The sequence below is a fragment of the Bacillus tequilensis KCTC 13622 genome (assembly GCF_000507145.1).
In the GTDB taxonomy this organism is placed as follows: Bacteria; Bacillota; Bacilli; order Bacillales; family Bacillaceae; genus Bacillus; species Bacillus tequilensis.
In genome coordinates this window covers 230,686-288,356 of sequence record NZ_AYTO01000008.1, presented here as the reverse complement: position 1 = coordinate 288,356, position 57,671 = coordinate 230,686, and the positions used below count along the sequence as shown (strand labels likewise).

At 45.7% G+C, this 57,671-nt stretch carries 58 protein-coding genes and 4 pseudogenes (2 of these 62 only partly in view); 18 read left to right on the top strand and 44 right to left on the bottom strand.

Annotated features, from left to right (window positions below):
- The 4 genes from thrB to cotNH form a co-directional block, all read right to left on the bottom strand.
- Positions 1–263, bottom strand: partial view of a homoserine kinase gene (thrB, locus tag V756_RS0104720; protein ID WP_024713663.1) — the 5' end (the start) only. The gene continues 667 nt to the left of window position 1, outside the view; the window shows 263 of its 930 coding nt (coding positions 1–263); its start codon is at positions 261–263; its stop codon lies beyond the left edge, outside the window.
- Positions 260–1,318: a threonine synthase gene (gene thrC, locus V756_RS0104715; protein ID WP_024713662.1), complete on the bottom strand. Its 1,059-nt coding sequence runs from the start codon at positions 1,316–1,318 to the stop codon at positions 260–262. Before thrC ends, thrB begins: the two co-directional genes overlap by 4 nt.
- Entirely contained in the window at positions 1,318–2,619 is a 1,302-nt protein-coding gene (locus tag V756_RS0104710; RefSeq protein ID WP_024713661.1) for a homoserine dehydrogenase, read from the bottom strand. The genes thrC and V756_RS0104710 overlap by 1 nt, the downstream gene beginning before the upstream one ends.
- Before the next feature lie 200 nt (positions 2,620–2,819).
- Entirely contained in the window at positions 2,820–3,836 is a 1,017-nt protein-coding gene (gene cotNH / locus V756_RS0104705; RefSeq protein WP_024713660.1) for a spore coat-associated protein CotNH, read from the bottom strand.
- Between the two features lie 153 nt (positions 3,837–3,989).
- Here cotNH and V756_RS0104700 point away from each other — a divergent pair, with 153 nt between their 5' ends.
- On the top strand, positions 3,990–4,490 hold the full coding sequence (locus tag V756_RS0104700; protein ID WP_024713659.1) for a phosphatidylglycerophosphatase A family protein: 501 nt from the start codon (positions 3,990–3,992) through the stop codon (positions 4,488–4,490).
- A 26-nt stretch (positions 4,491–4,516) separates the two neighbouring features.
- On the opposite strand, the gene nucF is transcribed toward V756_RS0104700, so the two are convergent.
- The 3 genes from nucF to V756_RS0104685 are packed head-to-tail and all read right to left on the bottom strand — an operon-like array spanning position 4,517 to position 6,049.
- Positions 4,517–5,287, bottom strand: coding sequence for a 5' nucleotidase NucF (gene nucF / locus V756_RS0104695; RefSeq protein WP_024713658.1), 771 nt, complete (start codon positions 5,285–5,287; stop codon positions 4,517–4,519).
- A gap of 28 nt (positions 5,288–5,315) precedes the next feature.
- Positions 5,316–5,750, bottom strand: a complete 435-nt coding sequence (locus V756_RS0104690) for a DUF86 domain-containing protein (RefSeq protein WP_024713657.1) — start codon at positions 5,748–5,750, stop codon at positions 5,316–5,318.
- Positions 5,751–5,773: 23 nt separating this feature from the next.
- Positions 5,774–6,049, bottom strand: coding sequence for a YutD family protein (locus tag V756_RS0104685; protein ID WP_024713656.1), 276 nt, complete (start codon positions 6,047–6,049; stop codon positions 5,774–5,776).
- A 113-nt stretch (positions 6,050–6,162) separates the two neighbouring features.
- Here V756_RS0104685 and V756_RS0104680 point away from each other — a divergent pair, with 113 nt between their 5' ends.
- Complete coding sequence (locus tag V756_RS0104680; protein ID WP_024713655.1) at positions 6,163–6,789, top strand: YhcN/YlaJ family sporulation lipoprotein; 627 nt, start codon at positions 6,163–6,165, stop codon at positions 6,787–6,789.
- 15 nt (positions 6,790–6,804) lie between these two features.
- On the opposite strand, the gene lipA is transcribed toward V756_RS0104680, so the two are convergent.
- The gene (lipA, locus tag V756_RS0104675; protein ID WP_003222888.1) at positions 6,805–7,701 is read right to left on the bottom strand and encodes a lipoyl synthase; all 897 of its coding nucleotides are present in this window, start codon (positions 7,699–7,701) and stop codon (positions 6,805–6,807) included.
- A gap of 225 nt (positions 7,702–7,926) precedes the next feature.
- Between lipA and lytH the strand changes: the two genes are divergently transcribed.
- Positions 7,927–8,907 carry an L-Ala--D-Glu endopeptidase gene (gene lytH, locus V756_RS0104670; RefSeq protein ID WP_024713654.1) on the top strand — a complete coding sequence of 327 codons (981 nt, stop codon included), beginning with the start codon at positions 7,927–7,929 and terminating at the stop codon, positions 8,905–8,907.
- A gap of 28 nt (positions 8,908–8,935) precedes the next feature.
- Here the strand turns inward: lytH and yunB are convergent, their stop codons facing one another.
- From yunB to V756_RS0104635, 7 genes are all read right to left on the bottom strand, one after another.
- Complete coding sequence (gene yunB / locus V756_RS0104665) at positions 8,936–9,703, bottom strand: sporulation protein YunB (protein WP_024713653.1); 768 nt, start codon at positions 9,701–9,703, stop codon at positions 8,936–8,938.
- A 71-nt stretch (positions 9,704–9,774) separates the two neighbouring features.
- Positions 9,775–10,080, bottom strand: a complete 306-nt coding sequence (locus tag V756_RS0104660; protein ID WP_024713652.1) for a YunC family protein — start codon at positions 10,078–10,080, stop codon at positions 9,775–9,777.
- 63 nt (positions 10,081–10,143) lie between these two features.
- Complete coding sequence (locus V756_RS0104655) at positions 10,144–11,532, bottom strand: bifunctional metallophosphatase/5'-nucleotidase (protein WP_024713651.1); 1,389 nt, start codon at positions 11,530–11,532, stop codon at positions 10,144–10,146.
- 19 nt (positions 11,533–11,551) lie between these two features.
- Positions 11,552–12,373 (bottom strand): sulfite exporter TauE/SafE family protein, encoded by an 822-nt coding sequence (locus tag V756_RS0104650; protein WP_024713650.1) that lies wholly within the window; start codon positions 12,371–12,373, stop codon positions 11,552–11,554.
- Between the two features lie 17 nt (positions 12,374–12,390).
- Entirely contained in the window at positions 12,391–13,239 is an 849-nt protein-coding gene (locus tag V756_RS0104645) for a DUF72 domain-containing protein (RefSeq protein WP_024713649.1), read from the bottom strand.
- A 37-nt stretch (positions 13,240–13,276) separates the two neighbouring features.
- A complete protein-coding gene (locus V756_RS0104640; protein WP_024713648.1) occupies positions 13,277–13,624 on the bottom strand; it encodes a YunG family protein in 348 nt (115 codons plus the stop codon).
- Positions 13,625–13,722: 98 nt separating this feature from the next.
- The gene (locus V756_RS0104635; RefSeq protein ID WP_024713647.1) at positions 13,723–15,066 is read right to left on the bottom strand and encodes an allantoinase; all 1,344 of its coding nucleotides are present in this window, start codon (positions 15,064–15,066) and stop codon (positions 13,723–13,725) included.
- A gap of 174 nt (positions 15,067–15,240) precedes the next feature.
- Between V756_RS0104635 and pucR the strand changes: the two genes are divergently transcribed.
- From pucR to uraH, 5 genes and pseudogenes are all read left to right on the top strand, one after another.
- On the top strand, positions 15,241–16,836 hold the full coding sequence (gene pucR, locus V756_RS0104630) for a purine catabolism transcriptional regulator PucR (protein WP_024713646.1): 1,596 nt from the start codon (positions 15,241–15,243) through the stop codon (positions 16,834–16,836).
- 145 nt (positions 16,837–16,981) lie between these two features.
- Complete coding sequence (locus V756_RS0104625) at positions 16,982–18,331, top strand: nucleobase:cation symporter-2 family protein (protein ID WP_024713645.1); 1,350 nt, start codon at positions 16,982–16,984, stop codon at positions 18,329–18,331.
- Positions 18,332–18,336: 5 nt separating this feature from the next.
- Positions 18,337–19,630: pseudogene (locus tag V756_RS0104620) on the top strand (nucleobase:cation symporter-2 family protein).
- Positions 19,631–19,642: 12 nt separating this feature from the next.
- On the top strand, positions 19,643–21,127 hold the full coding sequence (pucL, locus tag V756_RS0104615; protein ID WP_024713643.1) for a factor-independent urate hydroxylase: 1,485 nt from the start codon (positions 19,643–19,645) through the stop codon (positions 21,125–21,127).
- Positions 21,127–21,474, top strand: a complete 348-nt coding sequence (gene uraH / locus V756_RS0104610) for a hydroxyisourate hydrolase (protein WP_024713642.1) — start codon at positions 21,127–21,129, stop codon at positions 21,472–21,474. The genes pucL and uraH overlap by 1 nt, the downstream gene beginning before the upstream one ends.
- Before the next feature lie 107 nt (positions 21,475–21,581).
- On the opposite strand, the pseudogene V756_RS01000000121850 reads toward uraH, so the two are convergent.
- The 3 genes and pseudogenes from V756_RS01000000121850 to V756_RS0104590 form a co-directional block, all read right to left on the bottom strand.
- Positions 21,582–22,274 (bottom strand): annotated as a pseudogene (locus tag V756_RS01000000121850) (aspartate/glutamate racemase family protein).
- Between the two features lie 134 nt (positions 22,275–22,408).
- Positions 22,409–22,600: pseudogene (locus tag V756_RS01000000121845) on the bottom strand (2Fe-2S iron-sulfur cluster-binding protein); the annotation flags it as partial.
- A gap of 446 nt (positions 22,601–23,046) precedes the next feature.
- Positions 23,047–24,174, bottom strand: a complete 1,128-nt coding sequence (locus tag V756_RS0104590) for a Rap family tetratricopeptide repeat protein (protein WP_024713640.1) — start codon at positions 24,172–24,174, stop codon at positions 23,047–23,049.
- Between the two features lie 196 nt (positions 24,175–24,370).
- Here V756_RS0104590 and V756_RS0104585 point away from each other — a divergent pair, with 196 nt between their 5' ends.
- Positions 24,371–24,583, top strand: coding sequence for a hypothetical protein (locus V756_RS0104585; RefSeq protein WP_142675222.1), 213 nt, complete (start codon positions 24,371–24,373; stop codon positions 24,581–24,583).
- A 111-nt stretch (positions 24,584–24,694) separates the two neighbouring features.
- On the opposite strand, the gene pucE is transcribed toward V756_RS0104585, so the two are convergent.
- The 7 genes from pucE to allC all read right to left on the bottom strand — a co-directional run bounded on the left by pucE (position 24,695) and on the right by allC (position 32,614).
- Positions 24,695–25,216, bottom strand: a complete 522-nt coding sequence (gene pucE, locus V756_RS0104580; RefSeq protein ID WP_024713638.1) for a xanthine dehydrogenase subunit E — start codon at positions 25,214–25,216, stop codon at positions 24,695–24,697.
- On the bottom strand, positions 25,207–27,444 hold the full coding sequence (gene pucD, locus V756_RS0104575) for a xanthine dehydrogenase subunit D (protein WP_024713637.1): 2,238 nt from the start codon (positions 27,442–27,444) through the stop codon (positions 25,207–25,209). Before pucD ends, pucE begins: the two co-directional genes overlap by 10 nt.
- A complete protein-coding gene (gene pucC / locus V756_RS0104570; protein WP_024713636.1) occupies positions 27,445–28,278 on the bottom strand; it encodes a xanthine dehydrogenase subunit C in 834 nt (277 codons plus the stop codon).
- Positions 28,275–28,892 (bottom strand): xanthine dehydrogenase accessory protein PucB, encoded by a 618-nt coding sequence (pucB, locus tag V756_RS0104565; protein ID WP_024713635.1) that lies wholly within the window; start codon positions 28,890–28,892, stop codon positions 28,275–28,277. The genes pucC and pucB overlap by 4 nt, the downstream gene beginning before the upstream one ends.
- Positions 28,889–29,881 (bottom strand): XdhC family protein, encoded by a 993-nt coding sequence (locus tag V756_RS0104560; RefSeq protein WP_024713634.1) that lies wholly within the window; start codon positions 29,879–29,881, stop codon positions 28,889–28,891. The genes pucB and V756_RS0104560 overlap by 4 nt, the downstream gene beginning before the upstream one ends.
- Positions 29,882–30,109: 228 nt before the next feature.
- Positions 30,110–31,360 carry a (S)-ureidoglycine--glyoxylate transaminase gene (gene pucG / locus V756_RS0104555; protein WP_024713633.1) on the bottom strand — a complete coding sequence of 417 codons (1,251 nt, stop codon included), beginning with the start codon at positions 31,358–31,360 and terminating at the stop codon, positions 30,110–30,112.
- A 15-nt stretch (positions 31,361–31,375) separates the two neighbouring features.
- Positions 31,376–32,614 carry an allantoate deiminase gene (gene allC / locus V756_RS0104550; protein WP_024713632.1) on the bottom strand — a complete coding sequence of 413 codons (1,239 nt, stop codon included), beginning with the start codon at positions 32,612–32,614 and terminating at the stop codon, positions 31,376–31,378.
- A gap of 178 nt (positions 32,615–32,792) precedes the next feature.
- Here allC and V756_RS1000000123830 point away from each other — a divergent pair, with 178 nt between their 5' ends.
- Together V756_RS1000000123830 and V756_RS0104540 are read left to right on the top strand one after the other, a co-directional pair.
- The gene (locus tag V756_RS1000000123830; RefSeq protein ID WP_155906188.1) at positions 32,793–32,948 is read left to right on the top strand and encodes a hypothetical protein; all 156 of its coding nucleotides are present in this window, start codon (positions 32,793–32,795) and stop codon (positions 32,946–32,948) included.
- A gap of 81 nt (positions 32,949–33,029) precedes the next feature.
- On the top strand, positions 33,030–33,896 hold the full coding sequence (locus V756_RS0104540) for an endonuclease I family protein (protein ID WP_024713631.1): 867 nt from the start codon (positions 33,030–33,032) through the stop codon (positions 33,894–33,896).
- Between the two features lie 592 nt (positions 33,897–34,488).
- On the opposite strand, the gene V756_RS0104535 is transcribed toward V756_RS0104540, so the two are convergent.
- Positions 34,489–34,821 carry an AzlD domain-containing protein gene (locus V756_RS0104535; protein WP_024713630.1) on the bottom strand — a complete coding sequence of 111 codons (333 nt, stop codon included), beginning with the start codon at positions 34,819–34,821 and terminating at the stop codon, positions 34,489–34,491.
- Positions 34,812–35,540: an AzlC family ABC transporter permease gene (locus tag V756_RS0104530; RefSeq protein WP_024713629.1), complete on the bottom strand. Its 729-nt coding sequence runs from the start codon at positions 35,538–35,540 to the stop codon at positions 34,812–34,814. Before V756_RS0104530 ends, V756_RS0104535 begins: the two co-directional genes overlap by 10 nt.
- A gap of 130 nt (positions 35,541–35,670) precedes the next feature.
- On the opposite strand from V756_RS0104530, the gene pdxR reads away from it, so the two are divergent.
- Together pdxR and V756_RS1000000124280 are read left to right on the top strand one after the other, a co-directional pair.
- Positions 35,671–37,152, top strand: a complete 1,482-nt coding sequence (gene pdxR, locus V756_RS0104525; protein ID WP_024713628.1) for a MocR-like pyridoxine biosynthesis transcription factor PdxR — start codon at positions 35,671–35,673, stop codon at positions 37,150–37,152.
- A gap of 156 nt (positions 37,153–37,308) precedes the next feature.
- Positions 37,309–37,486: pseudogene (locus tag V756_RS1000000124280) on the top strand (transposase); the annotation flags it as partial.
- A gap of 605 nt (positions 37,487–38,091) precedes the next feature.
- Here the strand turns inward: V756_RS1000000124280 and V756_RS0104515 are convergent.
- The gene (locus V756_RS0104515; RefSeq protein ID WP_024713626.1) at positions 38,092–39,195 is read right to left on the bottom strand and encodes an ABC transporter ATP-binding protein; all 1,104 of its coding nucleotides are present in this window, start codon (positions 39,193–39,195) and stop codon (positions 38,092–38,094) included.
- 176 nt (positions 39,196–39,371) lie between these two features.
- On the opposite strand from V756_RS0104515, the gene frlR reads away from it, so the two are divergent.
- Complete coding sequence (frlR, locus tag V756_RS0104510; protein ID WP_024713625.1) at positions 39,372–40,100, top strand: transcriptional regulator FrlR; 729 nt, start codon at positions 39,372–39,374, stop codon at positions 40,098–40,100.
- Positions 40,101–40,124: 24 nt separating this feature from the next.
- Here frlR and V756_RS0104505 read toward each other — a convergent pair whose 3' ends face one another.
- The 5 genes from V756_RS0104505 to frlB all read right to left on the bottom strand — a co-directional run bounded on the left by V756_RS0104505 (position 40,125) and on the right by frlB (position 45,169).
- Entirely contained in the window at positions 40,125–40,979 is an 855-nt protein-coding gene (locus V756_RS0104505) for a fructoselysine 6-kinase (RefSeq protein ID WP_024713624.1), read from the bottom strand.
- A 13-nt stretch (positions 40,980–40,992) separates the two neighbouring features.
- The gene (locus V756_RS0104500) at positions 40,993–41,895 is read right to left on the bottom strand and encodes a carbohydrate ABC transporter permease (protein WP_024713623.1); all 903 of its coding nucleotides are present in this window, start codon (positions 41,893–41,895) and stop codon (positions 40,993–40,995) included.
- A 3-nt stretch (positions 41,896–41,898) separates the two neighbouring features.
- The gene (locus V756_RS0104495) at positions 41,899–42,777 is read right to left on the bottom strand and encodes a carbohydrate ABC transporter permease (protein ID WP_024713622.1); all 879 of its coding nucleotides are present in this window, start codon (positions 42,775–42,777) and stop codon (positions 41,899–41,901) included.
- 56 nt (positions 42,778–42,833) lie between these two features.
- Positions 42,834–44,102 (bottom strand): ABC transporter substrate-binding protein, encoded by a 1,269-nt coding sequence (locus V756_RS0104490; RefSeq protein ID WP_024713621.1) that lies wholly within the window; start codon positions 44,100–44,102, stop codon positions 42,834–42,836.
- 80 nt (positions 44,103–44,182) lie between these two features.
- Positions 44,183–45,169: a fructosamine deglycase FrlB gene (gene frlB / locus V756_RS0104485; protein ID WP_024713620.1), complete on the bottom strand. Its 987-nt coding sequence runs from the start codon at positions 45,167–45,169 to the stop codon at positions 44,183–44,185.
- A gap of 193 nt (positions 45,170–45,362) precedes the next feature.
- On the opposite strand from frlB, the gene V756_RS0104480 reads away from it, so the two are divergent.
- Together V756_RS0104480 and V756_RS0104475 are read left to right on the top strand one after the other, a co-directional pair.
- Complete coding sequence (locus V756_RS0104480; RefSeq protein WP_024713619.1) at positions 45,363–46,289, top strand: MerR family transcriptional regulator; 927 nt, start codon at positions 45,363–45,365, stop codon at positions 46,287–46,289.
- A gap of 212 nt (positions 46,290–46,501) precedes the next feature.
- Entirely contained in the window at positions 46,502–46,774 is a 273-nt protein-coding gene (locus V756_RS0104475; RefSeq protein WP_024713618.1) for a DUF1648 domain-containing protein, read from the top strand.
- 38 nt (positions 46,775–46,812) lie between these two features.
- Here the strand turns inward: V756_RS0104475 and V756_RS0104470 are convergent, their stop codons facing one another.
- Positions 46,813–47,187 carry a nucleotide excision repair endonuclease gene (locus V756_RS0104470; protein ID WP_024713617.1) on the bottom strand — a complete coding sequence of 125 codons (375 nt, stop codon included), beginning with the start codon at positions 47,185–47,187 and terminating at the stop codon, positions 46,813–46,815.
- 101 nt (positions 47,188–47,288) lie between these two features.
- A complete protein-coding gene (locus V756_RS0104465) occupies positions 47,289–48,407 on the bottom strand; it encodes an NAD(P)/FAD-dependent oxidoreductase (protein WP_024713616.1) in 1,119 nt (372 codons plus the stop codon).
- Between the two features lie 158 nt (positions 48,408–48,565).
- On the opposite strand from V756_RS0104465, the gene V756_RS0104460 reads away from it, so the two are divergent.
- Positions 48,566–48,718: a hypothetical protein gene (locus V756_RS0104460; protein ID WP_024713615.1), complete on the top strand. Its 153-nt coding sequence runs from the start codon at positions 48,566–48,568 to the stop codon at positions 48,716–48,718.
- Complete coding sequence (locus tag V756_RS0104455; protein ID WP_024713614.1) at positions 48,718–48,990, top strand: hypothetical protein; 273 nt, start codon at positions 48,718–48,720, stop codon at positions 48,988–48,990. The genes V756_RS0104460 and V756_RS0104455 overlap by 1 nt, the downstream gene beginning before the upstream one ends.
- 345 nt (positions 48,991–49,335) lie before the next feature.
- Here V756_RS0104455 and V756_RS0104450 read toward each other — a convergent pair whose 3' ends face one another.
- From V756_RS0104450 to V756_RS0104410, 9 genes are all read right to left on the bottom strand, one after another.
- Entirely contained in the window at positions 49,336–51,090 is a 1,755-nt protein-coding gene (locus V756_RS0104450) for a DUF2075 domain-containing protein (protein WP_024713613.1), read from the bottom strand.
- Between the two features lie 3 nt (positions 51,091–51,093).
- The gene (locus tag V756_RS0104445; protein WP_024713612.1) at positions 51,094–51,432 is read right to left on the bottom strand and encodes a nucleotide pyrophosphohydrolase; all 339 of its coding nucleotides are present in this window, start codon (positions 51,430–51,432) and stop codon (positions 51,094–51,096) included.
- A gap of 489 nt (positions 51,433–51,921) precedes the next feature.
- Positions 51,922–53,319 carry a Fe-S cluster assembly protein SufB gene (gene sufB / locus V756_RS0104440; RefSeq protein ID WP_024713611.1) on the bottom strand — a complete coding sequence of 466 codons (1,398 nt, stop codon included), beginning with the start codon at positions 53,317–53,319 and terminating at the stop codon, positions 51,922–51,924.
- 20 nt (positions 53,320–53,339) lie between these two features.
- Complete coding sequence (gene sufU / locus V756_RS0104435; RefSeq protein ID WP_024713610.1) at positions 53,340–53,783, bottom strand: Fe-S cluster assembly sulfur transfer protein SufU; 444 nt, start codon at positions 53,781–53,783, stop codon at positions 53,340–53,342.
- Positions 53,773–54,993: a cysteine desulfurase SufS gene (sufS, locus tag V756_RS0104430; protein WP_024713609.1), complete on the bottom strand. Its 1,221-nt coding sequence runs from the start codon at positions 54,991–54,993 to the stop codon at positions 53,773–53,775. Before sufS ends, sufU begins: the two co-directional genes overlap by 11 nt.
- Positions 54,993–56,306 carry a Fe-S cluster assembly protein SufD gene (gene sufD, locus V756_RS0104425; protein WP_024713608.1) on the bottom strand — a complete coding sequence of 438 codons (1,314 nt, stop codon included), beginning with the start codon at positions 56,304–56,306 and terminating at the stop codon, positions 54,993–54,995. Before sufD ends, sufS begins: the two co-directional genes overlap by 1 nt.
- A gap of 17 nt (positions 56,307–56,323) precedes the next feature.
- Positions 56,324–57,109: a Fe-S cluster assembly ATPase SufC gene (sufC, locus tag V756_RS0104420; RefSeq protein ID WP_003151872.1), complete on the bottom strand. Its 786-nt coding sequence runs from the start codon at positions 57,107–57,109 to the stop codon at positions 56,324–56,326.
- A gap of 192 nt (positions 57,110–57,301) precedes the next feature.
- Entirely contained in the window at positions 57,302–57,439 is a 138-nt protein-coding gene (locus tag V756_RS01000000121840; protein WP_032681724.1) for a YuzK family famiily protein, read from the bottom strand.
- 192 nt (positions 57,440–57,631) lie between these two features.
- Positions 57,632–57,671, bottom strand: partial view of a carboxymuconolactone decarboxylase family protein gene (locus V756_RS0104410; protein WP_024713607.1) — the end only. 338 nt of this gene lie beyond the right edge of the window; only the last 40 of its 378 coding nucleotides appear in the window; its start codon lies beyond the right edge, outside the window; the stop codon is at positions 57,632–57,634.

The following is a 57,671-nucleotide window of genomic DNA, read 5'->3' as shown; positions in this document are numbered from 1 at the left end:
CTCCACACCTTCACATGGACAGGCGGCATTTCTTTACCGTACAAATCTGCTGTCCGTTTCGCCACTTGATAGATCAGATTATCTGTGCCCGCCGGGATTCCGGCGACTGTTTCTGTTTCAGGTTCAAAAGACCATTTGTCGCTTTCAAAGACGGTCAGCTTTAAGTAGCGGCTAAGCGCCATCCCGACTGAATCAAAGCCGGGGCCTAAGTTAGCCGTGCTTCCGGGAACAGTGACAGTGAACAGCATGTCGGCTTCGTTCATACATGGGCCGCTCCTTTTATATATTCAAGAATGCTGTCTTCATCAGTCGGCAATGTGACCGGCTTGATTTCGGAAATATCGACAGCTGTGTTCGGATCTTTCAGTCCGTTTCCAGTTAATACAGCCACAACCTTGCTGCCTTTTGGAATTTCTCCGGATTTTACTTGTTTCAAAACGCCGGCGATGGACGCGCAAGAACCAGGTTCTGCAAACACGCCTTCTTCACGGGCGATCAGCTGATAGGCGTGAAGAATTTCTTCATCTGTGACTTCGTCAATTTTCCCGTTGGATTCCTCAGCTGCTTTTACAGCTTTGTCCCAGCTCGCAGGGTTTCCGATACGAATCGCCGTCGCTATTGTTTCCGGATTTTCAATCACTTTATTGCGAACGATTGCCGCCGCGCCTTCCGCTTCAAAGCCGCGCATTTTCGGCAGGCCTGTGCCGTTTTTCTCATGATATTCCTTGAAGCCCTTCCAGTACGCAGTGATGTTTCCCGCGTTTCCGACCGGGATCGCCAAGACATCCGGCGCTTCTCCCAGCTGTTCGCACACTTCGAAGGCTGCTGTTTTTTGGCCTTCGATGCGGTAAGGGTTGACTGAGTTGACGAGAGCGATCGGCGATTTCTCACAGATGGAACGGACAATTTTAAGCGCATCGTCAAAGTTTCCGTCGATTGCGATAATCTCGGCTCCGTACATGACAGCCTGAGCAAGTTTTCCGAACGCGATTTTGCCGTTCGGGATGATGACGATGCATTTCATGTTGGCGCGGGCTGCGTATGCAGCCGCGGCAGCGGAAGTGTTTCCTGTTGACGCACACATAATCGTGTCATTTCCTTCTTCTTTTGCCTTCGCCACAGCCATGACCATGCCGCGGTCTTTAAACGATCCCGTAGGATTAACGCCTTCCGTCTTAACATGAAGTTCAATTCCGAGCTGTTCAGACAGCTTCGGCAGATGAATAAGGGGTGTGTTTCCTTCATGTAACGTAAGCGCAGGTGTTTGATCTGTTACAGGTAAAAATTCTTTATATTGATGGATGAGTCCTTTCCACATTAGCTCCAACCGTTCCCTTCTACTCGATATGTGCTTTTCACTTCTTGAACGACTTCCAAATCATTTAAGTTTTGCAGGATATCACTGAAATCAGCTTCTGATGTATGGTGTGTGACAATCACGATTTCTGCCAGCTCATCGTGTCCTTTAATTGGAAGCTGAAGGATCTTTTCAAAGCTTACACCCCGTTCCGAGAACACAGACGTAATTTTCGAGAATGAACCGACCTGATCTTTGACGTGAATTCTTAAAAATTGCTGTGCGTAAATGTCAGACGGCGACTTCATGTTTTTCTCATACTGCGGCGCAACAAAGCTGTTTCCGGTTACGCCGAGACGCATATTTTTCATGACAGCGACAAGGTCAGAAACAACAGAAGTCGCAGTCGGCATGCTTCCGGCTCCCGGCCCGTAGAACATCGTCTCGCCAACAGCCTCGCCGTATACATAAACGGCGTTAAATTCATTATGCACGGCAGAAAGCGGATGATGGTCAGGAAGCAGTGTCGGCTGTACACTGACTTCAATTTTGCCGCCGTCACGCTGCGCGATCCCGATCAGCTTCATCGTATAGCCGAGGCGTTTGCTGAAGCTGATGTCTTCGTCTGTAATTTGGGAGATTCCTTTTACTTTGACGTCTTCCAGATCCACGTTCATCGAGAAGCCGAGACGCGCCAATATCGCCATTTTCCGTGCGGCGTCAAGCCCTTCCACGTCCGAAGTCGGATCTGCTTCGGCAAAGCCGAGATCCTGCGCTTCCTTGAGCACTTCCTCGTAAGGGCTTTTTTCTTTAATCATTTTTGTTAAGATGAAGTTCGTTGTGCCGTTCACAATTCCCATCATCTTTGTAATCCGGTCTGATGAGAGGCCTTCTTCTAACGTGCGCAGAATCGGAATCCCGCCGGCAACACTGGCTTCAAAGAAGATATCGCAGCCATTTTCCTTCGCTTCCGCAAGCAGCTCGGAGCCGTACACAGCCATTAAATCCTTGTTTGCTGTGACTACATGCTTTTTCGATCTGAGCGCGTCGACCAAATATTGTTTTGTCTGCTCAACTCCGCCGATTACCTCGATGACGACATCAACATCCGGATCATCGATGACATCATATACTTCTGTCGTAAGCACTTCCTTCGGCAAATCTACTTCTCTCTTTTTCTCTACATCTTTCACAAGCACTTTTTTTATCGTAATGGGACAGCCAACCTGATGCATCAGCTTATCCTGATGGTCTTGAATAATTTTAACGACACCGCTTCCGACGGTACCTAAACCTAAAAGCCCTACACGAATCGCTTTCAAAAAAACTCCACCTTTCTTTTAATTGTCCTCTTCAAAAGGACAATTGTTAACTCAACACAGACATATAAGTTACAAACATTATATAAGCCCGCTCCTGTTTTGACAAGACAGCAATCGGCTGAATTTTATGAATGTAAACGCTTAACACATTGATATGACAAGATTCATTATTTTCTAATTATTTTTGTCAGATTTTCTCCTCACCCTGGACTTCCTTTGCCGAGCCAGTTCACGCGTGGAACAAACAGCTTCTGTGCACGCATATTCATGAATTCCTGCGCTGTATTGAGAAATTGCTCATAGCGGCCGCAGTCGTCAAGAATGAAGTCAAGCTGCTCTTCATAATAATGCTTTTCTGATTCTGGTGACATGTAGTAGCTTTCCACGATTTCAAAATAATGAAGCGGAAAGAGCAGACGGCTGTACAGAAGACGTTTTGAAAACGAAGACAGCGGCGTGATTTGCTCGTATTCCTGTAAAAAGTGAAAGCCCTGCTGATGAAAATCTTGTCTGTGATGCAAAAACGTATGCCTCATATATTCAGCCAGATCGCGTGAGGCATGGTCAAATACCCAATCAGCCGGAATCCTGATCAAAGATTCGGGTGACCATGTATGTCTTTCCATCCGCTGATGGCATATCGTTCCTGAATCAACGGCTTGAGGCTTGTCATCCAGCTCAGTGTCCACTAAATATTGTATCGCGTTTTCTGACAGCCCCACATAATATGGAAAAGACTCAATCATTTTTTTATCGAATGGCTCGTATGGAGGCGTATGAACCTTTCGCTGCAAAAACACCTCCAGCTGATCAATACGTTTCCCCCACAGGTCCTTCCACTGGCCGATTCTTCCGGCTGCCTTCACTTCATACGGATATCCGCGGCCTTTTCGGTGAAATTCCGCAAGCTCCTGTCCAATGGAAAACGCCCGGCTTGAATAAGGAGGTGCCGCCTTCAGCAAAGCATATGTTTTTTCTTCATGTTCAAATGTAAGCTCACCTTCTTTTGTAAAGATAAAAACAGAAACGTATGGGTCACTTTGTTCTTGTAAATACTGACTCATGTAATAAAGCTCCGACAGTTCGGTATCAGAGAATTGGGAAACGGGGACAATCAGAAAGAATGAATTTGGCGTCTGAAAGCATTGATATGTGTGCTGGTACATGGAAAGCTGCCTGATGTGAATACCGTATTTTTCTTTTATTGTACCTTTCACATAGATCACCTGCCTGTAGAATTAGGGCTCATCACATCGTAGTCATACACAGCCGGAATTATGAATACATATTTCATCCGACGAAGCGCAAGAAAAAGTCGTAAACATCTCAAACATTTTGTATAAACTAGTAAAAAAGATTGGGTGAAGCTGATGTCAGAAAACGAACAAATCAGTCAGATGGAAGCAAAAGCAAGAGCACGGATGAAGGAGCGCGGCGTTGAGGTATCAGACATTGCCGAGCTTGTCTTTTTTCTGCAGAAAAAATATCATCCGGATTTAACCATTGATGAATGCACGCTGAACGTCAATCGTGTTCTCGCAAAACGTGAGGTGCAAAACGCGATTTTAACAGGCATTGAGTTGGATGTCCTCGCCGAGCAGAAAAAACTGTCTGAACCGCTGCAAACGATACTGGAAACAGATGAAAGCCTATATGGAGTAGATGAGATTCTGGCATTTTCCATCGTGAACATTTACGGATCGATCGGGTTTACGAACTACGGTTACATCGACAAAGAAAAACCCGGAATCCTTAACCATTTGAATGATAAATCAACAGGCGAATGCCACACCTTTTTAGATGATATTGTCGGAGCGATTTCCGCCGCAGCCTCAAGCAGGCTCGCACACCGCGCACGGCATACAGAATAAGGGCACCCTTTTGGGGCGCCCTTATTTTATATGTATGGAATCCATTCAGTCAGCGAGTCAATCGCATGAGTCGGTTTTTCCATGTCGTCTGTCATATGCTCTCTTTTCGTTACGCCTGTGTGAACGAGCAGCGTATCCATACCGGCGTTAATGCCGGCCATAATGTCCGTCGCGTAGTTGTCGCCGACCATGAGTGTTTCCGACACATCCGTGCCGAGAACGCGCATCGCCTGCTCCATGATAATCGATTCCGGCTTGCCGATAAATACCGGCTGTACGCCTGTCGATACGGTTAAAACAGATGTCAGTGAACCGTTTCCAGGCAGAAGGCCTCTTTCAGTCGGTATCGCAATATCTCCGTTAGTGGAAATAAAACGGGCGCCATTTCTGATTGCCAGGCAGCCGACAGCAAATTTTTCGTATGTAATGGAACGGTCAATCCCAACTACGACAAAATCCGCGTTTTCGCCGCCAAACGCCAGGCCGTTTTCTTCAATTGCCTGGCGGATGCCTTCTTCCCCGATCACATATACAGACGCATCTTTTTTCTGCTGGGCGATATGCTGGGCAGTCGCCATGCTGGTCGTGAAGACCTGCTCTTCTGTTGCCGGAATATCAAAAGACACGAGCTTGTCCGCCACCTGCTTCGGTGTGCGCGAAGAATTGTTTGTCACGAAAAGATAAGGAACGCCGCGATCTTTCAGCGTCCTGACAAATTCACAAGCTTCCTCGATTTTTTCCGTGCCATTGTACATCGTTCCGTCTAAATCAATTAAGTACCCTTTATATGTTTTCAATTCCAACACTCCTGTGGGTTTCCAGTTTTTATTTAAACGCGGAAACAGGGCCAAGCTCTGTTTCTAAGTAGCTTCTGATCCGTTGCGGGAAGTCCTGAAGAGCTGTCTGATGCGCTTTGATCAGCCTGTAAAGCTCAGCGCTGTCAGCGAGAAGGTACTGCTGAACCAATGTTTTGCGGTAGGCAATCAACTTCTTGAGCTCTGTCCCCTCTTGTTCCGTGACAACTTTTTCATCAACTAGTATGTCCATAATGTCATCATAGCTGCCCGGGTCCCGCATAATAAAACCGTCAATCATGTCATTTCCTGTATCCAGAATGCATTCGATTAGCAAATGGCCTATACGCTGAAGCGCCAGTCCCCCGATTTCAGACTGCCAGTCTGTTTGTGAGTTAAATAGCGCCAGCTGGTGCTCAAAGAACCCGAGTGTTTGCTCGATCTTGTTTCTGTCAACAAAATACATGACAGCATCCCCTTTGTGTATGTTTATTTTCTGATCCGTTTCAAGACAAAATACGCACAGCCGAAATTGCAGTATTCGTAAATGTATTCATCTAATGTACTGATTTTCGTTTCGAAGGTTGCCTTTTGATTCTGGTCGTCAAAGAAGCCCTTGAGCCTGAGCTGACTGTATCCCCAGTCCCCCACAATATAATCGTATTTATTTAAAATATCGGAATAGCGGGCTTTAAAAGCCTCTTCGTTGAAGCCGTCTTTAAAATTGTGCACCAATTCAAATTCGGCATTTTGAATAAGAATCATGATCTCACCTCTTTTTCACTCATTCCTATCATAATTCATTGCCCCGTCCCCATCAATTGCTAAAGAATAAATCATGCGATTTGGCTACCCTACACATGAGGAGGGATTGATAAATGAAACGAACTGCTGTCAGCCTCTGCCTGCTGGCCGGGCTTTTATCCGGGTGCGGAAGCGCTGGATTTGATGATGCCCAAAATGTCCGGAATCAGACGCAGAATCAAACCAAGCCCATTCATGTTTCTGACCGCAACGAGGCTTTTAACAGGCATGATGAGAACGGACAATTTGGCTATGTCCGCTATCAAAAAGAACAATTTGACGGCGAACAGCAAAAAACACCGGTGATGAACCGGGAAGAAACCGCTCACATGATATCAAGTGTAACGGTTCAGCTCCCCCATATTCAAGAAGCTGCAACATTGGTGACCGACCGGGAAGCGCTTGTCGTATACAAAACCGATTCCAGCAACCGCAGCCTGACCGCCGATCAAGTGAAGAAAACAGCGGCTTCTGTGATCCCGCGATACTATCATGTGTATATTTCAGATAACCCAAACCATATGCAGTCGATCGAAAATTACAGCAATCTCGGCACCGGTTCAAGGGATATCAGAGAGATTATGTCGGGGACGATTCAAGAAATGAAAACCTCCCCGCAAGGAAGCCCTGTCTCAGAGAACGAAAATGCCAATGGGGAAACCCGTCAGGACATCAATAGGAATGACAAAAACGCCAGATGATCTGGCGTTTTGGCATTATGCTTGTGCTTGGCGCTTTTTAGATGCTTCGTTCACCTGTTCATCCGCATGGTAAGAGGAACGGACAAGCGGGCCGGCTTCGCAGTGGCTGAAGCCCTTTTGCATCGCAATTTCCTTTAATTCTGCAAATTCATCAGGGTGATAGTATTTTTGGACTTTCAAGTGTTTTTTCGTCGGCTGCAGATATTGGCCGATCGCCATAATATCCACGTTGTTTGCCAAGAGGTCGTCCATCACTTCAATAATTTCTTCTTTCGTTTCGCCGAGTCCGATCATGATGCTTGATTTTGTCGGGATGTCAGGCTGCATTTCCTTCGCACGGCGCAAAAATTCAAGCGAACGGTCGTACGTCGCGCGCGCGCGGACTCTTGGCGTCAAGCGGCGAACCGTTTCGATATTGTGATTCAGGATGTCTGGGCGTGTATCCATTAAGGTTTTCAGGTTATCATAGTTACCGCCCATGTCAGACGGCAGCACCTCAATTGTTGTGAACGGGCTTTTTCTGCGGATCGCTCGGACAGTTTCCGCGAAAATGCCTGCCCCTCCGTCTTTCTGGTCGTCACGCGCAACAGCCGTGATGACCGCGTGTTTTAGATTCATAAGTGCAACAGAATCCGCTACGCGTTCAGGCTCTTGCAGGTCAAGCTCAGTTGGAAGGCCTGTTTTGACAGCACAGAAACGGCACGCTCTTGTACAAACAGAACCTAAAATCATAAATGTCGCTGTACGTCTGACCGCCCAGCATTCATGAATATTCGGACATTTTGCTTCTTCGCATACGGTATGCAGGTTATTTTCCCGCATGAGTTTTTTGAGCCCTGTATAGTTTTCATTTGTATTTAATTTGATTTTGAGCCATTCGGGCTTTCTGAGGTGTTCGTCTTTCTTTGCCAATTCCCATCATCTCCAATATCCAATATACTCAATTTCTGACACGAAACATTCTGAAAACGAGAAAGGTATTTCTGCAATAAAAATAATGTTTTTCTAACTAAAGAAAGTCTTTTCTTTAGACACTTTAACATAGGAAAAATTTCTCGACAAGGGAAGATCATTACTGACATTTTTAAGCCGGCTTGCCGCAAACTATGTGTATTCAATATGAAAGGAGATTATTTTGTGAAAGTTTTGTTATCCGCTCTTCTTCTCCTTTTGTTTGCGTTTGAGCCTTATGCGTCTGGAAAAGAGCTTTCAGATCCAGTGCTGTCGAAACGGATGGAATTATATCATAAAATCGAGGCTGTGACGCAGATTCCCTGGTACGCTCTCGCCGCAGTAGATCAATACGAGGAAAATGTGCGGAGCAACCGAAAAGATCTGCCTGACAAGGCTGGAATCATCAGCATCTATATACCGGATGAAGTCTGGAGCGGGCCTGAAAACCCGAATCCGAAGGACGATGCGCCGTTAAGCATTAAAGTGTTTGACGGTATCGGCATGGATGGTGATGGAGACGGGAAAGCCGAGGTCAGCAATGATGAAGATATTTTGTATACGTTCAGCCAATACTTGCTTTCGTATGGCACAGACGAAGACAACATTCGCATCGGACTTTGGAATTATTACCGGCGTGATCAGACAGTGGGGATCATATCTGAATTCATGAAGCTGTTTAAAGCCTACGGCCATATTGATTTAGGCGAGCATGCGTTTCCGCTTCCGATCAGAACCGATTACAGCTATCGCAGCACATGGGGAGATGCACGCGGCTTCGGGGGAAGGCGCATTCATGAAGGCACGGATATCTTTGCCCATTACGGCCTTCCTGTCAAATCCACCTGCTACGGCGTAGTTGAAATGAAGGGCTGGAACCGCTTCGGAGGATGGAGAATCGGCATTAGAGACATCAACAATACGTATCATTATTTTGCCCATCTCAATGGGTTTGCCAAAGGGATTAAAACAGGACAAATCGTTGAGCCCGGCCAAGTGATCGGTTCCGTCGGCAGCTCCGGATACGGACCGCCGGGAACCGCTGGGAAGTTCCCGCCGCATCTTCACTACGGGATGTACAAAGATAACGGGAAAACCGAATGGTCGTTTGATCCATACCCGCATTTGAGGGCGTGGGAGCGGTATGAATATAAAAAAAAGAAATAACGAAAAAGCCGCCTCTTCGACAGGCGGCTTATTTGCTGCTTTTTTCATTTTTTGAATTGGCGCTGTCCTCTTCTTTGCCGCTCGGAAGCTGGACAGAAGGCGTGACACCTGAACCGCCGCTTCCGTTATAAAACTGCGGCACTTCGCCCTGAACGGCTTTAATCGATACAGGAACATTATTTGTGACGACAGCGGTTTTGCTTGCGAACGGAATGATAACCTTCACTTTAATTTCAACAAAGATGCTGATATCGATAAGTGCATTATTTATGCCATACGGCTTGATTTTGGTTTTGACATCTGTAAAAGCGTCTCCGATTAAATTGAACCGAACCGGAATTTTCGGCCCGAGGTTTCCAAGGAGACTGTTCCCTGTCACCTGTCCCAGCGGAATATTGATCATAATATTTTCACTGGCGCCGCTGTGTCCGGTATGGGTTTCCAACTCTTTCAGATGAGCCTGGAGCTGTTTTGTCACTTTTGTTTTCACGCTGTTTACAACCTGTGTATTAAAATCGATTGTCGTTAAATTTCCGTTTTCATCAGAATTCATTTGAAACATATCTTTCATATTTTCACTGTCAGACATATAATCCTCTATCGAATCCTGGATCACCTCTGTCGCCACACGCTTCGTTTCCATCTCGCCGATGCTCATTAAAACAGGTTTAATCGAGCCATTGATCATCCAAAGGCTGACTGTAGTTGACAGGATAAAAAAGACAGCTGACAAGAGCAGCACGTAACGGAAAGGCAAAGGTCCTCTCTTGCGAAAAGGGCCGCGATATCTTGGCAAGAAAATCCCCCCTTACATATCACAATGTATGCTTGTAAGAGAGGACATAGTAATAGCCGGGCCAAATTATTTTATTTCACCATTTTCAAAAGCGCGTCTCTGCCGCTCATGCCGGCATGAATGCCGAGATCTTCCGCGGCGTATGTGACGGATTCTAAAGGTGCGTCTAACAGCTGGTCAATGGTGCGCACACCGACTGCGCGACCCGCAACAATGCCCCGTTCCTTTAATTTTTCATTCAGCAGCGCCACATCAAGCGCACCGCACATAATGTATCCGTGATCATTTGCGACAGCCATAAAATTCGTTTTCGGAAGCTTCACTGTCACTGCTGTAAAAGGCTGTCCTTCTATCATGATTGGTGTCAGATTTACCACGTCAACCACTCCCTTCCTTCATCACTTTATGATGAAGGGCAGAGTTGTTGTGGGCTGACCTCATTATTGCGCAAGCTTCCAAGCAAGCAGATCCCGCAAAAACTCCGGCATGAAATATTCTTTTTCCGCGGCGTCGCGGATGATCGGAAACATCCTGCCGAGTGTAAACATGTCTAGCACCGCAACGGAGTATTGCTTATGTTTTTCAATCTCTTCCCCGTTCAGCGTAATCCGTGTGACATGCGTGATTCCGTCATCCAGCCGTTTCGTTTCGACATCTACACCCGCATACACCATTTTTCCCATTACTTCTCCGCGGAAGCCGAGCCCTTTGATGCGGAGCTGTTCGATTTTTTCGGAAGCGGCATGAACAATGGTCTCTTTCAGTTCTTCTCCCGTCAGGCAAACCGCCACCGGATTAATCGGATGAGGACAGATGCGATGCAGATCCAGCTTCGTCACGGGACCCGCTTTCAGCGGACCGAGAATGACACCTGAATTGACCATACTGATATCCGTCCCGCACCATTCCTTTAACGCGTACGCCAACAGCAAAGGCAGCTCTGATTCTTCAAACCACTTTACCTCAGCATCTTGAGCAAGCTCGGCAACGGCATCGGACAGCTTCTCCTCGGCTTCATGTTCTTTTTCATTGAGAAATGCTTTTGTTTCTGCGGATTCCCCTGTCCATTCCGCCATGTTCTGCACAGATGCTGTTTTGCTGATAATGCTTCGCTGAATGCTGTCCACCGTGATTTCTACACAGCCGACATAATGCCCGTATTTTTCAGCGCTGGCAAGTAAAACACCGTTAACCACTTGTCCGTCTTCAAGCAAATGATGGGTGTGCGATTCGAGAATGACATCAATTTCAGGCACCGCTTCAGCCATTTCCTGATCATCAAGAATGCCTAAATGCGACAGCAAAACGATGATGTCAGCCTGCCCTTTCACTTCCTGAATGGTTTCCTTCACGCTCTCAAAAGCATCGGTTACTGTCCACCCCAGCTTGTCATAAACGGGATAATACGGCACAGTTACGCCTAAGAAAGCAATGGTCATGCCGTTTTTCAATGTTCTGATATGGTAAGGAACCGCCCAGGACGGACGGTTTCCGTTTTTGTCATACAGATTGGAGACGATTACGGGAAATTCTGCATGATCATATAAGGCTGCGAGTTCTTCATGCGGAAGCGTAATCCCTTCGTTATTGCCGATTGCCGCTCCATCAATGTGAAGACGGTTTAAGAGATCGACATTCGCTTTTCCGAAAGTCGCCTCTGTCACGAATTGAAAACGATCAAGATGATCGCCAATATCAAAAACGAGCGTCTCTTCGCTGTCTGACTGATGCTCTTTTCGTTTCTGCTCGATATAATCTACAATTTTCGGCCAGTTTTCAAAATGGCTGTGCAAATCATTTGTATGATATAAGCGGAGCTTCTCCTTCATATTATCTCTCCCTAATCGTTCAGCTGAATATGCCTTCGTAAATGAGCTGGCAGCCGATCAAAATCAGTACGATCCGCATGATCATCACGATCGTTTTCGTCTGCATTTTTCTGTTGATGGCGGCGCCAAGCTTTCCGCCGAACCAAGCGCCGGGCACAAGCGCGAGGGCGTACAGCCAATTGACGTGCCCGGAAATAATATGTGAAACAGACCCTGTCATAGAGGACAGGAAAATGATAAACATGGACGTTGCCACCGCAACCTTTGGCGGGAACAGGAATAACAGCATCATTGCAGGAACCATCAGCGATCCGCCGCCTATTCCGAAAAGCCCGCCTAAAAAGCCGACAACAAAGGCGATCGCAATGCCGACAGGAGCCTGATATGAATACGTATAAGGCTCACCGGCATCATCCTGAAATGTCCGGATAATGCCTTTGTGCGCTTTGTTGATCGGCCGGGCTTTCGCTTTCAGCATTAAGGATAATGAAATCAGGATCATAAAAATGCCAAACCAAACGGAAAACGAGCTTGAATTGAACAGCTTTGACACGTAAGCCCCGATCATGCTGCCGGGGCCTGAGCCGATAAAGAAAATGAGCCCGCTCTTATAATCAACGGTTTTATATTTAATATAGGCCAAAGTTGAAGAAAGACCCGTAAAAATAATGACCAAAAGCGAAGTTCCAATCGCGACCTGGGGCGTCACATCCTGAAACAGCGGCGTCACTGTGCTTAAAAACATCAGAGACGGCACGATGACAATTCCGCCGCCAAGCCCAATCAGACTTCCTACCGTACCTGCGATTAATCCCAGTACGGCCAAAATCACAAACGACATCAGTAAAAACCTCTTTTCTAAAATAAATCGAGCTGTCTCGGCCCAAGTCCGCTGTACTCGATATCAAGCAGTTCAAGCATCTGCTTGCCGTTATCCGCGGCGTCTCCGCCGGAATTGTTGTTGAACAGGACAAAAACATCCTTACATTGCTGCTGCAGCTCATTCAGGTGCTTTTTCCAAGCTGTCAGCTCCTGCTGATTGTAGCGGTATAAGTACCTGACCTCACGCCAGTTTTTCCCGCCATCAGGCTTCATCCAGCCCTGCTTGTTGCGCCCGTGAAACCTGACGAGCGTTTTGTTTTCATCGGTGGCGCGCAGCACAGTCGGAACGCTGCCTTCTCCGATTTGCGGTTCATCACAAACACTGTGAATCCAGCCTTCCGCCTTCATAAACGAAAGCGTCTGCTCGTAAAATGGCGGCGAAAACCAGGAACGATTTCTGAATTCAAGCGCACATGGAATATCTCCCATTTGGTGTTTGCACCATCTCAAATAAGCGACATTCTCCTTCTTGCAGTCAAACCACGGCGGAAATTGGAACAGCACCATGGCGAGCTTATTGCTATGTAAATATGGCGTTAACGACACCTTAAACGCGTCAAACATCTCCTCTTTTGAGTCAAAGGGGATTTCGCCGCGCTGATGCCCCGTCATGCCCTGATACGCTTTCACGATAAATTGGAAGGTTTCCGGCGTTTCCTTCACCCACTTTTCATTATTGCGCGCCGGCTGAATCGCGTAAAAGCTCGCGTCTAACTCCACGATCGGAAAATGGGAGGAATAGGCCTGCAATTTTTTCTGGCTGGCCGTTTTCGGCGGATAGATGCTGTCATGATCCCCCCATCCCGTCAGTCCGATATAAATCACAATCATTCACCTCTCTTCCAGTTTATCACACGTGTTTTCAGGTTTCCTCGGAAATGCTGTTCATATGGCGGGAAAATGCTGAACGAAGATGCTGGTATTGTTCCTCATTTGTATCTAAAAACGCCTCTTCTCTTGAGGAAGGAATATGCAGGTATTCAATCGGCGCCTGAAACTGTTCACTCGTAAAGTCATAGATCACACCGTTGATGCAGTTATAAAAATGCCAGCTCTCACCGACCTTTGTTTTAAAAATGGCGCCGCCGAGTTGATCCTGAATCACCAATGCCGTCACACCGCATTGGCCGCATGACGGGCATTCTTCCGTCCATTTAGAACTCGTATGGCGCGACCAGGATTGCTTCAGTATGTATTTAACATGTTCCATTGCCTCCGCCTCCTTTTTAAAAAAGATACCACGTTGATAAAATTTTAAAAACAAGAACGGCGGAAATCAAAAAAACCGGCGGTTAAAAATCGCCGGGATTACGAAGGAACGACCAGCGCTCCGTCAATGCCTATTTCTGCTTTCTCTCCGCCACTGTACACACACCGGCCTTTGCTGTAAGTGGCCGAAATGCGGCAGGGAAATGTATGCCCTTCGTAAAGGCTTAGCTTATGCTTTGCAAACATCGATTCTCTTGTGACAGTGTACGGCTCCATGCTGACGAGAACAAAATCCGCATCACACCCCGCTTCCAGCCGCCCTTTTTTGTGAAGGCCGAATCGTTTCGCAGGTGCCGCCGCTGTCCATTCAGCGATGGTTTCAAACGGAATCTGGTGTTCAAGCGCGAGTTCAAGCATGCCTAATAAAGTGAACTGCCCGCCGCTGATTCCGCCCCATGATAAAAACAGGTTATCCTCCCGCTTCAAGGATGGGCGGCAAGGGGAATGGTCTGAGGAAACCATGTCAATGTCCCCGGCAATGAGCGTCTCGATCAAGGCTTCCTGCGACTCCCGCGGCCGAAGCGGAGGCGCGCATTTCGCGACAGAACCCTTTTCCCGTAAATCGTCATGGCTGAACAAGACATAATGCGGGCATGTTTCGACCGAAACATCAAGCCCCTCCTGTTTCGCCTCTCTGATCAGCCGAACCGCTTTCGCCGTACTGATATGAACAAAATGCACCGGGCACCCTGTCACCCTCGCATACTGAAGCGTGCGATACACCGCTTCAGCTTCTGCTTCCTCCGGGCGGGAGGCGGCGTACGCATCCGCATTCACCTTTCCTTTATTGGCCAAAACCATTTGCAAATAGCTTGTGATCGCGTCGCTCTCGGCGTGAAGAGCGAGGATTTTCCCTGCAGCTGCGATTTCCGCCATGCCTTTGAGCAAGGTTCGTTCATCAACAGAGCGGAACTCATCTGTGCCTGATCTTGATAAAAATGCTTTAAATCCGATCGCCCCCGCTTCTGTCATTGGGCGGATGTCATCGATATGGCCGGGCACAAGTCCGCCCCATAGCGCAAAATCCACGACTGATTTTTGCCTGCCCAGTTCAGCTTTTGCGAGAAGATGCTCTGCCGTCACGGTCGATGGAATGCAATTGAGCGGCATATCAAAATAAGTGGTGCAGCCGCCTGCCGCCATCATCTGCGAACCTGTTTCAATCCCCTCCCAGTCCTCTCTGCCCGGTTCATTGAAATGAACATGGCAGTCTATCGCACCGGGAAACACGTATTTTCCGTCTGCCTTGACCATCGTCGCCCCGCTTGCTTCAATGGCCGAACCAATCTCGGCAATGATGCCGTTTTGGACTGCAATATCAGATTCTTTCACACCATCTGGCGTAACTGCCTTCGCACCTTTTATCACCATATCGTAAGCCATTATGATACCCCCATGTCAGGTTGACGATTTTTCATGTCAGTTTATGTAACACAATTCATTCTATTTTCAACAGTTTACTGCTACTATGATCGTATTACATCAGCAAAACCGCTAGAATTCCTATTGAAAATTATTCATCTTAACCAATGTTTTTATAGAAAAGGAGAATGCGCTATGAATATTTTTGATGTGATGAAAATACCGGCTTTTGAAAACGCCCATTTAATCGCTGGAAAAGCAGGAGGGGAAAGAGAGGTTCAGCATGTCAATATGATGGACGCTCCGGATATCGCAGACTTCCTGCATAAGAATGAATTGCTCGTCACCACCGCGTATCACCTGAAGGATCACCCGCACCAGTTATCTGAATTGATTCGGCAAATGGCAAAACGCGGCTGCGCGGGCCTCGGCATTAAAACAAAGCGCTACTTGGAGGATATCCCGAAAGAAATCATCGAACTGGCCGATTCATACGCGTTTCCGATCATTGAGCTGCCGGAGCACATCCGCCTCGGGGATATTGTGAATGCAACACTCAGCCACATTCTCGATATGCGGTCTAACGAGCTGCAGCAAGCCATTTACGCGCACAAAAAATTCACAAACCATATTATGAGCGGCAAAGGGCTGCAATCTCTCCTCAAAAAGGTCTCAGACCTCCTTCAGCTACCTGTGCTGCTGCTTGACCAGCATGCCAAAATGCTGTCTGCGTCGCATCAGATTTCATTTGAGACCGAAAAGCTGAAAAGCACTCTGAATACCGTATCCGGTCCGTTTTTCACTTGTTTCTGTACGATTCCGGATCAGAAAACGTATTCCGTCCTTCCTATTTATAATCACGAAAAAAATTGCGGCTATCTGCTGATACCGGACATGGTGCAGGCCGGCGACAAAGGATTGATTCTCACGATTGAGCAAGCGGCCAACGTGATTTCCTTTGAACTGCTGAAAGAAAATGCGCTGAAGCAATTCAGCAGGCGTGCGCGCAATGAGTTTTTCAGCAATTTTATTGAGCGCTCATTTTCTTCAAACGATGAAATCAAAAACCGGGCGAAGGAATTCAAGCTGCGCTGGGATCAAAAATACATGTGCATCGCCGGCAAACTCGACCGGAATGACGAATCAATCAGCTTTACAGAAAATCAGCTCGCCTCCGACGGCGTATTTGAATTTCTTGAAGGCGAATTATCAGCCTTCCCGTTTCCTCCCCATCTTTTTATAAAAGGAAATGTCGGTATTATTCTGATCGAGGCGACAGACAGCTGGAGTGAAATGCACGCATCGGTGATCAGCTTTTTAGAGCAGTTTCAATCACAGATCAGAGCTCAATTTAAACGGACGGTGTCCTTTGGCATCAGCAATATATGCCAAAAGCTCATTGACGTTCCCGACGCGTTCACCGAAGCTTCAGACGCTTTGCAATCAGGGCATTTGTCTAGAAGCACCGCGTTTATCCAAGTGTATCACGCAAAAGATGTGCCTGAGCTCCTCCGCCTGCTCCCGGTTGAGGATTTGAAGAAATTTTACAACTCCACGCTTCAAAGCCTCGCTGAAAAACAGCAGGAGGATCAAAGCCTGCTTCATACGCTGTCCGTCTATTTAGAGACACACTGCCAAATTTCCGAGACGGCAAAGCGTCTGTACGTTCATCGCAATACGGTCATCTACCGCCTTGAAAAATGTGAGGAGCTGCTGGGCAAAAGCTTAAAAGACCCTGAAACGACAATGCGTTTGCGGCTTGCTTTACGGATGCAGCGGTTAATCAGCTAACATCCGTCACATAATCTTACGAATTAAATCGTTTTTCGTCACTTCCAGCAATAACACCTGTCTTTTTCAGCTACAGTAGCCAATGACACCCGACAGTTCGCACGCTATCATGTTACTAAAGTTCACATGAAAAGGAGGGACTATGGTGAAACAACGATCGTTTGCGGTGTTTTCTCTTGGCCTTCAGCATGTGCTGGCCATGTATGCAGGTGCGATTTTAGTGCCCCTGCTTGTCGGCAGGGCGCTGAATGTAACCTCTGAACAGCTGTCTTACCTGTTAGCGATTGACCTGTTAACGTGCGGCATCGCGACGCTTTTGCAAACCCTTCGCGGCGCATACATCGGCATCGGTCTTCCCGTCATGCTCGGCAGTTCATTTGTGGCCGTCACCCCGATGATTTCAATCGGCGCGAATTACGGCATTCACGCCATTTACGGCTCCATCATCGCTGCTGGTGTGTTTATCTTTCTCTTTGCGCGATTTTTCGGCAGGCTGACCGTGTTATTTCCTCCTGTCGTAACAGGAACCGTTGTCACCTTAATCGGCCTTTCACTTGTTCCGACAGGTGTGAAAAATATGGCTGGCGGCGAAAAAATAAACGGCGGCGCCAACCCCGAATATGGTTCGCTCGAAAACCTTCTCCTCTCTGTCGGCGTCCTTGTCCTGATCTTAGTTCTCAACCGCTTTCTCAAAGGATTTGCCCGAACGTTGTCCGTTCTGATCGGAATCACCGCCGGGACAGCGGCAGCAGCGATCATGGGAAAAGTCAGTTTTTCTGCTGTCGCTGAAGCCCCGTTCTTCCAAATCCCGAGGCCGTTTTACTTCGGAGCCCCTTCATTTGAAATCGGCCCGATCTTAACGATGCTGATCGTCGGAATGGTCATTATCGTCGAATCGACCGGCGTTTTCTATGCGATCGGTAAGATATGCGGCAGATCTTTAACCGAAAAAGATCTTGTCAAAGGCTACCGGGCGGAAGGAATCGCCATTCTCATCGGCGGACTGTTCAACGCCTTCCCTTATAACACCTTTGCGCAAAACGCCGGCTTATTGCAGCTGACGAAAGTCAAAACAAGAAACATCGTCGTTACCGCAGGCTGTATCCTTGTCTGTCTCGGACTGATTCCGAAGATCGCCGCCCTTGCTTCTGCCGTTCCTGCTGCTGTACTTGGCGGCGCGACCGTTGTCATGTTCGGCATGGTGATTGCCTCAGGCGTCAAAATGCTCAGCGCAGCGGATCTCAAAAACCAATACCACCTCTTGACCATCGCCTGCTCAATCGCACTCGGCATCGGCGCCAGCACGGTCCCCGGGATTTTTGCTGAATTCCCCGCTCCAATCAGAATTCTCGTCAGTGACGGCACCATCACCGGCAGTCTGACCGCCATCTTTTTGAATCTATTTTTCAGCCTGCGCGGCAAAAAAGAAAAAACAACACAGAAAACTGAACTTCCGGCATTAGATCATACACTCGCATTAGAAAAAGAGGTGTAAAAAAGATGAAGGAATATCGCAATGCCTTTCAGCTGATGATGCTCGGGCTTCAGCATATGCTTGCCATGTATGCGGGAGCCATTCTTGTTCCGCTGATCGTCGGAGCGGCGATCGGGCTGAATCCGGGTCAGCTCACGTATTTAATCGCGATCGATTTGTTCATGTGCGGGGCGGCGACTCTTTTGCAGCTATGGAAAAATCGGTTTTTCGGCATCGGCCTCCCTGTTGTGCTCGGATGTACGTTTACCGCAGTCGGCCCGATGATTTCCATCGGCGGCACATACGGTGTCTCAGCCATATACGGTGCCATTATCGTCGCAGGGCTGATTATCGTCTTAGCCGCGGGCTTCTTTGGAAAGCTTGTCCGTTTTTTTCCGCCTGTTGTGACCGGCTCAGTCGTCATGATTATCGGCATCAGCCTGATTCCGACAGCAATGAATAACCTGGCCGGAGGCGATGGAAGCAAAGACTTCGGGTCATTGGACAACGTGCTTCTCGGATTTGGCGTCACGGCTTTTATCTTATTGCTGTTTTATTTCTTTAAAGGCTTTATCCGCTCCATTGCGGTTTTGCTCGGCCTTATCGCAGGTACAGCGGCCGCATTCTTCATGGGAAAGGCCGATTTTTCTGATGTCATGGAGGCGTCCTGGCTTCATGTTCCGTCTCTGTTTTATTTCGGACCACCTACCTTCGAGCTGCCGGCTGTTGTGACGATGCTGCTCGTTGCGATTGTCAGTCTGGTCGAATCGACAGGTGTTTACTTTGCGCTTGCCGATATCACAAACCGCAGGCTGTCGGAGCAGGATCTGGAAAAGGGCTACCGGGCGGAGGGCTTTGCAATTATGCTTGGCGGCTTATTTAACGCGTTTCCCTATACCGCTTTCTCGCAAAATGTCGGTATTGTCCAGCTATCAAAAATGAAAAGTGTTAACGTCATCGCCGTCACGGGGATGATGCTGATGGCAATCGGACTGGTTCCAAAAGCAGCTGCACTGACAACAGTGATTCCAAACCCAGTTCTCGGCGGCGCGATGATCGTCATGTTCGGCATGGTCATTTCTTACGGGATCAAAATGCTTTCTAGCGTTGATCTCGACTCGCAAGGCAATCTGCTGATTATTGCCGCTTCCGTCAGCTTAGGGCTTGGCGCAACGACAGTTCCCGCGTTGTTTTCCTCTCTTCCGGGAGCGGCTTCAGTCTTGGCAGGAAGCGGAATTGTGATCGGCAGTTTGACGGCAATTGCATTGCACGCTTTTTTTCAAACCAAGCAGCCGGATCGACGCTGAAATAAAAACGTAAAGGAAGATGCCAATGTTCACTATGAATGACCTGAATCAAATGGACAGACACACACTGACAGACACGCTGGGATCTATTTTCGAACACTCTTCATGGATTGCGGAGGAAGCGGCGGAATTACGCCCGTTTTCTTCTCTTTCTGATCTTCACCGCAAAATGGCCGGCATTTTAAAAGCCGCGGACCGCCAGACGCAGCTTAATTTAATCAACAAGCATCCCAGACTCGGAACAAAGAACATAATGAGTGATGCCTCAGTAAGCGAGCAGCGAAACGCAGGGCTAAGCAAACTTGAACAAGAGGAATACGAGGAATTTCTCAAGCTGAATGAACATTATGATGAACGCTTCGGTTTTCCTTTTATTTTAGCGGTAAAGGGAAAAACGAAACAGGACATTCACCGAGCCCTAGTGAAAAGGCTCGAGAACGAACAGGAAACCGAGTTCCAGCAAGCCCTTATCGAAATTTACCGCATCGCCCGCTTTCGGCTGGCGGACATCATAACTGAAAAAGGAGAGACGCAAATGAAAAGAACTATGTCTTACGGCAAAGGAAATGTATTTGCATACCGAACGTTTTTAAAGCCGCTCACAGGAGTAAAGCAAATCCCAGAGTCATCTTTTTCAGGGAGAGACAATACCGTTGTCGGCGTTGATGTGACATGTGAAATTGGCGGAGACGCCTTCCTGCCGTCATTTATAGACGGGGATAACACCCTCGTTGTGGCTACAGACTCAATGAAAAACTTTATTCAGCGCCATCTCGCTTCCTATGAAGGGACAACAATTGAGGGGTTCTTACACGATGTGGCTCACCGATTTTTAAATACGTATTCTCATATGGACACGATTACTCTGACAGGCGAAGAGATTCCATTTGAAGCAATGCCCGTATACGATGCGCAAGAGCTCCGCACAAGCCAGCTCGTTTTCAGAAGATCGCGCAATGAACGGGCTCGGTCTGTGCTGAAAGCGGAACGAACCGGGGATACCATAACGATTAAGGAGCAATACAGTGAAATCATAGATCTCCAGCTCGTCAAGGTGAGCGGCAACTCTTTCGTCGGCTTTATTCGCGACGAATATACGACTCTCCCCGAAGACGGCAACCGCCCGCTGTTTGTCCATCTAAACATCGGCTGGCATTACGAAAACACAAATGACGCATACGCTTCAGATCCCGCCCGCTACGTCGCGGCTGAACAGGTCCGCGACTTGGCAAGCGCCGTGTTTCACGAACTTGAAACCCCTTCAATCCAAAATTTAATCTATCATATCGGTTGCAGAATTTTAACGAGATTCCCGCAGCTCACCGACGTCACCTTCCAATCTCAAAATCACACATGGGACACAGTCGTTGAGGAAATCCCGGGGTCCAAAGGAAAAGTCTACACCGAACCGCGCCCGCCATTCGGCTTCCAGCGCTTTACCGTGACAAGAGAAGACGCCGAGAAAGAAAAACAGAAAGCTACTGAAGAATTTCGGAGCCTGAAGGCCTGATGGGAAAGCTGACAACCCATATCTTGGATTTAACCTGCGGCAAACCCGCCGCGAACGTAAAAATTGAATTGAAGCGGCTGTACGGCGGAAGCCTTTTGACAGAGGCATTCACCAACGCTGACGGCCGAGTCGATGCGCCGCTTCTCGCAGGGGAAGAGCTGGTGCCCGGAGAATATGTCATAGAATTTCATGCAGGAGAGTATTTTGCGAGCAAAAACATAAATACAGCCGATCAGCCGTTTTTAACCATCGTCACCGTCCGCTTTCAGCTTGCAGATTCAGATGCGAATTATCATATCCCGCTTTTGCTGTCGCCTTTTGGTTATCAGGTGTATAGGGGGAGTTAAGAAGGAAGCCCGCCGGTGAGGCGGGCTTCTCCATGGCAGCTTTAACGTTTGATTATAGTCAGATGAAAAGTATGTCTTATACTCTTTTCACTTGGCAGCATACACAGCTACAAGGAAAGAGATGTATTCACTGCTGTTTGAGCATGGATGAAAGCTGTATCAAATAATGGCACTTCAGAGTCCTCTGGTTTTACTAGTAATCCAATTTCAGTACATCCAAGAATAATCCCTTCTGCACCTCGATCCACCAAATGATTGATGATCTTCTTATACATGTGTTTAGACGACTGTTTGATTTCGCCTAAACACAGCTCCTGATAAATAATATGATTGATTACTTCTCTTTCCTCATCAGCAGGCACAATGACATTGATATTGTGAGACTCAATACGTGATTTATAAAAATCTTGTTCCATCGTATACTTCGTTCCAAGTAAACCTACTTAACGAATACCTTGTCTCGTGATTTGATCGGCAGTTGCATCTGCAATATGTAAAATAGGGATAGTGATCATTTGCTGGATATAGCCAATCACTTTATGCATAGTATTTGTACATATGACGATAAAGTCTGCGCCTGCTTTTTCTAATGATCTCGCAGCTTTCCCTAAAGCCGCACCTGCTTTATCCCAAGCCCCTTCTGACTGATAGTGTTCAATCTCCTTAAAATCGACACTGTACAAAACGCATTTTGCAGAATGCAGCCCTCCTAGTTTCTTTTTTATCTCCTCATTGATCATTCGATAATACTCAGCCGAAGATTCCCAACTCATTCCGCCAATAAGGCCGATCGTTTTCATAAGTCCACCCCTGAATCTTTTCAGAATATAATCAATTATTCTAAAGTATAGATTAATCTAATGAAATGATTTATTTTTCAGAAAATTGCCTGCGAGGAAATATCCCGAAGTCTTCTAGATACTAAAAGTCCGCTTGTCATGCACGCATTGGCAAGCTTCCCGTCAATTAGGATGGCGCATGCTCCGCAGCGGCCGATTCTGCAGGAAACCTTTGTTCCGGTCAGCTGAATTTCCTTTCTAAGCAGGTCACTTAGACGAGTCGCGGGAATGGCTTCCATCTCACGCTCCTGACCATTTACGGTCATTCGGAATTGTTTCTGTTTCATAGGAAATCATTCAGCTGCTTTTACGTCCATTGCTTCAGCCCCTTTCTATCGCAGTTCTTCGCTTGAAATGAACGGCTTGTTTACCTAGCAGCAGACCCCATCATGCACAGCTTTACAATTCCATGTCGTGTGTGCCAAACTGTTAGTGTCTTTTGATATAAAAACTCCTCCGTATGTTGATATTTTGGTTGGCGAACCAAAAAGCACTCGGGGGGAGTTTTCTTCATACAACGCTGAAAGCTTTTTTGGAACCCTAGGCCTCGCATAGGGTTTTCTTTTTCACAATAAAAACCTCCATTTTCAAAGGAGGTTCAGAGTAATATTTTCAAGTTTGAAGACGATCTGAAGCAAGATGAATTGTGTTTTGAGTTTGGTTCTCTGTAAAGTCGGTACCGAAACCACATAGGAAAACAAATGACAAACCCAGGATAATGCTCAACCTCTTTTTAAAAGTCATACAGGCATTCTCCCCTTTGAATTTGTGTTTGAGTCTCAACCATTTTCTGATGATAAACATAGGATGTTTCAAATTCTTTTGAGTTTGCAAAAGCAGCTGCGGTCTCACAGGCAATGTCTTCAACATACGAATAGTTCTTATTCTTTTCTAAGTATTCTATGGTCTGATTAACTCCATGTTGATCCACCGCATCAACGTAAAGAGCTTTTAAATAACCCTGTAATTTTGCGAAGAGCTCATCACCTTGATAAAGAGCTGCTGACAAACCTTTCTTACTTACTTGGATAGCTTCATTCATTTTTCCTTGTTTGAAAAGGATTTTTGCATAAGAAAATAAAGAATGTGGCAAGTTTGTGAGCTTTTCTTTTTCTGTTATTTCCACAGCTTGCTTCATGAATACTTCCGCTTGCTCGTAATCACCACTGTCAGCAAAATTTGTGCCTAAATTATATAACGCAGAACTAATCAACCTCTTGTTATTCAATTCCCTAGATAACTCTAATGCTTTTTCAAGATGCGGCTGACTTTTTTCATAACGTTTAAAATCAATATAATTCCCTGAAATAACAAACATACATTGGACTTTTCGCACCTTATAAAGTTCATATTGATTATAAATATCCAATGCTTGTTTAACGTGATGCATAGACACATGACTTTGCTTCATACCATAATATGCTTCAGCTAACTTAAAATGAAACTCTGCCCTTTCGATCTCATCAGGGACATGTATAAGCTGCTTTTCGGCTTCTCTATAATAGTAAATAGCTTTCATGTATTGCTTCTTATCAAACTCGTACATCCCTCTGAAAAACAGAGAATAATACGACAACAGGCCAGATATGCCTTTATTTGAAGCCTCAATTTTTTCAAGAAGTTCCTCAATAGTTGGTCTTATACGTGTTGTTACAGGTTCCAAATAATCTAACATGAGCTGATGACGGAATTTCATTAATGAGAAATAAATCAGCAAATATTCATCCTCTTCCATCTGATTGATTTCTTGCTCCACCTCAGCCTTTAAAATCTCTGCATCCGGGACACTAAATTGACGAATCATCTTATACCATTCATTGATTTTGACGCCAACTTCCGACGAAGGTAAAACCGGATTCACAGGATCCCTCCTTTTTATGTAATATTATAACATTACCAAAAATATGTAAGACCGCAAAAAAACCGCAAACTTTTTCTTTTGTTAGTTTCGTAACGTCATCATCTATATTTTTTAAAAAACATAATAATGACTCTTGAAATCCACATCTGCTTATCGATTACACTAGAGGAAAGCCTAAAAAGAAAGGTTGATGGGTTTGAACTTATATTTAGTAGCAGCACTTGCCATATCAGTATTGTTAAATGTGATTTTATGTATTCAGCTGGGAAAGTTCAGAACAAGCCGGAATTTCAAATGGAAAGAAGGCGTGGGAATCAACACGCCATTCGCTGCGTTAGTCTGGGCTTTCCTTGCGATCACCATTTTTTTGAGTCTTATCGGTTTATTGGCTGGTGTTAGTGATTTATAAGAAGAAATGATTGCGAGATCAAGTGTCTCGTATTGGCGTCGAGAACATAAACGAATGTCCCTTAATCGTCCAATTGCAAAAATCAATTTTTCACACGAGTGAAGTCCGACTTTAAAAATCGGACTTCACTTTTCCTCTGTTCAACTCTTTTCTTATCCTGCAGGCCGACCGTATAATTCCGCCGTAACCGGTACATCTGCACAAATTCCCTGCCAGTCCTTCTTCTATGTCTTCATCTGTGGGATGCGGGTTTTCTTCGAACAATGCTTTAAGCGCAATGATCATTCCCGGCGTACAGTAGCCGCATTGGAAGCCGCCTTCTTCCAAGAAAGCGGTTTGGCACATATCCAGCTCTTCTTTTTGAAGCCCCTCGATGGTTGTGATGGAGTGGCCGTCTGCTTGATAGGCCATCGTCATGCACGCATTGGCCAGCCTTCCGTCAATTAGGATGGAGCATGCTCCGCAGCGGCCGATTCCGCAGGACACCTTTGTCCCGGTCAGCTGACATTCCTTTCTAAGCAGGTCACTTAGACGAGCCGTGGGAATGGCTGTCACCTCACGCTCCTGCCCATTTACGGTCATTCGGTACTGTCCCTTTTTTACAGGAAGTAAGCCAGCTTCTTTTACGTCCATTGCTTCAGCCCCTTTCTGTCTATCGCTTCCAGCAGCTCTTCTCTCGAAATCGGCAGTTTGTTTATCCAGCAGCCGACCGCATCATGGACAGCCTTTACAATAGCGGGAGTGATAGCGATCGTTCCAATTTCGCCAACTCCCCGCGGTCCGTATGCGTCTCCCTTCATCAGTTCTTCTATTGCGATCACCTTCATGCAAGGAACATCTTTGACGACTGGGATCAAATAGTGATCGAGATTTCCCGCAGCATAACGGCCGTCCGTCATTTTCGCTTCCTCCATCAGCGTATAGCCGAGCGCCATGGCGGCACCGCCTTCAATTTGGCCCCGGTAACCCTGCGGACTGACAACCGGACCTGCCGCAATGGCGTGCTCACAATCTATCACTTTGACCTCGCCTGTTAATAGATCCACCTCCACTTCAACGGCGGCTGCTCCAAATGAGTAGAGAAAATGTCCGCCATCCACAGGATCAGGCGTTGTTGGAAAGTCAAATGCCGTTTCCTCTGCCAAAGGGCCTTTTTCAGCCAGCTCCTTATACGTCACCATGAGTGCCTCTGTGTTTTTGTCACGCAAACCTGCGGCGCCGAGAATAAGATTTTCGGCTGAACTGCCGCTCCATTCTGCCGCCCGTTTTTTCAAGCGAGAAAGAAACGGCTTCTTCAAACGCTGAATTGCGTGCCACGCCATGCTTGTGCCGCGGGATGCTGTGGAGGAGCCTGACTTCGGCACCTTTGCGGTATCTCCGATCACAATGGAAATATCCTCTGCGGCACAGCCAAGCTCCTCTGTGACGATATGTTCAATCGCTGCCAGAATGCCCTGTCCGCATTCTTCAAATCCGAACGAAGCTGTGATTTTGCCGTCACTTGAAAGGGACAAACGGCCTCCCGCCGCATCCATTCGGCCATACCCCAGCCCGCCGCCGTGCATCGTTATTGCCGCTCCCGTGCCGCTCCGTATATACCCGGAGTACCGGCGTTTTCTTGTCAGAATGGGAGATTCAGAAATGGCATTCAACACCTGTGCCGCTCCGTCAGTCGGTGCAATCCGATGCTCCAGCGGCCCTAAGTCATACGGTTTTCTGATATTTTTTCTTCTCAGCTCCAGCGGGTCGATACCGAGCCTATCACTGAGACGGTCGAGATGGGTTTCGAGGGCAAATGTGATTTGATTGCCGCCAAAGCCCCGAAATTCTCCCGCCACTCCGTTGTTCGTAAACACAGATATTCCTTCCGTCCGGATATTCGGAATACGGTACGACCCCGCGGCATGCTCGACAGAAAAATCAAGAACCGCGGGTCCAAGCGTGGCGTAAGCACCTGTGTCCGCCACAATTTTCACGTCATGAGCCAAAAGCTTTCCTGTTTGATCAGCTCCCGTTTTTATTGTCACCTTCATCGGATGGCGCTTAATGCCAGAACGTACAGATTCCTTTCTCGTCTGATGGATTTTGACAGGGCGTCCGCTTTTCAGGGCCAAAAGCGCGGCATACGGCTGGATATTCAGCTCATCCTTTCCTCCGAACGAGCCGCCCATCGGACTCGACACAACCCTGATCTTCTCTTCAGGAATCTCAAATATGCGTGAAAGCTGGAAACGGTCTTTATAGCCGTGCTGTGTTCCTGCATACATCGTAAAGCCCCCATCATCCTCCGGAACGGCTGTGCCTCCTTCCGTTTCCATATACGTATGCATCTGCCGGGGCAGCTCATAGGTTTCTTCAAGAACTGTATCAGATGTTTGAAATCCTTCCTCCACATCGCCGTTTGAAAAAAACGCGCGGTGCAGGATATTCCCGTCCTCATGCAGCTTGGGCGCGTCCGGCCGAAGCGCTTTTTCCGGTGAATCAATGACCTCCAGCTCTCTATACTCAACACGAATCAGCTCCAGCGCAGCCTCCGCGATTTCCTGCGTTTCCGCAGCCACGGCGGCAATCGCATCCCCGACATACCGTACTCTGTTCTCGCATAAAACCGGCTGATCAGGGATGACTATGCCAAATCGGTTTAATCCGGGAACATCTTTATGAGTGACGACAGCCCGCACACCTTCCATTTCTTCAGCTTTCATGGTGCAAATCGACACAATCTCCGCATGAGGATAAGCGCTTCTTAACACCTTGCCATGCAGCATTCCGCGAAAGCTGAGATCGGTCATATATTTCAGTTCCCCTGTGACCTTTTCTCTTCCATCCGGCCTGACTCTTGACAGTTTGTTGATGATCATTTATTCCCCCCCCTCTGCCATCAGCTCTGACATGATGACGTTGGCAGCGGCTTTTTTTCTGTATGCCGCTGACATAAAAGCATCTGCGGAAAATGGCAGCTCATGGAGAAGCGTTTCGTACAGCTCGTGCGGATCCCATCCTGACACCATCCACTTCGCTTCACTTTCCAATAATCTTTCAGGTGTAATATCGGCATGGCCAGCGGCGAGGCGAATGCCGCCGTCTTTCAAAAAACGTCCAGCCGCTACAGCAGCCGCTCCTGTAAAAGCCTGGCGCCTCCCAAGCTTGCGGTAAAACACACGCTCTCCCTCCGCACGCGGGATGATGACATGCGTGACGATAGCATTTCCATCGTTTTCATCTGCGAGCCAATCGCCAAGCGGCAGCCTGACCAGCTCCTTTTGATACACGACAAGCTCCGCATCAAGCACGAGCAAGAGCGGAAGCAAATCGCCGATTTTACTCGCGATATTTCCGCCAATTGTGGCCCGGCTGCGGATACCCGGTGCGGCGACGGCGGAAGCAGCATCGCTGAAACAGCGAAGCGCCCTCTTGATGAAAGGATGCTTTCTGCATTCATTCAGTGTCGTGAGCGCTCCGATCGACACGTGGGTGTCACTGACGCTGATCCCCCTCATCTCTTCAATTCCTTCAAGACTGACAAGGTGCTGTTTCGGAAGAATTCCCTTATCCCACTGAAGCTGAAGCAGTGTGCTGCCCGATGCGGCACACACATTCGGGGCAAACTGCTCTAGAAGCGAATAGGCTTCATCAAGCGCTGCCGGTTTCCATACTTGAATATTCACCCTCGCTGTTGGCTCTTGCCTGTTCACACCATCGCCCTCCTTACCATCTCGTATTCCTCCGGTGTATCAATATCGTTCAGCTCCGCGCCTTCCTTTGCCTCCAAAACGGCTCCTCTTCCAAGCTGTCCGTTTTTCAGAAGTCTGCGGGCCCCCTCATCTCCCTTTAGCTTCTTTATATAAGGAAAACACGCTGCTGAGAAATAAATTGGCGGGGTGAGCGCGCCTGAAAACGAAGATACGGCAAACGACTCAGGTGCCATCGCCACAAGGGCATTGAGATGATCAACGGAAAGCTGCGGCTGGTCGGCTAACAAAATGACAACGCCGTCCGCTCCCATGCTTTCCGCTTTTCTCACCCCGCCGCTGACTGAATGCCCTTGACCTTTTTCTGCGTCTCGACACACGTGCAGACTCCAGCGTTTTCGAAAAGGCGGAGCGTGATAGGGCGTTCCCATCCATTCAAGGGAAGCATGTTTTGTCCGCTCGACGATCAGCACGTGATCAAGGCCGGACAGAAGAGCCGTTTTCAAGGAAAGCGATCCGATGGTTTCTCCTTTCAGCGGCAAAGCAAGCTTGTTTCGGCCCATTCTTTTGCTTTTGCCGGCAGCGAGAAACACGCCGATCAGATAGGGGACTCTCATACAGCCGCCAACCGTTTTCTTGTTTGAATGATTTCCGCAACAACGCTGACGGCGATTTCCTCGGGACCTTCCGCACCGATTGACAGCCCGACCGGACTGTAAAAGTGAGCCGGCGGCTGTTTTCCGTTCAGCAGCCGCTTCGTACGGTTTGCCGAACCTAACAAACCGATATAATGAAGCTGTTGAGAAAATAAGAAAGCGATGATCTCTTGATCGTGCTGAAAATGGTGGGTTGCCACAACGGCTGCATCCTGCGGCAAAAACTGAAATTCACTGAGCATTTGTTCCGGAAAAGCGGTGATCAGCTGATCCGCTTTTGGGAATAGAGAGGATGTGCAATAAGCGGGACGCCAATCCGTCACAATCACAGAAAATCCAGTATCAGCCGCCAAATTGGCAAGCGGCACAATATCCGGTCCCGCTCCGAACAGAATGAGGCGCGGCTTCGGTTCAATCCGCTGAATAAACAGGTTGGCAGATGGATCAAAATGCGGCAAATGAAGCGTAGAAACGGTACGTTGTATGTCTTGCAGAGGCGCGTCCGGCCAATTCCCGAAATGCCCATTTTCCGTCAGAAATAAAGAACGGGAGGCGTCAACCTGCGTAACGGCTGTTACTGCTTTGCCAGCATGAAGGCAGTCTCTCACTCTTTCATAGTGCCGTCTTTTTTCCTGAGTGATTGCTTCTATATAAATATGAATCATGCCGTTGCATCCGGCTCCCATGCCCCAGGAAAGATCGTCCTCCGCCCGCATATCATAAGAAATCAGCGCTGACGTCAGCTGATCACCCAGCTCACTGATTCTTTGGAATAAATCTTCTTCCACACATCCGCCGCTCAGCAGGCCGACCCTATCCCCATTTTTCTTAAAGAGCATAGAGGCGCCTGCTTTTCGATACGCGGAGCCTTCAACCTGAACAATGGTCGCCAGCACAGCCTCCTCCCGATCTTCCAGAAGCGTATCTACCATCATGTGCAAATTTCCCAATGCTGTATCCCCCTCTCTTACATTGCTGTGAGAATCAACAAGTTCAGCGTGATTTTATAGGTAACTTGTATAAAGAATAGATGATGGAAGAAAAAATGACTCTTGCTTCGTCAGAAAATACAACACGGAGAAAGAAGATTTGTAAAAAGAGTCAAACGGAGAAAAACGGATTGGAGAAATAGCACATCATATGACTAAAAAAGCTTGCGGAGATTCCGCAAGCTTCCTTTATACCGCCGCCTGACGGCCAGCGTTTTCATACACGTCAAGCGCCGCTTGGAGCGCTTTTCCAGCTTCGATCGCTGCGCCATGTCTGAGCAGCACAGCCTCTAACCCAGCAAGCACGAACAGCACGTTTTCTTTTCTGCAGCTGTAGCCCATCGTGCCGATTCTCCAGATCTTTCCCGCCAGCGGTCCGAATGAGCTGGCAATTTCGATGCCGAATTGCGCCAGCAGCATGTGACGGACAGACTCGCCGTCAATGCCGTCCGGAATTTCTACACAGGTGACAACAGGCATTTTACAGCTGTCATCTCCAAACAGCTTCAGCCCCATCGCCTTAATCCCTGCCGCTAATGCGGTCTCATGGTGACGATGCCGCTCAAATCGGGCTTCAAGGCCTTCTTCAAGCACCAGCCTGACACCTTCACGTAAGGCATACAGCATCGTCGTCGCTTCAGTATGATGATTGAGCCGTCTTTCACTCCAATAATCCTCAAGCTGACTTAAATCAAAATAGTTGCTTGTGATCGGCCGGTTTCCTGAAAGCGCTGCCCTGTCCGCTTGTGTCGCAATCCCGCGCTCCACCTTTTTACGAGCCGCAATCACATCCGCCACCCGCTCATTATATGTAATCGGCGCCATCCCCGACGGGACAGACAAGCATTTTTGCGTGCCGCCGATGGCTGCGTCAATCTTCCAATCATCGACTTTGACCTCGCAGCCTCCGATCGTCGCAACTGCATCGACGATAAACAATGCATTCTGTGCGCGGCAGGCTTCGCCGATTGCTTTCAGCGGGTGAATCCGCCCTGTCGATGTTTCGCCGTGCACCATCGCGACGATTTTCGGCTTCACTTTTGTTATTTCCCGTATGATGTCCTCCGGGTCAAAAACCGTTCCCCACTCGCACTCAAGCGTATGAACATTTGCCCCGTACCGCTCGGCAATTTCAGTCAGCAAATAACCGAAGCGCCCGTAAATGGGGATGAGCACATCATCTTCAGGTTCAATCACACTTGCCAGCACCGCTTCGATTCCCGCCCGTGATGTGCCGTCAATTGGGTAGGCCCAGCGATTTTTTGTTTGAAACAGCTCTCGAAGCATTTCCATCGTTTCATTCATGATATCTGTAAACGCCGGATCAAATTGGCCGACTACCGGGGTGCTCATCACTCTTAATACACGCGGATCAACCTCAACAGGGCCCGGCGTCATAATCGTTCTTAACGGTGTGCATAATTCTTTTCTGCCTGACACAGCCATTCCTCCTTATCAGTAAGCCAGTTTGTATAATAAATCAGTCAGTGCGCGGACGCCGATCTCAAGCTGTCTGGCTGAGGTATATTCTTTCGGTGAGTGGCTGATGCCGCTTCGGCTTGGCACAAACAGCATACAAGCCGGATGGCGCCGTCCGATCATTTGCGCGTCATGCCCTGCTCCGCTTACCATTTCTTCACAGCTGTTGCCGTTTTCTGCCGCTGTTTCAAGAGCCGCAGCCTTCAGCCTTTCGTCCATCGGCACAGGCTCTATCTTCATATATTCATCAATCACGGCGTGAATTCCTTTTTGATGGCAAACGCGGTTGATCAAAGCAGCCATGTCTTCATGGAACTGTTCTAGCACATGCTGATGCTGATGGCGAATATCGATTGAAAACTGCACGCGGCCAGGGATGACATTGGCTACATTGGGTTCTGCCGTTATTTTGCCGCATGTCAGACGGAGCTCATCCGGCTGCTCTTCCGCGCGCAGCAGCAGTTCATGAATGATCCGGCTGCCGGCCGCAAGCGGGTCCTTACGCCATTTCATGGAAGTGGTTCCCGCGTGATTGCATTCCCCCTCCAGCGTGATGAGATACCGCCTCTGCCCCGCAATACTTGTCACAATGCCAAGATCCCGGCCTGACATTTCCAACGTCTGCCCCTGTTCAATATGAAGCTCAACAAATGCGCTGATATCTGTCCGATATGCTGCCTGAAACACCCCTTTGCCAAAACCGTTCTCATACATCGCTGTTTGCAGAGAGACCCCTGACTCGTCTCTTGGCTCTATTGCATCCTGTCCTGAAAATACACCCGTCATATTCCCTGATCCCCAATAGGTCATTGGAAAACGGCTGCCCTCTTCCTCACACAAGGAGACCGCCTCGAGCGTTTTTTTCGGCGCTCCGTATGTTTCCTTGAGCTGCTTTAACGCAAGCATTGCCGCCAGAACGCCATAAGCACCGTCATATTTTCCTCCATTGATGACCGTATCGATATGTGAACCGGTTACAATCACTTCATCCGGAGACTCGGTGCCCAAGAGCCTTCCAAAAACATTGCCGACGTCATCGAATCTTGTTTCAAGCCCGAATGAAGACATTTCCGTCTTCACGGCGAGCTGCGCATCCATCCACTCTTTTGTGTACAAGAGCCTCGTTACGCCGCCATCCGCAGACGCACCGTATTGGGCGAGCCATTCAATATAATCTGTGATGCTGTTTTTCACTGAAAGCTTCTGCTTTTCCATGCACTCCCCCCTCTGGGCGTTATGGTGACTTCATTATAGAAGGAGGAACACGACAGTTCATTGGCAGATTAACCAAAAAAACGTTTATTTTTTGGTCACAGTATCTATCCTAAGATCAGAAAATCGAAGGGTATGGACTAAAAGCAATGGGCAGCGAGGCAGCCGAAAACAGGTCATCATGAATGCGGAACTGCGTAATGATGTGTTCGGACATACCAATTCAATTGAAAAAAGAGCAGGCCACGCCCCCTCCCAGCTGGAGCAAAAACAGGGCCAAAAGATATTAAAACAGCGGATTTCCGCCTCCACCAAAGGAACCAATTTACAAATTTAATGAAAAATATACAAAATGACACTTTTATCCTTTATTTCAATTTTAGATAATAGACATGATCTGATAAAAGGAGGGCAAGTGATGACAAAAAAAGCAAGGTTTCTGCCGCTCGTCTGTGTATTACTGATTTCAGGATGGTTCGCGCCCGCGGCTTCAGCAAGCGCGCAAACCGCATTCAGCTTGAATGACCGATTGGCGTCTTCCACCTCAGGGACCGGGGGCCTTCTCACGTTAGCCGCTCCCGCTGCACCCTACGCTGACACTGATACCTATTATGAAGGGGCTGAAGGAAAAACAGGAAAATCGCTAAAAAGCGCCCTGCACCGTATCATCAGCGGACACACGATGCTGTCCTACAGCGAAGTATGGAACGCGCTGAAAGAAACCGATAAAGATCTGGCAAACCCAAATAACGTCATCCTGCTCTATACGAATGAATCGCGGTCGAAAAACCTGAACGGCGGCAATGCCGGAGATTGGAACCGCGAGCACGTCTGGGCGAAATCTCATGGCGATTTTGGTACGAGCAAAGGGCCCGGCACAGACATTCACCATTTGCGCCCGGCTGATGTCCAAGTCAACAGCGCCAGAGGAAATATGGATTTTGACAATGGCGGCACAGAATATACGAAAGCGCCCGGCAATTATTACGACGGAGATTCATGGGAGCCCCGTGATGAAGTGAAAGGCGATATCGCCCGCATGCTGTTTTACATGGCTGTCCGTTACGAAGGTGATGACGGCTACCCTGACCTTGAGCTTAATCATAAGACCGGCAACGGTTCAGCTCCTTATATTGGCAAACAATCTGTCCTGCTCGACTGGAATAAACAGGACCCGGTTGACGATCGTGAGCGAAAAAGAAATGAAATCATTTATGAGAAATATCAGCACAACCGCAATCCATTTATCGACCATCCCGAATGGGCGGACGAGATTTGGCCGTAAGAAAAAGGTGCTCCTTGTGAGGAGCACCCTTAGATAACTTTGGTAAACATATTCTGAGCAAAAGGGATACTCGTTTAAGATAATTATACACACACAATACAAAATCATTCTTAGGAGGAGCTTTTAAAATACAAGACAAACAAAAAATAGACTAATTAGAAATTAAAATAACCGGTAGTTTTTAAGATTAATATCTTTCGAATATGAGCTTATTCGTAGGATACCAAAGAAAGTACGAAGTACCGGATTTATTGTGCAAAAGAGCTCTTACCTATTCCTTTAGAAGGACTGGCCCCTACCACTTGGATAGGTGTAACGAACGAATGAGATGCATTTGACAAGTTTTAGACATGGGAGCGAAAAGCTACAAGGGTTGCGTAGAGAATACGTACGATACATGGAAACTATTGGCGTTATTACTACCTTAAAATTCTTGTACTGTGGATAAGCGCTTGGCATCCAGCTCCAGCGCCTAGCCCCTCGAGGTCATAAGCGACTCATGAATTGAAGGTAAAGAGCACCTTCTATTCATGAGCGTCTTAATTGCCCGAGGCTGATCAAGGCGCTTGCGCTTTTGTTCTTTCCTTTATATTTAAAAGTATAGAAAATATCTTAGTAAACTAATAGTTATCATTCCTGCCACTACAGCACCTAGTAAACTCTTAGTTAATAAAACAACTAAAAAAGTTGGTATGATTCCTAATAACTCATGACTATTTGAGAGAGGTGAAAAATTATTCTCTTCAAAAAGAAGTTCTTGACCCAACAAAGCAGTCATAACAGTAACCGGTACAAAACTTAGCCAACTCAAAAACCATTTAGGCAACTCTATTTTACTTAAAAAAAGGAGTGGGATTACTCTAGGTAATAATGTAACAATACCTGTACCTAAAACAATGAGTAAAATATCTAATCTCAATTCCATTTCTTAATCACCATCCCGACTGTTGAAGCAATAATAGTTGTCACCATGACGGCCCACATACCTGGCATTAAATAGTTAACAGCGATCAAACAAAAAATTGTAAAGATAGCTATTGATATTTCGAGAGCTTTATTGGTCTTACTCAAAATCTGTAGAACCAATAGGCCAGCGAACATCGCAGGTAAAGCAAAGTCCATCCCTATAGACTCTGTATCTGTTACTAAACCTCCAAAGATACCTCCTAGGACATTAGCAAGTAACCAATTGATATATGCTGTTATATTTAATCCGAGTAGCCAAGAAAAATTCGCTTCCTTCCTATTTTCTAGATGATTGGATGCAACACCAAATGTTTCGTCCGTAATTTGCGAACCAATAACAAAGTTTTTCCAAGCGGAAAATTTACGACAATAAGGCGCTAAAGAAGCACTAAATAGCAAATGTCGCAGATTTACTAAAAAGATTGAAAAGAGAATGGAAGTAATTGTACTTCCAGCCAAAATCATACCAGCTGTTACAAATTGTCCTGAACCTGCATAAAGGAATAGGGATAACAATGCAATTTCTAGAACACTTAGACCAGCTGTCTTTGCAACTACCCCTGCTGCAAAACCAATACTGAGATAACCAAACACAGTCGGCAAGCAAGCTTTCACACCATCCATAAAAGTATCTTGGCTTTGTACTGAACGTTTAAGTTGAAGAGCACTGTCTGACATACGAATTCCTCCTTTTTATAATTTTCAAAATAAGTTATATTGTATGGTATGACCCTAATATAAACCAATAATTAGAATAACAGTAAACATAACACTATAACACCTTGATGGTTTTACGGAGGAATTAAATTTGAAAATTGAATTGAACAGAAATAGCAGAATATCCCTTGTCCAACAAATATACGAAAATCTATCCGACAGAATACGGTCAGGGATATTAAATGAGGAGGAGTGTCTACCTTCAATTAGGGAAATGTCCAAAAATTTAGAGGTGAGTTTTCTTACAGTTGTGAAAGCTTATGATCTACTTGAACAAAATAACCTTGTCAAAAGAGTACAAGGAAAAGGAACTTTTGTTAAATCGCATTCCATAAAGTGTGAAAAATCAAAAAACATGGGGAGTCCATACAAGTGGCAACTTTCAATACAAGATTATCTTCCAAGAACACATTTTGATACACATTACAATTCGTCAGATCATAGTTTACAATTTTCATTAGCAGCTATTGCTCCCTCTCTCTTGCCAAATAGATATCTAGAAAACGAGATTCATATAATGTTAGAAAAAAATCCTCTTATCTTATCAGAATATGGACCGATTCAGGGAGACTTAGATTTAAGAATAGCTATGAAACGAGTTTTAAAGAAACAAAAAATTAATGTTAGCGAAAAGGATATTTTAGTTACAAACGGTACACAACAGGGAATAGACTTAGTAGCAAGGACATTTATTGGTCCAGGAGATGTAGTTATAGCAGAAGCGCCTACTTATCCAGCAGCATTAGACATATTCCGTTCGCGAGGAGCCTCAATTTTACCCGTTCCAATAGATAAAAATGGAATAAGAACAGACATATTAATTAAACTATGTGAAACAAAAAATCCTAAATTAATATATACAATCCCTAATTTCCACAATCCCACAGGAATAGTTCTTAGTAACGATAGAAGAGAACAACTGTTAACAATTGCTCAAGAATTTCAAATAATAATTATTGAAGATGATCCTTGGAGTGAAATTTATTACAATGAAAAACCACCAAATCCAATTAAAAGTTTGGATACTAAGGGGAATGTTATATATTTAAAAGGATTAAGTAAAACACTAATTCCTGGTTGTAGAATAGGATTACTAACTGCAGATGGGACTATTTTTAATCGTTTGGTATCATCAAAAATGAATGCTGACCTTGGAAGTCCTTTATTAACACAAAAAGCTTTATATCCACTCTTTCAATCTAAAAGAATGGAAGATCATATAAAAAAATTAAGAACTGCATTAAAAATAAGAAGAGATTTAGTAATTAAGTTGTTAAAGAAACATATGCCTGAAGGTGTTGAGTGGATAGAACCAAAAGGAGGATTAAATATTTGGATATCCATTCCTGAAAAGTGGGATACCAAACAGTTATTATTAGAATGTCAAAAGAAAAACCTATCTTTTCTACCAGGTTTTGTATGTTTTTCTGGTGAACCAGAAACAAATCATTTAAGATTAAGCTTTTCATATCTAAACGATAATGTTTTAGAGACAGGAATTATAGAATTATGTAGAATCTTAAAAGAATTTTTATCAGTTACTCCTCCAGAGAATAGTCGACTAATATTATAAAATAGATATTTTAGTAACCTATTATCAAAAAAAGAGTGAATATTAAAAATGTTCACTCAGGCTGTCGAGAAAATCTCGACAGCCTTTATTTTTCCTTAAAATATCCATCTCCTGTAATAAAATAAAAGAAAGACTAAAAAGGACGGTGTCTTTCTCATGTTCCACACAAGAAACTCTTCTCAAAACAGAGCCGAATTTGTTCTGCTTGACCAACTCGTCGAAGAGGATCATCTGCTTCGTAAAATTGATAAACACATAGACTTCTCTTCATCTTGAAAAGGTGAAACCTTATTACAGCGAAAACAAAGGCCGCCCCTCACTCGATCCGCTTGTTTCATTGGCTGTACATGCAGTGAGGCTTAAAAAAGCAGCTATGATGATGAGAGTGCAGACTCTTTTTCGCTTCATCAGAATGGCCACCTTCCTTCACAGATTAAATACCCACTATTTTTATATGATTATATGCATTTAAAGATGTAACGTCAATCCTGTAAAGGAAATGATTTGGGAAAAACACAAAAAAAGACCTGATGGGGTCTTTTTTAAAACAGTCTGACTCTATAAGGATGGTGAAACCGTGTCGCTCCGTTTAATGTAACGGCAAGTGAAAGACTTAAAATCAGCAGGGCAGCTGTGATTACGGGATAATTAATTTGCTGAAAAGGACGGCCGCTGTACCACGTCCTTTATTAAGGATTTCTTCTCTTAAAACTCTTCATGCTCTTAACCGTTTATGGGTACGTCCGGGCGGGTAAGCGAATGATGATCTTCATGTCGTTTTCTTCAGAGATATTTACAAGCAGGCTGTCTAGCGGTGCTGATTTTGGAATAGAGACAGCACCGGGCTAGATATGCCAGCGTAGGATCACTTAGAAATTGTTTTATGATGCTTTTCTGCAATTTGCTCAAGCTGAAGATGCCTTTTCAGGAGCACTTTTCCTAATACACAGCCTCTTCCGTCTCCGCATCGAAAAAGACGATGTGATTCATTTTCACTGCCAGCTGGACCGAATCGCCTGCGGCGATTCGCGTGTTTCCGTCCAGGCGGACCTTGAGGCGCTCGTCCCCGCTTGTGACATGGACAATCAGCTCTGATCCCAGATTTTCATTGACTTCCACCTTCGCTTTACACGCTGAATCAAACAGCTGATCATTTCCCGTTAATTGTGTGATATGCTCCGGCCGGACGCCTGCAATCATCTGTTCTCCGGCGTATCCCTTCTCCTTCAGCCGCTTCGCTTTTCCTTCAGGAATATGAAGCCGGATCGAAGGAGTTGTGAAAAACAGCTCGCCATGCTGCTCTTCAATCATGCCTTTCAAAAAGTTCATTCCGGGTGAGCCAATGAAGCCTGCGACAAACAGATTTGCCGGGTAATGATAAATGTCATGAGGCTTCGCCACCTGCTGGATTTCCCCTTCATTCATCACGACAATCCGATCACCCATTGTCATCGCCTCGGTCTGGTCATGCGTGACATAAATAATGGTGGCCTCTAAACGCTGGTGCAGCTTGCTGATTTCTGTCCGCATCGCCACTCTCAGCTTCGCGTCCAGATTGGAAAGCGGCTCGTCCATTAAAAAGACCTTTGGCTCCCTCACAATCGATCTGCCAAGCGCCACCCTTTGCCGCTGCCCGCCGGAGAGCGCCTTTGGTTTTCTCTTCAGCAAATGCTCAATCTCTAAAATTCGAGCTGCCGCTTGAACCCGCTCGGTGATTTCCTGTTTCGACATCTTTCTGAGCTTTAATCCAAACGCCATATTATCAAAAACCGTCATATGCGGATAAAGCGCATAGTTTTGGAATACCATCGCGATGTCACGTTCTTTCGGGGGGAGATCATTGACTCGCTCCCCATCAATAAGAAGGGTTCCTTCAGAAATGCTTTCCAGTCCCGCCACCATCCGCAGCGTGGTCGATTTTCCGCATCCTGACGGCCCCACCAGCACCAAAAGCTCCTTATCCTTTACATCTAAATCAAAGTCCTTCACCGTTAATTGTGAGTGATATGATTTTTTGACATGTTCAAATGTTAATGAAGCCATCAGAATCCCCCTATCTTTTGATCTGTTATTTCGTCACTGGAAACAACTCGGTCTTTCTGTTATTTTTAGAGTAATCGATTCCCATTTTTGCTATATTTCTAAAATAAAATGTAAATTTGTATTATAACGTCATAATACATTATAATATGAATAATAGGTTAAAAGGAGGCTACCCTTTGTTAAACAACGGAAGTTCTACACCTTTATACATTCAGCTAAAACAAATCATCACTGATGACATCAAAAAGGGCGTGTATTCCCCAACCGCCAAACTGCCTACCGAAAACGAGCTTTGCAGCAAGTATAATGTCAGCCGCATTACCGTCAGAAAAGCCATTCTCGATTTAGTTGAAGAAGGCTATCTGATCAGGCAGCAGGGAAAAGGAACGTTCGTTAAAAGCCCCAAATTAAAACGAGAGCTGATCGCAGTAAACGGCTACTCGGAGTTTATGGAATCAACCGGCAAAAAACCGAAGCATCGTGTGCTGTCTCATGAGATCATTCCGGCGGCAAAACCCATTGCCGAAAAACTGCAAATCAATCCCGAGTGCCCTGTCGTTGAATTAAAACGGATTTTATATAATGATGATCAGCCGCTCACCTTTGAAGTGACACATTATCCGCTGGATTTGTTTCCCGCTATTGATACCTTTATTGCTGACGGCGTGTCTATGCATGATATTTTAAGACAGCAATACCAAGTTGTTCCGACTCACAATACGAAGCTATTAAATGTCGTATATGCCCAGCAGGAGGAAAGCAAATACCTGGATTGCGATATCGGGGACGCACTGTTTGAAATTGATAAAACGGCTTTTACATCAAATGACCAGCCAATCTACTGCTCACTGTTTTTGATGCACACAAACCGTGTCACTTTTACCATCAACAGTCCCTACACATAACAGGTATAAAAAACGAGACACTGCTTATAGTATTCTCGTTTTTTCACTGCTTCCCCCGTCCTCAAAACGAAAAGGATGGCCATAGCCGAAAGCCCCGTACACGCCGCATGTTTTCGCAGCCGTTTCCGCCGCTTGGCGCAAAGCGGACATTATGTCCTGCTTCCCACAAAAGGCAGTCAGAAAACCAGCTATAAAAGAATCTCCCGCTCCAAGTGTGTCTATTATATCAGTTTCCACAATCGGCTGATGATAGATTCGGTCACCCGCAGACAGGATTGCTCCCTCGCCCCCGCGAGTCAGACAAACGAATTTCGCTCCATACCCATGAGCTTTTTCAGCAAGCTCGCCGCACTCCGACTCGTTCAGATCGCTTCCTGAAAAAAACGCATACGTCACATAAGGACAGACCTTCCTCAAATAATCATCCTCCCGATTAGTTGAAAAATCAAAGGAGACCGGGATCAGCCCGCACAACTGCGGAAGATCGTTTTCAAGCCGGCTGTACACACTCGTATGCAGCAGATCATGCCCGCTGATAAAGGCCAGATCTTTCTCCTGAAACACGAGGCGGAGCCGGGACTGAATACCGCCTTTATTTGATCTGACAAAAATACGATCCCCTTGTTCATCAAGGGTGACAATGGCCATCCCGTTTTCTCCGTGCGCTTGGCGGATATACTCAGCATTAACCTGCTCCAATTTCAGTACGTTCAAAAGATGTGCCGCTGCTTCGTCATTGCCGACGATTCCGATATATGAAGCCTCATGCCCGAGCCGCTTGGCGAGCACAGCGACATTCAAGGCATTTCCTCCCGGATAGAACGTTTCTTGGTCCTGATAGTAATCGACAACGTTATCTCCAACCGCTATCAATTTCATTTCGCTTCCTCCTTTATCCTTTTACACTTCCGCTTGCAATCCCGCGGACAAAGTATTTCTGCATCAATAAAAATAGAATAATAATCGGCGCGGCTGAAATCGTTAATCCCGCCAGCAGGACGCCCCAATCTGTCTGCAGCGCGTCTCTGAACTGCATCAGTCCGGCTGGAATGGTCCGCAAATTCTCATCATCTATGAAAATAATCGCAAACATAAACTCATTCCACGTATGGTAAGCCGTCAAAATGCCGGAGGTTACCAGAATCGGCACACTCATTGGTAAGAAAATTCTGAAAAATACTCCGAAACTCGTACACCCATCTAAATAAGCCGCCTCCTCCAATTCTTTGGAAATAGAAAGAAAATAAGAGCGGATCAAAATGATGGTGAATGGAATCCGGTAAGCCGCATACGGCAATATCAACGCCCAATACGTATTGTACAAGCCAAGCGACTGAATAATAGAATAAAGCGGCACAAGACTGACCTGCGGCGTCAGCATCAATCCGCCAAGACAAAGCACCAAAAAGAATCCTTTTCCTTTAAACTCAAACCGGGAAAGTCCATACGCCGCCCATGCACTGATAAAGACAGTGATCACACACGTCAGCGCCGTGACAATGACACTGTTCATAAAATAAGAAGAAATCCCCTGATTCCAGGCGGACACAAAGTTCTCCGGATGCCACGAAGACGGCAGCGACCAGCTGTGCTCAAAAATATCATCTGAGTTTTTAAAAGCGCTCATCACCATCCATAGAAGCGGATAGGCGATCGCAATCAGATAAAGAAACAGAAACAGCCACACAGACGTTTCTCCAATGTACCATTTTCGGATAGGCTTTCTTTTCTCCTCAATGTGCCGGTCAGGCACAGGCTCCAGTCTGAACGAATCTGTCTTCTTCTGAGGCAGCATCTGTTACTCCTCCTTTCCGGTTTTGAAAAACTTCATTTGCATGAGCGACAATGCGAGGGTAATGATTAACACAACGGTAGCAATCGCTGAGGCATAGCCCATCATATCCTTTGTAAAGGCGCTTTTATATAAAAACGTGCTTAAAACTTCTGAAGCGTTGCCCGGCCCGCCGCCTGTCAAGATGTACGGCTCATTAAATACCGTAAATGCGCCGGTCAGCGTCATGACGACCGCAACAAATGATATCTCTTTCGTCTGGGGAACGGTAATGTGAAAAAACTGCTGAATTTTCCCCGCGCCGTCAAGCCGGGCCGCTTCATACAGTTCATCCGGTATTTTTTGAATTGACACAATGTACAGCATCGCAATATAACCGACAGATTGCCATTGGGACACAAAAATAACAGAAAGCATAGCCGTGCTGTCCTCCCCAAGCCAAGCCCTCGTCAGCTGATCAAGACCTACCGCTTGAAGCAGCTGATTCAAAAGCCCCGTCTCAGGGTTGTAAATAAAATCAAACAAAAGCGCGATCACCGTCATAGAGATGACGACCGGCAAAAAGAAAACGATGCGAAAAAACGGCGACCATTTTCTGACCAGCTTATCCTCAAGCACCGCCGCCAAAATCAAACCGCCAAATACCTGGCATACAATGGAGATCACGGCGTAAAGCACATTATTGGAAAGCGCCTGGTAGAAGACAGGATCGTGAAACAGTTCCACATAGTTTTTCAAGCCGATAAACGTTTTTTCGGGAGAAAAAGAGCTCCACTGAAACAAGCTGAGGAAGACATTCTCAAAAATCGGGATATAAACGAAAAGTAAAAAAACGAGAGCGGGCACCAAAAACAAATAGGGGGTTATTTTATTCTGATTGACCAAGGATATCTCATCTCCTTTTTCAAAAGAAAAGGTGCAAGCTTCACCTTTTCTTTGATTTATTCAGCTTGCGCCCTCACTTGCTTCGCTGCTTTTTGAACGGCCTTCATCACCTGCTCCGGTGTCATGTCGCCGCCAAGCATTTGCTGGACGCTCGTCAAGTACGCATCTGCGACTTCAACATCGACATCCATATCAAACCACGGAACCATTGATTTGGCATCAACAATATGCTGAACGGCTTCACGCTGGACGGCTGTAGAGTTTTCTTCAGTTGCCGTTCCTTGCACCGCACTGTATTTTCCGACATCTTTGACGAGCTTTTCACCCATTTTTTTCGACGTCAGAAACTGCAAAAATTCCATCGCTTCCTTTGGATGTTTTGTTTTTGAGGAGATCATGAACCCTTCCGGCGCTCCCGTTAACGCTTCTGAAGATCCTTTTTGCCCGCTGATTTCAGGGAATGGGAACATCCCCAGATTCACCGGTTCAACCAGCTTGATTTCCGCTGTTTCCGCATAGATCATCGCCGACTTTCCGCTCTTAAATTGCTGTCTTACATATTCGTGGTCGACGGAGTTTACATGTTTATTGAAGTAAGGCATCAGCTCCTGAAGCTTTTCAAGTGCTTTTACATAGCCTTCATCGGTAAATTCACCCGTTTTGGCGTTATAGTCCTTTTCCCGGGTTTTTTCATCGACCATCCGCTGATTGAGCGTGCCGATATAGTGCGAGATTGTCCAAGTCGCCTTTGTTCCAAAGCTGATCGGTGTGTAGCCATTTTCTTTCAGCTTCTTTGACACATCGATTAATTCATCCCATGTCTTCGGCGGAGCAAGGTTCAGCTTTTGAAAAATGTCTTTATTATAGAAGAATGATTTAGCGTCCATTTGCCACGGCACGCCATATTGTTTGTTTTCATAAGTAAATGGTGTAATTTGCGATTGAACGAGCTGTGATGACCAATCTGTATCATCTTTGTAGTAGGATGAGAGATCAAGTGCTTTATTCCCTCTGATGAATTTAAAAGCAAACTCGTCGCTCCAAGAGAAGTAAATGTCTGGAGGGCTGGTGGTTCCCAGCATAACCTTAATTTTGTCTTTATAGGAATCATTCAAAACGGCTTCAATTTGAATGTCGATATCCGGATGCTCTTTTTCAAATTCCTTCACAACCGCTTCAAAATAACTTTTTTCCGGCTCCTTCGGCCATCTGTGGAACAATTTCAATGTCACCTTTCCATCCGCTGAACTGCTCTGGCTCGAACAGCCCGCAATGGTGAGCATACTGACAGCTGCAATGATCAAAAACAACAACATTTTCTTCAAAGGGTTGGCCTCCTCTGGACATTAGACTATAATGTTATATAACATTATAGTCTAATGCATAATGGTTCCTCGTTTTCAGATCAATATTCAACTTTCCACATATATCTTCTATGCGATAAAGGATGATTTCTCGCCTCTGCCAGCTCGTCCGCATAGCGTCTCAGCACACGGTTAAGAACGAGCGGGGCAAGGTAGCCTTTAACTGAATCGTCAATTGCAGTGAAATCGTAAGATGCGGCATCAAGCACAGTGAGTTTTTTGCCATACTTTTTCGAGAAGGTAAGCGCCCGCTCTTCAAGAGGTCTTGTTTCGTCTAAGCCGAGCAGGATAATAAACGGCACGGATTCATCAATGATTTCGAACGGTCCGTGAAAATATTCTCCGGCATGAATGGCGTGGGAATGAATCCATTGCATTTCCATGAGAATGCAGATGCTGTAGGAGTAAGCGACACCGTAGTTTGCACCGCTTGCCATTGTGTAAATGATGCTTTCTTTTTCATGAGCTTTTGCAAATTGCTTTGCGTTGTCAGCTTCCTGCTTAAGGGCTTCTTCATACACAGCCTGTAGTTGGTCTAAGCCTTCAATGGCCTGCTCAAATTTCGTGTTGTTTTCTAAAACTTGCAGGATGCCGAAAACGATTTGATACAGTACGCCATAGTTCGTATTGATCGCAAGCGCCTCATCACCCCAATCATACTGGGCAACATATTGCCCTTCCTGTGCTAAAGGAGACTCCGGTTTATACGTCATCGCAATCGTAAGTGCGCCTTTGCCCCTCGCAAACGAAGCAGCTTTAACTGTTTCCGGGGTATTTCCCGAATGCGAGCACAAAATAACAAGCGACTTTTCACCAAGCTGAACAGGGTTGCGCTGGATAAATTCGTTGGCGCTGTAAAGGTCTGAGCTGATTGATTTTGACTCCCTGTCAAACACATATTTACTCGGATACATAATGGCCGAAGACCCTCCGCATGCGACAAAGAATACATGGTCAATGGTTTTCCCTTTCAAATCCTGCAAGAAAGCTTGAACCTCGCGATTTACTTTTGCTGTAGCCTGACTCAAATCCTTCACTCCTTATTTTTATTATATAACGTTATATAACATTATATATTGTTATATTAAGGTCCGCAGCGATGATTGTCAATATTATTTTCAGAAATTTCTAAAATGTAAAACGAGATCGTCTTAATTCCCACACTCTCTTGACCTGCCCCTTAGAGACACGTTTAGAATGAAAAGCAGGGAGTGATACAGAATGAATATAAAAGAAGCTGCCCGGCAGACGGGTCTCACGAAAAAAGCCATCAAATATTATGAGCAGGAAGGTTTAATTACTGTCAGCAAAAACCCTGATAACGGATACCGTGAGTATTCCGCAAAGGACGTAAATACACTGAAAATGATTGCCGCCCTCCGAATGCTGGCACTATCCGTAAGCGATATTAAAGCGTTCCTCTTAGAGGGCAGCAGCCTGCATGAGATACTGCAGCAGCAGCATCAAAAGCTCAGCCGGCAGATTGAAGGGCTTGAGCAGGAACGGAAACTCACCGAACTGCTGCTCAAACGCGTGGAGGGTGCAGAAAATGTCGATTCCATTTTACATGACATCGGCGAAGTCCAAATAGACGAACCGAAGTATATGGGGCTTCAGCTGAAAAAACTGTTCCCGGGAGATTTCGGAAAATTTATCGCCGCGCTGTTTGAACCGTTCCTCGACTTTTCTATTGATACAGATGAGAAAAAAACGACATGGGCGGAGCTTATTAAAGTATTGGATGATATGGAAGAAGTGCCGGCCGCACACCCGATTATGCAGCTGGTCGGCAGGGAGGATCCTGCTCAGCTCCAGCAGCACAAAGCCCAGCATGACCAATTCATCGAGCGGATGTTGGAGAGAGACCCCGCTACTTGGGACACTCATAAAAACACAATCATTCAGCTCGTAAAAAGAGTGCAGACAGATGAAGAATACAGAGAAAACCTGATCAAGGTCGGGGAATCCGCTTCTGATCTGCCGGCGCTTAAGGCGGGTTCGCCTTTCAGCAATCTCCTTCAAAAGCTCAGTCCGACATATGACAAATACGTGCGACTTCAGCTTGAACTGAAAAAAGAAGCCGACAAGGAGCTCGGCTTTGATTCAGAGGCATATTTAAAAGAGATGCTGCAAATAAAAAAACGCTAAGGCCGATTTCATTAGCGTTTCTTCCTTCAGCTTCAGTGCTGCGCATTAATGCGGTCCACGACATTAGCGATGAGCTGCTCTTTGCCTAAATCAAAATCTTCTTCGGCGGCTGCCGCGTTTACACATACTCATAAGCGACAGCATTAGAAAAACACTGAAAAATAAACTTTTTTACACTAAAATACTATTATATGTAAAAAAGGAGTGTTCATATGTTTTTGATGAATGATAAGGTGCTGTGGGGAGCGGTGGCTCTCGCCTTTATTCTGTCGATTGTGTTTTATCCGTTGCTTCCTGCTGATATGGCCATTCACTATGACGTGTCGAACCGTCCGAATACAGCTATCAATAAAACGGCCGGCGTTCTGATTTTTCCCGTGCTTATGGTTGTCTGTATGTTATTCAGAAAACGGGTCGTCCAGTTATTCCTCGTTGTATACTTTCTGCTGATCGTACACATCGCGGTGCTGTGGCTGGCACTGTAACAACAATAAAACCGGAGCCTTGAGGGCTCCGGTTTTCCTTATTTATAAAATACTTTCTCAATGTTGTATTTCGACTGAAGGGTATTGATCGCATACGTTTCGTAAATCTCTCTTTCCATTGGATCATCAACGACACATACTTCAATTTTATATACTTCGTCTCTATGATGCTTGATCGGTGAGACATTGTCTTCAAAATGCTTCTTAATTCTCTGTCTTAGCTTTCTCGCTTTCCCAACAAACAGCAGCTCGTCATGAATGTTGTAAAACATAAAAATGCCGCCTTTATCCCTTGGGATCTGGTGAAAGTCGATGAAGCCGTAAATCGCCTTTATTTTCGGCTCGTTCTCATTTGCTGACTGCTGTCGTTCGGTGATGGTGACATTCGGTGCGGGTATATCAATTTTTATCAAAATAAGTTCACGTCCTCTTTTTCATTAAGATTAATGCTAACACAGACAGAAAAGAAAAGCTAGAACAGCTTTATACTATTTGTTTGTTATGCTTTTACTTATTATGCAAGCGCTCCGGCTGGATCATACGGGCTAAGGTCGATTTCAGTCTGCTTTCCGAGAACGAGCTTTGCGAGCTCTGAACCCAGGAACGGCCCCATCGTTAATCCCGAGGCGCCTAAACCATTAGCGGCAAAAAGGCCTCCAACGCCTGGTACAGCCCCTGCAACCGGCAGAAACCCCGGTGTAAATGGCCTAAAGCCCACTCTTGCTTCAATCACAGCACTGTCTGCAAGCCCCGGTGCTGCGGTTAGCGCTTTGCTCAATACCTCGTGCTGCCCTCCGGCCGTCACACGCAAATCATCAAGATCGGCATCGTTTTCGTGTGTGGCGCCGGCTACAATCCTGCCGTTATCAAATGAAAGAATGTACTGATCGTTTGGCGGAATCACAACCGGCCATGATCCTGTGTCCGCATCCGTCCTTTCAAAATGCATAATCTGCGCCTTCTGAAAGGACACTTGAAAGTGAATGCCAAGAGGCTTCATGATCTCATTGGCCCATGCCCCCGCAGTCACAATCACCGCGTCCGCCGCAAACCGCTGTGTGTCTGTTTGCACACCGGTAACCGTTCCATTTTCAAAAAGCAAGGACGCGTTTCCTTTGATGATCTCTGCGCCTCGTTTCTTAGCAGCGCTTAAAAGCGACCGGCACAGCGCTCTTCCGTTCACCCGGGCGGCACCGCTGATATGAACCGATTCATAGCCATCAGCTAAAATCGGAAACAGCTTTTTCGTTTCACTCGCGGACAAGCGGGTAATCTCACCGATTTCCGGCGCGTCCTCCCGCCTCTTATACGCCCGCTCCTCCATCTTATCGAGCTTCACCGCATCCGTATGAATGCTGATCGCACCGACACGCTTGTATCCCGTATCTGTTTCGCCGTCCTCTTCCAATTGATGGATTAAATCCGTATAGTACCGTGCTCCTCCCTTAGCAAGCTGATACCAATCCTGATTGCGGCGCTGCGACAGCCAAGGACAGACGATTCCGGCCGCCGCATCGGTCGCTTGTCCAGGTTCCTTCCGGTCGATCACCGTGACCCTGGCACCCCGTTTGACAAGATGGTAAGCAGTCGACGCGCCGAGAATCCCTGCGCCGACGATGATGTACGATTTCATATAAAAACACCTTTTCTATTATAATGTCTATTCATTTTACCAAATCGAGTGCTTTACTTCGACCCATTGCCTCAATATGAAAAAAACGCGAAGTTCGTCCAATCTCTTTACTCTCCTATCGAATATTCTGTCACTATCAATAGAGAAAGGATGATACCATGAGCGAAAATAATCATGAAAATGAAGAAAACAGACGCGATGCGGCAGGCGCAAGAGTCCAAAACAGCGGCAATTCAAGTGTCGTCGTCAACGTGAACACAGATCAGGATCAGGCACAGACTCAGACTCAGACACAAGACGGGGAAGAGTAATGAACGAAAACATCATTCCTATCAACAGACACACTCAAGAGATACCCGCTACTGAATCCGTGATCAAAAACAGCGGCAACTCAGAGGTCCATATCGACATCCACATTGATACAATGCCAATCGCCTTTGCCATTTTGTGCTCTGCCTTAGCCGCAAAGCAGATGACAAAAGAGGAATTTGACACGGCTTATACGCGATTACGAGAGATGAACAATGGGTATCACAATGGCACATCTGTAAAGCAAGTCATCAATCCGGAGAATGAAGAGTAAAAACCGCGCGCCCCTCGGCCTGCGGTTTTTCTTCTGCATACAAAAAGGACGCAACTGAAAACCAGTCACGTCCTTTTTTATGAAAAATTAACCGATTGAACCTTAATTAATCGTAAATAATACAGTTATAATTTTTGATTATAACTCACCAATAAATCGTTTAGAAATATGGTTATTTCATGCATTGATTACTCCTGTACAATTTGAATAAGGCGGCTACCGCATGTATCGTCGAAGACAGCTATTGTGACTTGGCCCAAATAACCCAGCCCATCCTAAAAAAGATAAGTCCTGAGAATACTAGTTAATAGTTGTAAAAATTCGAACATGCAAAGTATCAGTTACTTATTTAATCTCCAATATTTCCTTCATATACTTTTTAAACGCTTCATTCTTCCAGAATCCCAGACGAATCCCGTCAATTCCTCTAGTCATCAAAATATAGTAAATGTTCAACACAAATAAGGTAAACTCTTGTGCATTTTTAGGGCTTTCATCGTCTTTTGAGAACTTGCCGTTTGCATTATGAAAATTCTCTGGATTGCCGAATAACCGACCCTTTGCGTCGACTTGCAGATCATTGCCGATTAAAACACCGACTTTATTCAAATCGATTCCCTGAACTGCGAAGACAGAGCCAATCTGATCTTCGGCATCGGCATCCTCTGAAAAAACCCAATTTTCTTGAGTAGAATTCCATCTTCGTTTGATATTCCCTTCATGCCAATGAGTGATTGACTGGTCTTTGCCATCAGCCTGCTTCCAAGGTTCAACTAATCCACCTAGCACGCGGTTTATGTGTTCAGGATTGAAATTTCTGTCTTCTTCTACCCAATCAATCAAATTCTTTAAAGGTTCTGTTTCAAAATATCCAAAATAAGCATCTGCATCATTATCATGAAAAACCGCTCTGTTAAAATTCGGGTTAAAATTCGTTTCTTCTTGTTCTAATAGACCTGTATCCTTATACAAAAGATATTTTATGCCATTTACGAAATCCTCTGATGTATAGTTCTTGCCTTTTGGAGCTTGAATTCTAAATTGCGTTGTTAAGTATCTCTTTTCAAAATCTATGGTTGCTTCCTTAAATTGCGAACGTGTCATATTGGCTGGGCGAATAGCTTGCAATACATCATACATTAACACAATTTGACGACCTAATTTTTTTAAGCACTCTAAGTGGTTCTCATCCTGTGCAAATCTTCCTTTATACACACTATTAAAAGATGCCATTTGCTTTGAAAATTTTCTGGAAAGCTTATGAGATTCGTCAACAATTACAATATCATAATTTTCATCGTCATTAATCAACTTTGTCGAAGTAGCAAGTGTCAGGTTACTGTTGTTCATTCCATATACTCTAAAAATTTGCTTTGCCGTTTTAATCCAGTTAGGCTGCAAAACAACTGCTATTCTATGATTAGGTTTATCATTCAACAGCTTAGCGACCAAATGAGTCAGCAGCACGGTTTTGCCAGTACCTGCATCACCATTAATCACAAAGCTTATATCAGGATTTGATTCAATCTCATCAAGAATGTCCATTTGCTGTTCTGTTATTACTTTGATTGGGCTATATTTGACCAGTGCTTCATTGCGCAACTTCTTTAAAGTCGGTGTGCTTACCCATCCATTAGGGTATAGCTCGTTTTCCCAAAAAGGCAAAACAACTTCTGAAGCAACCTTTTCTTGGTCTCGGTAGGCATTGACGCTGATACCCTTATTTCCATTAATAATGTCCTCATTGTCATAATGAACCAGTTGCTTTCTAGAGTTTGAATTCTCCGCCTTAAAGTATGTGATTAGCTGGCTTTCGACATCATATAAAGCTGTACCACCATCTAAATAGACTGAACAAAGAATAATCACTTGGTCGAAATCTGCATTATTAAATCTTTTATCTTCACCATTGTAGTGTTGCTTATTCCGCACAGTAAATTGTTTCGTTTGTCCAATGTAAATCTTTTTCGACTTCGACCCTTTATAGATATAAACGACATTGCCATTTTTAAGGATATTTTGTTCAGGCTGACGAAGTCTATCGATACCATCCAATTCTCCATTTTTCACTTTCAATGTTATACATTTGTACTTAGCCATTGCTTAATCCACCTCATCCAGTTCATTATATTTCTTTTTTTGACCAAAGCTTTTGGGAACTGGATATTTTCGGGCATTTTTATTTAATTTTTCGGCGATGATTTCATCAATATCAAATCCTAGATTATCAGCCATCATATAAGAGTAAATCAGCACATCTGCCAGTTCTTCCTTAAGTCGCTCAGGATTTCCCTTGGTTTCCTCTGGTGTTTTCCATTGAAATAATTCCAATAATTCATTCGCTTCTAAAGAGATGGAAATGGCCAGATCTTTTTCATTATGAAATTGCCGCCAGTTGCGCTCATCTCTAAATTGATTAATCCGCTGCATTGTTTCACTCATAATAATTCCCTTTCATCCCTTCCAGAAAATGTTTCCTTATCTCTTAATTATTGAACCAGATATAGGTTTTTTTCTAGCAATCCTTCCATATTTATGTACATATTTAGTTTATGTTACAAACCTTTCTCCTTCAACTATCCTGCCCCGTTAATTCAATATAAAGAGCAGCTACATTAAATAGCTGTAATAGAACAGAACTACCATAAAGCTTCGGGGGTCGAATATAGGGACTTACCTGCTTTCAGACACACACTGTCTTGGTGCTTAATATCAGGTGCATCCCTTCCCTGCTTTATGTATCGAAAAGATTGGGGCATAAAAACAACAAGTGAAACCATCATGTAATGAAAAAAATCGAACAGGATAAACTTGCAAAATTCGCATCTTACATGTCAAGATAATAAAAGCTTGGCAAAAAGTTGGCATGACAGAAACTTGGCACGTATCAAAAATAAGAAAAACCCTTGATAAACAAGGGTTAATCGTTAGTTATCCTATTGAACCTTCCATTTCGAACTTAATCAAACGGTTCATTTCAACTGCGTATTCCATCGGGAGTTCTTTTGTGAATGGCTCGATGAAGCCCATTACGATCATTTCAGTCGCTTCTTCTTCGGAAATACCGCGGCTCATCAAGTAGAAGAGCTGCTCTTCAGATACTTTAGACACTTTCGCTTCGTGCTCCAATGAAATGTTATCATTTAAGATTTCATTGTAAGGAATGGTGTCTGAAGTTGATTTGTTATCCATAATGAGCGTATCGCACTCGATGTTAGAGCGGGCGCCTTCCGCTTTGCGTCCGAAGTGGACGATTCCGCGGTACGTTACTTTTCCGCCTTGTTTTGAAATCGATTTTGATACGATTGTGGATGATGTGTTTGGTGCAAGGTGAATCATTTTCGCACCCGCATCCTGATGCTGGCCTTTACCCGCAAGAGCGATAGAAAGCGTCATACCGCGCGCGCCTTCGCCTTTTAGGATACAAGCCGGATATTTCATTGTCAGTTTAGAACCGATGTTGCCGTCGATCCATTCCATTGTTGCGTTTTCTTCACAAATCGTACGCTTTGTGACAAGGTTGTAAACGTTGTTTGCCCAGTTTTGGATCGTTGTATAACGGCAATAGCCGCCTTTTTTGACGATGATCTCAACAACCGCACTGTGAAGTGAGTTTGTTGTGTAAACAGGCGCAGTACAGCCTTCCACGTAATGAACGCTTGCTTCTTCGTCAACGATAATCAGCGTACGTTCGAACTGACCCATGTTTTCAGAGTTGATACGGAAGTAAGCTTGAAGCGGTGTTTCAACCTTTACGCCTTTAGGCACGTAGATGAAAGATCCGCCGGACCAAACAGCTGAGTTAAGCGCCGCAAACTTGTTATCAGTCGGCGGGATCACTTTTGCCCAGTGCTCACGGAAAATATCTTCGTTTTCTTTCAGCGCGCTGTCAGTGTCTTTAAAGACGATGCCTTGCGCTTCAAGGTCTTCTTTCATGTTGTGGTATACAACCTCAGATTCGTACTGAGCAGAAACACCCGCGAGGTATTTTTGTTCAGCTTCTGGAATACCGAGCTTGTCGAATGTTTGCTTAATTTCTTCAGGAACTTCATCCCAAGAACGCTCTGAACGCTCAGACGGTTTTACGTAGTACGTAATTTCGTCAAAGTTCAGTGAGTTTAAATCTCCGCCCCATTGAGGCATCGGCATATTGTAGAAATGCTCAAGTGATTTCAAGCGGAAATCAAGCATCCATTGAGGCTCTTCTTTCATGCGAGAAATTTCTTCTACGATTTCTTTTGTCAATCCGCGCTCTGAACGGAAAATGGAAACGTCTTTGTCGTGAAAACCATACTTGTATTCACCAATATCAGGCATTTTTTTAGCCATCCATTTTCACTCCAATCCTTTTAATTGCCGCCTTCTTCTTTTGCGACTCCTTTTTCAAGTGCTTTCCATGACAGGGTTGCACATTTGATACGGGCTGGGAATTTTGAAACGCCTTGAAGGGCTTCAATATCCCCGAGATCTATAGAATCATCATAATCTTTCCCTTGCATCATATCCGAGAAAATCTTAGACATGGATAGGGCTGTTTCGATATCTTTCCCTTTAATCGCCTGAGTCATCATCGAAGCGGATGCCATTGAAATGGAACAGCCTTCTCCTTCAAATTTCGCATCTTCCACGATGTCTTCGTCAAGCTTCATTGTCAGTCTGATGCGGTCGCCGCATGTCGGATTGTTCATATCCACGACGATGCTGTCATTCAAAACCCCTTTGTTGCGCGGGTTTTTGTAATGATCCATAATCACCTGTCTGTACAATGTATCTAAATTTGCATTAAAAGACATTTGTAAAATACTCCTTTGTCTTTTGAAGAGCTTCCACAAGCTTATCAATCTCTTCCTCTGTATTATACAGATAAAAGCTTGCTCTCGCAGTAGCAGTTACATCCAGCCATTTCATCAGCGGCTGCGCGCAATGATGGCCGGCTCTGACTGCGATTCCTTCCGCATCAAGTACGGTTGCCACATCGTGAGGATGAACATCATCAAGGTTAAATGTGACAAGCCCGGCACGCTCTTCAGGGCCGTAAATTGTTACGCCGTCAAGCTGGCGGAAGCGCTCAAGCGCATAAGCTGCAAGCTTGTGCTCGTGGCGGGAAATCTCATCAAGACCGATTTCTTCGAGAAAATCAATGGCGGCACCGAGACCGATTGCTCCTGCAATAATCGGCGTACCCGCTTCGAATTTCCACGGAAGCTCTTTCCAAGTTGATTCATAAAGCCCGACAAAGTCGATCATTTCACCGCCGAATTCGGCAGGCTCCATGTTTTCCAGCAGGGCTTTCTTTCCGTACAGCACACCAACGCCGGTGGGCCCGCACATTTTATGGGAAGAAAGCGCGAAGAAGTCGCAATCGAGATCCTGCACGTCAATTTTCATGTGAGGCGTGCTTTGCGCACCGTCCACCACAATAACAGCCCCGTTGTCATGAGCGATTTTTGCCATGTCTTTAATCGGGTTGATCGTGCCGAGGACGTTAGATACATGGGACACGGCAACAATTTTTGTGTTGCTTGTGACCGTTTCTCTGACGTCGTCTAAAGAAATCGTTCCGTCTTTCTGCAGCGGAATATATTTTAATGTGGCGCCAGTCGCTTTGACAGCCTGCTGCCACGGAATGATATTCGCATGATGCTCCATGTAGGTGATGACCACTTCATCACCCGGTTTCAGGTTGGCGCGCGCATAGCTTAACGCCACCATATTCAGTGATGTGGTCGTGCCTTTTGTGAAAATAATCTCAGCCATTGACTTCGCGTTAATAAACTTGCGGACTTTTTCACGCGCTCCTTCATAACCGTCTGTCGCTCTGGTTCCAAGTGTATGGACGCCCCGGTGAACATTGGAATTGTATTGGTTATAATACTTATCCAGTGTTTCAATGACAGCGCGCGGCTTCTGGGAAGTCGCCGCGCTGTCGAGATAAACGAGATCATGTCCGTTCACTTGCTGATGAAGGATCGGGAACTGTTCACGAATATCTGTGATATTCATTACTTCACTTTCCTTTCGATAACAGAAACCAATTGTTTCTTAACGCCTTCAATCGGAAGTTCATTTACTACCGGCGCCAGGAATCCGTAGATGACTAAGCGTTCTGCTTCTTCTTTCGCAATTCCGCGGCTCATCAGGTAGTAAAGCTGAATAGGGTCCACACGGCCGACAGATGCCGCATGTCCTGCAGTTACATCGTCTTCGTCAATTAAAAGAATAGGGTTTGCGTCTCCGCGTGCTTTTTCACTAAGCATCAGCACACGTGATTCTTGCTCCGCATTCGCTTTAGAAGCGCCATGTTCGATTTTGCCGATTCCGTTAAAGATAGAAGAAGCGGCATCTTTCATCACACCGTGCTTCAAGATATAGCCTTCTGAAGCTTTACCGAAATGGATGATTTGTGTTGTGAAGTTTTCTGTTTGCTCTCCTCTTCCGACAACAACCGTTTTCGTATCGCCGTATGTGCCGTCACCGTAAAGGTTTGTTGTGTTTTCGGAAATCGTGTCGCCGTCGTTCATCAGGCCGAGAGCCCACTCGATTTTGCTGTCGCGTCCGCGCGCAGCGCCGCGGCGGTTCACATACGTTGTCACACCGCTTGACAGATTATCAACTGCACCGTATGTCACGCTGGCATTATCACCTGTGATGACCTCACTGATAATATTGAAGACAGCGTCTTTCGGGTTTACAGTGCTGATGTAGTTTTCTACATATGTGACAGAGCTGTGGTCTTCAGCCACAATCAGCACGTGGTTGAACAGAGCTGTATCATTGCTTTCGTGGACATAAACAGCTTGAACCGGTGTCTCCACCTGAACATTTTTCGGAACATAAAGGAATGCTCCACCGTTAACAAGAGCCGCGTGAAGTGCAGTTAATTTATGCTCATCAACCTTCACGCCGTCCTTCATAAAGTATTTCTCCACCAAGTCGCTGTGCTCGCGTGCGGCAGTCAAAATATCAGTGAAGATAACACCCTTGTCTTTCAATTCTTGAGAAAGAGAAAGATAAGCCGGCGTCTGATCACGCTGTACGTATAATGTTTTATCTTCGTTTTCCACATCGATCAGCGCTTTTGCTTCATCAGTCAAATCTTCTAATGAAGAAAGCGGTTCGTTATCAACTGTATGCTTCGCGAAATTCGTGAAGTTCCAATTTGTGATTTTTGTTTTATCAGGCTTCGGCATCGGCAAATCCTCAGCTTGTTCAAGAGCCTGTAAGCGCAGGTTTTTCAGCCAGGCAGGTTCTTGATGCTTTTCGGAAAAGCTTTTGAGATACTCCTGATCTACGGATAGTTTTGTATCTAGTGTCATATTAATCCCCCTAACGCTTACGCTTCTTGGCCTACAGTTTCGTCTTCAATGCCAAGTTCTTGTTTGATCCAGTCATAACCTTCTGCTTCTAGACGCTGTGCAAGCTCTGCACCGCCGGATTTGACAACGCGGCCTTGCATCATCACGTGGACAACGTCCGGAGTGATGTAGTTCAACAGGCGCTGATAGTGAGTGATCATCAGGCAGCCGAAGTTTTCGCTGCGCATTTTGTTGATCCCTTTAGATACAACTTTCAGAGCGTCAATATCAAGACCTGAGTCGATTTCATCAAGGATGGCGATTTTAGGTTCAATCATCATTAACTGAAGGATTTCGTTGCGTTTTTTCTCCCCGCCTGAGAAGCCTTCGTTAAGATAGCGCTGAGCCATTTCAGGGTCCATTTCAAGGAACTCCATGTTTTCGTCCATTTTGCGGATGAATTTCATAAGAGAAATTTCATCGCCTTCTTCTCTGCGCGCGTTGATTGCTGAACGAAGGAAGTCGGCATTTGTCACACCGCTGATTTCACTTGGGTACTGCATCGCAAGGAATAAGCCCGCCTGCGCACGCTCGTCCACTTCCATCTCCAGTACGTCTTTACCGTCAAGCGTGATGCTGCCTTTTGTTACTTCATATTTAGGATGCCCCATAATAGCAGCTGACAGAGTGGATTTACCAGTCCCGTTCGGTCCCATTACCGCGTGGAACTCTCCGCCTTTTATTTCAAGGTTTACACCCTTTAAGATCTCTTTCCCTTCGATTTCAACGTGAAGATCTTTGATCGTTAATGTTGAAGCAGCCATATCTATACCTCCAAAATATATAATCATTATTCTCAAATTATTCTCATTCTAATTTTATAACAAATGAAAAGTAAATACAACTTTTTATCGTGCCTTGCACATTCCTCAAGTTTAACAAAGATCGGCACTTTATTAAAGCGATTGAAAAAGAAAAAGAGTGGATTCCCACCCTTTTTTAAAAGATTGATTTTCTCAATAAGCACCCGCAGAAATCCGCTTGCTTTTTTCATAATCAAGCTCTCTCTGCCGCTCTACTTTCAGTCTTGTTTCCAGCCGGCGTCCGTACTCCTCGTATCCAATTCCGTGAGACAGCTGCATCGCTTTTTCCATTTCTGACGTATAATCGAGGTTCAGTCTGTCCTGGCTGCTGCAAATAATGAATCAATCCTTTCACATATTTGCTTCTATTGTATCAGCGCTGCGATGGAGGCCGCAAAAAGGATATGGCTTGAAATAACGGCCGTTGGAACGAAAGCACCCTTTTAGATCAAATGAGAATGGTTTTTCGGAAAATTCCTTCTCTTAATGCGTAGTGTTTCCGAATTCCTCTATGCACTGCTGA

Coding starts and splice junctions, on each gene's coding strand:
- thrC (WP_024713662.1), bottom strand. CDS start 1,318: ATGTGGAAAGGACTCATCCATCAATATAAAGAATTTTTACCTGTAACA.
- V756_RS0104700 (WP_024713659.1), top strand. CDS start 3,990: ATGTCAGAAAACGAACAAATCAGTCAGATGGAAGCAAAAGCAAGAGCA.
- V756_RS0104690 (WP_024713657.1), bottom strand. CDS start 5,750: ATGTATTTTGTTGACAGAAACAAGATCGAGCAAACACTCGGGTTCTTT.
- V756_RS0104685 (WP_024713656.1), bottom strand. CDS start 6,049: ATGATTCTTATTCAAAATGCCGAATTTGAATTGGTGCACAATTTTAAA.
- V756_RS0104680 (WP_024713655.1), top strand. CDS start 6,163: ATGAAACGAACTGCTGTCAGCCTCTGCCTGCTGGCCGGGCTTTTATCC.
- V756_RS0104655 (WP_024713651.1), bottom strand. CDS start 11,532: ATGAAGGAGAAGCTCCGCTTATATCATACAAATGATTTGCACAGCCAT.
- V756_RS0104650 (WP_024713650.1), bottom strand. CDS start 12,373: ATGTCGTTTGTGATTTTGGCCGTACTGGGATTAATCGCAGGTACGGTA.
- V756_RS0104640 (WP_024713648.1), bottom strand. CDS start 13,624: ATGGAACATGTTAAATACATACTGAAGCAATCCTGGTCGCGCCATACG.
- V756_RS0104635 (WP_024713647.1), bottom strand. CDS start 15,066: ATGGCTTACGATATGGTGATAAAAGGTGCGAAGGCAGTTACGCCAGAT.
- pucR (WP_024713646.1), top strand. CDS start 15,241: ATGAATATTTTTGATGTGATGAAAATACCGGCTTTTGAAAACGCCCAT.
- pucL (WP_024713643.1), top strand. CDS start 19,643: ATGTTCACTATGAATGACCTGAATCAAATGGACAGACACACACTGACA.
- uraH (WP_024713642.1), top strand. CDS start 21,127: ATGGGAAAGCTGACAACCCATATCTTGGATTTAACCTGCGGCAAACCC.
- pucE (WP_024713638.1), bottom strand. CDS start 25,216: ATGGACGTAAAAGAAGCTGGCTTACTTCCTGTAAAAAAGGGACAGTAC.
- pucD (WP_024713637.1), bottom strand. CDS start 27,444: ATGATCATCAACAAACTGTCAAGAGTCAGGCCGGATGGAAGAGAAAAG.
- pucB (WP_024713635.1), bottom strand. CDS start 28,892: ATGAGAGTCCCCTATCTGATCGGCGTGTTTCTCGCTGCCGGCAAAAGC.
- allC (WP_024713632.1), bottom strand. CDS start 32,614: ATGGAAAAGCAGAAGCTTTCAGTGAAAAACAGCATCACAGATTATATT.
- V756_RS1000000123830 (WP_155906188.1), top strand. CDS start 32,793: ATGAATGCGGAACTGCGTAATGATGTGTTCGGACATACCAATTCAATT.
- V756_RS0104540 (WP_024713631.1), top strand. CDS start 33,030: ATGACAAAAAAAGCAAGGTTTCTGCCGCTCGTCTGTGTATTACTGATT.
- V756_RS0104535 (WP_024713630.1), bottom strand. CDS start 34,821: ATGGAATTGAGATTAGATATTTTACTCATTGTTTTAGGTACAGGTATT.
- V756_RS0104530 (WP_024713629.1), bottom strand. CDS start 35,540: ATGTCAGACAGTGCTCTTCAACTTAAACGTTCAGTACAAAGCCAAGAT.
- V756_RS0104515 (WP_024713626.1), bottom strand. CDS start 39,195: ATGGCTTCATTAACATTTGAACATGTCAAAAAATCATATCACTCACAA.
- V756_RS0104505 (WP_024713624.1), bottom strand. CDS start 40,979: ATGAAATTGATAGCGGTTGGAGATAACGTTGTCGATTACTATCAGGAC.
- V756_RS0104500 (WP_024713623.1), bottom strand. CDS start 41,895: ATGCTGCCTCAGAAGAAGACAGATTCGTTCAGACTGGAGCCTGTGCCT.
- V756_RS0104480 (WP_024713619.1), top strand. CDS start 45,363: ATGAATATAAAAGAAGCTGCCCGGCAGACGGGTCTCACGAAAAAAGCC.
- V756_RS0104475 (WP_024713618.1), top strand. CDS start 46,502: ATGTTTTTGATGAATGATAAGGTGCTGTGGGGAGCGGTGGCTCTCGCC.
- V756_RS0104465 (WP_024713616.1), bottom strand. CDS start 48,407: ATGAAATCGTACATCATCGTCGGCGCAGGGATTCTCGGCGCGTCGACT.
- V756_RS0104460 (WP_024713615.1), top strand. CDS start 48,566: ATGAGCGAAAATAATCATGAAAATGAAGAAAACAGACGCGATGCGGCA.
- V756_RS0104455 (WP_024713614.1), top strand. CDS start 48,718: ATGAACGAAAACATCATTCCTATCAACAGACACACTCAAGAGATACCC.
- V756_RS0104450 (WP_024713613.1), bottom strand. CDS start 51,090: ATGGCTAAGTACAAATGTATAACATTGAAAGTGAAAAATGGAGAATTG.
- V756_RS0104445 (WP_024713612.1), bottom strand. CDS start 51,432: ATGAGTGAAACAATGCAGCGGATTAATCAATTTAGAGATGAGCGCAAC.
- sufB (WP_024713611.1), bottom strand. CDS start 53,319: ATGGCTAAAAAAATGCCTGATATTGGTGAATACAAGTATGGTTTTCAC.
- sufU (WP_024713610.1), bottom strand. CDS start 53,783: ATGTCTTTTAATGCAAATTTAGATACATTGTACAGACAGGTGATTATG.
- sufS (WP_024713609.1), bottom strand. CDS start 54,993: ATGAATATCACAGATATTCGTGAACAGTTCCCGATCCTTCATCAGCAA.
- sufD (WP_024713608.1), bottom strand. CDS start 56,306: ATGACACTAGATACAAAACTATCCGTAGATCAGGAGTATCTCAAAAGC.
- sufC (WP_003151872.1), bottom strand. CDS start 57,109: ATGGCTGCTTCAACATTAACGATCAAAGATCTTCACGTTGAAATCGAA.
- V756_RS01000000121840 (WP_032681724.1), bottom strand. CDS start 57,439: ATGGAAAAAGCGATGCAGCTGTCTCACGGAATTGGATACGAGGAGTAC.